We start from the raw sequence: 51,120 nt of genomic DNA, 5'->3' as shown, positions 1-51,120 counted from the left end.
TCACAGAACGATATGCATGGCGGGCAATCTTTTGCTTTTTTTGATCGTGATATAGCTCCTTTTATGGCAAAGGCCAGTGAAGAAGAAGTTTATCAAGCAATGGAGGCTTTAATATATAACCTTAATAGTATGCATAGTAGGGCTGGTGCACAGGTTCCTTTTTCAAGCCTTAATGTTGGAACTGATACAACACCGGAAGGCCGAATGGTGACCAAAAACATACTACTGGCGTATGAGAAAGGTTTAGGACGCGGGGAGAATCCAATTTTTCCGAATATTATATTCCGAGTAAAAGACGGGGTCAATCTAAATCCCGGTGAGCCTAATTATGATTTATTCAAATTGGCTATTCGAGTAGCCGCTCAGCGGTTAAATCCCACCTTTAGCTTTATGGATTCTTCGTTTAACAAGCCATTTGGCGACCAGGTAAGTTATATGGGATGCCGTACCAGGGTTATGTCCAACAAGTGCGGTCCAGAAGTTACAGATGGCCGTGGCAACTTAAGTTTTACTACGATTAACTTACCTCGATTAGCAATAAAAGCTGAGCGCAATCTGATGAAGTTCTATCAGAGTCTTTCCGACTTAATTGATTTGACATGTGAGCAGCTATACCATCGTTATCAGGTTCAATGTAAGCTGAAAGTTCGAGATATGCCGTTTTTAATGGGACAAGGCCTCTATTTAGATTCCGAAAAACTTAAGCCTAATGATATAATTGAAGATGTTATCAAGCATGGTACGCTATCGGTAGGATTTATTGGCTTAGCTGAGGCACTTACCGCTCTGACGGGATATCATCATGGTGAAAATGAGGAATCTCAGGCGTTGGGCGAAGAGATTATTGCTTTTATGCGTAACAAGGTCGATAAAGCAGCTGATCGATATAATTTGAATTATACCTTATTGGCCACCCCAGCCGAAGGCTTATCAGGACGGTTTATAAAAATGGATAGGCAGGAATATGGTTTAATTGCGGGCGTTACTGACAAAGATTATTATACAAATTCATTCCATGTCCCTGTTGAATATCCAATAAGTGTTTTTGAAAAAGTCAAGCTTGAAGGTGTCTATCATAAGTACACTAACGCCGGCCATATAAGTTATGTTGAATTTAGCGCGCCGCCGATAAATAACCTTGGCGCAATTGAAGATATAATTCGTTATATGAAAGAGTGCGATTTTGGGTATGCCGGAATTAATTTCCCGGTAGATTTTTGTGAGAGCTGTGGATATTTAGGTGTAATTGACAGCGATAGCTGCCCAGTATGTAATACGTCTGATATTAGACGAGTTCGTCGTATTACCGGATATTTAAGTACAGTAGATCGGTTTAATGATGCTAAGCGCTCAGAGCTAGATAATCGTATCTCGCATGTCTAAATCATACCGGACAGAGGAAGTCAAACATGATAAGATATAAGGAAATTATTAATGAGTCAGTAGTTGATGGCTTAGGAATTCGGGTTGCGGCTTTTTTGCAAGGCTGCCCCCGGCATTGCGATGGATGCCATAATCCAGAACTGTTACCAATGGAAGGCGGAATCGAAGTCGGGGAAAAGGAATTCGCTGAAATGCTTTTAAGTAAAATTACTCCGCTCCATAGAGGAATTACATTTAGTGGTGGAGACCCTTTAATGCAGGCCGAAGCTTTACTCAAAGTGATATTTCTGGTTAAACGCCGCAATCCTAGACTGGATATTTGGGTATACACCGGATTTACTTTTGAAGAAATTAAGCGCATACCAGTTTTAAGCGTAATAGATTTTTTAGTTGATGGTCCTTTCATACAGGCTCAAAGGGATCTGAGGCTTCCATTTCGGGGTTCTGCTAATCAAAGAATCATTGATGTCTCTAGAACGCTGACAGCCGGACGGGTAATTGAGGCTGACATAGAAAGCGGCTATTCCAAGGCTGTCTAGATAAAGTAAGACTTGCTTCAGCTGAAGTTTAACCGAATTTATCCTGGGACTTAGACGCTATTAGCTTCCGCTTAGGAGGATGGGAGTCGTATAGCGTCTTGTTCATTGGATAATGGTAAAAACTCGGACTCCAAAATGAGTTCGAGTTTCTTATGACTTGCTAGAAAGTCTAACTTTTGGGTAAGAAATAAGAAAGAGAAAGACGACATAAGCTTTCACATGGGTAAGCTAAGTCTTTCTATTAGTGCTAAAGGGTGAGAGAGTTGTCTAGCTATGACTATTGCATAATTCCTGAAAATATAAAAGTGTTTGAAGACTTTATAATAAATCTACCTATCCAAGAAGAAGACAAGTTAATTATCAGAAAATCCCGAATTGTTAAAGTCAAGGTAAACACTAAACAAAATGTTTGGACTATATATTTAAGGTCACCAGTACATCTTCCCAAAACTCTGACAGATTTAATTCGTTGTAAGTTGTGTCAAAGCTGTGGTTTAACAAACATAGTATTCGTCCAAGAGATAAAATCGTTAGAAAATTATCTCACCGATGAATGGCGAGATTTTGTAAAAAAAGTCGCCATAGACAATCCAGCTATTCAGCACTTGCTTGAAACTGCTAAGTGGAATATTGATAATGATACATTAATTATAGAGACAATGGGCGAGTTATCGTCAGAACTTATACAAACATATGGAATTATACACAATATTAAAAGTTTGATTTTAGAAGAATTTGGCCGTAACTTAAACGTTAACTGTGTGGTTGGCTTTCGGGAAGATAAAGAAACATATCAGGATGACTTGCTAACCCCGGAGTACCTTGAAGCTATTAGCGAGACTAAATCAGATTCTGAAAAAAAGACCAGCCAGGCAAGTCCTATTATTTTTGGTCGAAATATAAAAGATCAGTCACAGCCAATTTGCTTAGTTCAAGATGAAGGACGAAACATTGTTTTAGAAGGTCAGTTATCTTCGGTGGAAAGCCGTGAATTAAGAACAGGTCGATTCCTATTGACATTTGACATTAGCGATTCATCAGACGGCATCAGTGGCAAGGTTTTCTTCGATGATAAAGAGCAGTTTGATAAAGTTTTAAAAGCTATGGGTGAGAATACAATGGTGAAAGTCAAAGGTACCGTCCAGTTTGATAAGTTTGCAAATAATGATCTCGTTATTTTTGCCGATAGTATGTGCAAGATTGACAAACCCGAGCGAACTGACGATGCTGAAATTACTCGTATCGAATTGCACGCCCACACCCAAATGAGCAATATGGATGCTGTTGTTTCAGCCAAGAAACTAATCACTACTGCGGCAAAATGGGGACATGATGCGATAGCAATTACTGATCATGGTGTTGTGCAAGCATTTCCTGAAGCGCATGAAGTAGCTGAAAAAGCGGGCATAAAAGTTATTTATGGAATGGAAGGTTACTTGTTTGATAACGATATCAATCAAGCACGGCATATTATTATCTTAGCTAAAAATGAAATAGGTTTAAAAAACTTATACCGACTGGTATCGATATCTCATTTAAAATATCTTCATCGCACACCTAGAATACCGCGTAAGGTATTGATAGAATATCGCGAAGGTCTTATTCTTGGATCTGCTTGTGAGGCTGGTGAGCTAATTCATGCTATTGTTAATGGAGCCAGCGAGGAAGAGTTAACTGCTATAGCATGCTTTTATGATTATCTAGAGATTCAGCCCATTGGTAACAATGCGTTTCTTGTTCGTGAAGGAAAAGTTGCCGATGACGAAGGCTTACGTCAAATTAATAAAAGAGTTTGTGAACTTGGAGCAAAACTTGGCAAGTTAGTTGTTGCAACAGGCGATGTGCACTTCTTAAACGCGGAAGATGAAGTTTATCGGCGGATACTCATGGCTGGTAAGGGTTATAGTGATGCCGATAATCAGCCGCCATTATATTTTAGAACTACTAGCGAGATGATAGATGAATTTTTGTATTTAGGTAAAGAGAAGGCTTATGAGGTTGTTGTAGAGAATCCCCGCCTTATAAACCAAGCCATAAGTAAATTTAAGCCAATACCTGACGAATTGTATTCGCCTCAGATTCCTGGAGCAGAAGAACAGATCCGTTCGATGTCGTATTGCAGGGCTGAGGAGCTTTATGGCAGTCCGCTACCGGAGATAGTAGCTGCCCGCTTAAAGAACGAATTAGATTCAATAATTAATAACGGTTTTGCGGTATTATACTTGATTGCCCACAAGTTAGTTAAAAAATCACTCGATGATGGATACTTAGTTGGTTCGAGAGGGTCTGTAGGATCTTCCTTTGTTGCAACAATGACCAATATAACAGAGGTAAATCCTCTTCCTCCGCATTGGCGATGTCCTAATTGCAGATACTCGGACTTTGTAACTGACGGAAGTTATGGGGGCGGTTTTGACTTGCCCGACAAATTATGTCCCAACTGCAATGTTAAGATGACAAAGAATGGGCATGATATACCGTTTGCTGTCTTTATGGGTTTTCACGGCGATAAAGTTCCTGATATTGACTTAAACTTTTCAGGTGATTATCAGCCTGTGGCTCATAAATATACTGAAGAATTATTTGGCCGGGACAATGTGTTTAGAGCAGGGACAATTGCAACAATCGCCGATAAGACAGCCTATGGTTATGTAAAAAATTATTTTACAGAAAAGGGTTTAAATCCTCGAAACGCTTATATTAACAGTTTATTAAAGGGCTGCACAGGAGTTAAGCGTACTACTGGTCAGCACCCTGGAGGCATTATGGTTGTTCCGCGCGATATGGACGTTCACCATTTTACGCCCATACAGCGTCCCGCTGACGACAAAAACTCCTCCACTGTTACCACGCATTTTGATTATCATTCGATAAGCAGCCGCTTGGTTAAGCTTGATATTCTAGGACACGACGATCCTACTGTAATCAAGATGCTTGAAGATCTAACTAACATAGATGCAAAAACTATTCCGTTTGATGATGCTGAAACAATGAGTCTGTTTTCTTCAACGAAGGCATTAGGATTAATACCGGAGCAGTTAGGCAGTAAGGTTGGTACTTTTGGCATACCTGAGTTTGGTACGAAATTCGTCCGGCAAATGTTAGAAGATACTACTCCTAAAACATTTAGTGAACTAGTCCGTATAAGCGGCTTTTCACATGGTACTGACGTTTGGCTTAATAATGCCCAAGATTTAATAAAAGCCGGTACAGCTAAATTATCAGAGGCTATCTCTGCACGTGACGATATAATGATCTACCTTATACATAAAGGGGTAGAGCCTCAGCTAGCTTTCAAAATTATGGAGGGCGTTCGAAAAGGCAAAGGAATTAAGCCGGAGGATGTTGAAAAGATTCGTCAAAATGGAGTACCGGAATGGTATATAGAATCTTGCCAAAAAATTAAATATATGTTTCCTAAAGCCCATGCAGTAGCATATGTCATGATGGCTTTCCGAATTGCGTATTGTAAGGTTCATTATCCATTGGCATTTTATGCGTCATACTTCACAGTCAGAGCTACCGAATTTGATGCCGATCTCATCGTAAAAGGTGAGAATGCCATACGCAATAAATTGTCCGAGCTAGAGCAAAAAGGCAATAACCTAACTGCAAAGGAAAAAGGACTCCAAACGATTTGCGAAATGGCTTTAGAAATGTACTTACGTGGATTTGTCTTTAACAAGGTCGATCTTTATGCATCGGATGCCACAAAATTTATTATTACTGCAGACGGTCTGCTGCCGCCGTTAGCTGCCCTGCAAGGACTCGGGGACACGGCAGCTCGAAACATAGTGGAAGCTCGTTGTGGTCGTCCGTTTTCTTCGATTGAAGACCTAAGAGCACGTAGTCGTATATCCAAGGCGGTGATTGACATATTGAAAGGTCATGGCTGCTTGGACGGATTGCCGGAAACAGATCAGATGATGTTATTCGGATAATCGACCCTAGTCCTGAAGTTTATGTTGTAAAAAGTCTTTGGTAGTGATATAATAAATATAATAATCGTTGCAAGCGTTTTGAGAGTGGGTGAGCTAACCCACTCTTTATGTTATTATTGCTTTTTACTGCCAAATATAGGTATAGTTGCATGTAGTCTTAGGTAACAATAAGATTAAATTTAGTTAAGTAAGGGAGGATTTCGATGTCTAGAGAAAAAATCGAAAGCCTAGTCGAAGAGTTGGTTTTAGATATTATTAACGGCAGTGATTTGGAACTGGTTGACGTAGAGTTTATAAAGGAACGTGACTGGTACTTGCGGGTTTTCTTGGATAGAGACGGCGGTGTTGAACTCGATGATTGCCAAACAGTAAGTGAACAGCTTGAAAAGAAGCTTGATGAGTTAGATCCAATTAAAGAAAGTTATTATTTAGAGGTTTCTTCACCAGGATTGGATCGAGCCTTAAGGAAAGAGCGTGATTTTGTCCGTCATATTGGTGATAAAGTAGAAATAAGCACTTTTGCTCCGATAAACGGACAAAAAAGTATTGTTGGCACCTTAAAGGGATTACAAAATGGTGATATTGAACTTGATATCGATGGCACTGTAATGCATGTGCCTAGGGAAAAAGCTTCACAAGTAAGGCTACATATTGAATTTTAAAAATAAGAGTGAAAAATTGAATAGGGGGAATTCATGGTGAATGCGGAATTTATGCTGGCATTCGAACAATTAGGGAAAGAAAAAGGCATTGCCCCGGAAGTGCTATTTGACGCAATTGAGGCCGCACTGATTTCAGCTTACAAACGAAATTTTGGATCGGCGCAAAATGTCCGAGTTTCGCTTGACAGAAGCACAGGTGAGATTCATGTTTATGCCCGTAAAAATGTTGTGGAAACGATAACAGACTCGAGACTGGAAATGGACTTAGAAGAGGCCCGTGCGGTTGACGTTCGGTATGAACTAGGCGATATTGTAGAGATAGAAGTAACGCCAAAAGATTTTGGAAGAATAGCAGCTCAAACCGCCAAGCAGGTAGTTGTTCAACGTATTCGCGAAGCCGAGCGGGGAATTATTTACGAAGAATTTTCAAATCGTGAAAGTGATATTTTAACTGGTATAGTGCAGCGTATCGAGCAAAAAAACGTATATATAGACTTAGGAAAAGCTGAGGCGATTTTAGCTCCCTCTGAGCAAATAATGGGTGAGATTTATAGACATGGTGATAGACTTAAAACATACATAAATGAAGTTAAGAAAACAACTAAAGGCCCACAAATTCTTGTATCCCGTACTCATCCAGGATTGCTTAAAAGGCTTTTTGAGTTAGAGGTGCCGGAAATTCACGATGGTATCGTTGAAATTAAATCGGTCGCGCGTGAGCCTGGACTACGATCTAAAATTGCAGTATATTCTCGAGACGAAAATGTAGATCCTGTGGGGGCATGTGTTGGTCATAAAGGTATGAGAGTGCAAGCTATAGTTAACGAATTAAAAGGCGAGAAAATCGATATCGTGAAGTGGAATGCAGATCCCGCTAAATATATCGCTAATGCCTTAAGTCCAGCAAAGGTTATAACAGTAGAAGTAAATGAGATTGAAAAGGTTTCGAAGGTCGTAGTTCCTGACTATCAGTTGTCTTTAGCCATTGGCAAAGAAGGACAAAATGCTAGACTTGCTGCTAAACTCACCGGTTGGAAAATTGATATTAAAAGCGAATCTCAAGCCCAAGCGTATTCCGCTAGTCAGGAGGAATAACAGTGAAACAAAGAAAAATACCACAGCGTATGTGCGTTGGGTGTCAGGAGATGAAGAATAAGAAAGAACTATTAAGAGTTGTTCGTACACCTGATGGTGATGTTTTAATCGATTCAACCGGCAAAAAGGCTGGCAGAGGCGCTTATATCTGTGCCAGTGAGCCGTGTTTCGCAAAAGCTTATAAGGAGAAGCGATTAGAACGTGCTCTGAAACATGAAATAGCACCGGCGGTATATGAACAACTTCGCGGAAGCATAACCTATGAACAATCATAAACTTCTGTCAATGCTAGGATTAGCTATGAAGGCGAGAAAGCTGGTTTCCGGTGAGCTTGCTGTTGAAAACGCGGTTAGGTCTGGTAAGGCGAAACTTGTTATAGTAGCAGAAGATGCTTCTGAAAACACAAAAAAAAGCTATCGCGATTTAACTAATTTCTATAAAATACCAATTTATGAATGTGTCACCAAAATAGATTTGGGGATGGCTATTGGTAAGGCAAGTCGGGTTGCAGTAGCTATTGTCGATACGGGATTTAGTAAAGCTATAACAAAGGCATTATTCGATAAGACTATGGGAGAGTAAGAAAATGGGGGTGGATCAATGTCCAAATTTAGGATATATGAATTAGCTAAAGAGTTTAATACTACGAGCAAAGTGATAATAGATATACTAGGTCGTAATAATGTTACGGCTAAGAATCATATGAGTTGTGTTGATGAAGATGCCAAAGCGGTAATTAAGAGGACGTTTGCACATAAAGGAGATGTTACCGATACCAACAGTGCAAATAAGCAATCTAGCACTCCAGCAATGAGCGGAGCGCAGAATCAGAAGCCTAGAGATAACCAGAAAAATCTCAATGAGCAAACCGATGTACGTCAAGTAGATCCTAAAGGTCAGTACCAGCAGGGACAGCAGCGTCCGCAAGGTCAGTACCAGCGGGGACAGCAGCGTCCGCAAGGTCAGTACCAGCGGGGACAGCAGCGTCCGCAAGGTCAGTACCAGCAGGGACAACAGCGTCCGCAAGGTCAGTACCAGCAGGGACAGCAGCGTCCGCAAGGTCAGTACCAGCAGGGACAACAGCGTCCGCAAGGTCAGTACCAACAGGGACAGCAGCGTCCGCAAGGTCAGTACCAACAGGGACAACAGCGTCCGCAAGGTCAGTACCAACAGGGACAACAGCGTCCGCAAGGTCAGTACCAGCAGGGACAACAGCGTCCGCAAGGCCAGTACCAGCAGGGACAACGACGTCCGCAAGGTCAGTACCAGCAAGGACAACAGCGTCCTCAACAGCAAACTAACCAAATGCATAATCAAAGTAGCCAGAAGCATCGTCAACAGTCTAGTGCTTCTAATACTCCAAATACTAGTAATCGTACCAATGATCGAAACCAATATAACAATCATTCAAGAAGCCAAGATAGAAATAGAAGAAATAACCAAACGAATGCAAATCGTCGTAATTCAAGCCATCATGGACGTCAAGCGCCAACCCCAAAAATTGAATCTCCGACACCTAAAATCATTCAGATTGGCGAATCAATAACAGTCAAAGAGCTTGCGTTAAAGTTAGGACGGGAAGTTAGTGAAGTTATCAAAAAATTGATGATGCTTGGAATAATGGCTAGCATTAATCAAGAGGTTGATTTTGATACAGCAACAATTCTTGCAGGAGAGTTTGGAACTACAGTTGAAGAGTTGCCTCCCGAAGAAGATCCTACCGAAATTCCAGAGATTGAAGATGATCCTGCCACATTAGTGCCGAGGCCTCCGGTAGTTACCGTTATGGGGCACGTTGACCATGGTAAAACATCACTGTTGGATGTAATTCGCAAAACGCATGTCACCTCGCAGGAAGCAGGCGGAATTACTCAACACATTGGTGCATACCAAGTCATTTCACAAGGAAAGAAAATTGCCTTTTTAGATACACCGGGCCATGAGGCTTTTACGGCTATGCGCGCGCGTGGTGCTCAAGTTACCGACGTAGCTATTTTAGTCGTTGCGGCTGATGATGGAGTTATGCCGCAAACAATTGAAGCTATAAATCATGCTAAATCGGCAAACGTACCTATAATTGTAGCGATAAACAAAATAGATCGACCTGGTGCAAACCCAGATCGTGTCAAACAACAGCTTTCAGAGCATGGACTAATACCTGAAGACTGGGGCGGAGATACCATCACTGTGCCTGTATCCGCTCACCAGAAAACGGGTATAAGCGATTTGCTAGACATGATTGTACTGGTAGCTGAAATGCAGGAACTGAAGGCTAATCCGAACAGAAACGCTTATGGAACTATTATTGAGGCTAAACTAGATAAAGGCCGTGGCCCTGTTGCTACCGTTCTCGTGCAAAAAGGAACACTGCATATTGGTGATTCAATCATAGCTGGTACTGCTTATGGCAAGGTGCGGGCAATGATCAATGACCGTGGCGAAAAGGTTAAAAAGGCTGAACCATCTACACCTGTTGAAGTATTAGGTTTGGCAGATGTACCTGAAGCCGGAGATGTCCTGGTTGCAGTTGAAGAAAAAATTGCGCGAGCTGTAGCTGAAAAACGTATTGCTAAAAAGCGTACCGATGAGTTGGCGCACTCGCAAAAAGTTTCGCTGGATGATTTATTCAAACAAATTCAGGAAGGCAACATTAAGGATCTTAATATTGTTATAAAAGCAGATCTCCAAGGGTCGGTCGAAGCATTACGACAGGCATTGCTAGCCTTAAACACAAACAATAAAGAAGTTCGAGTTACTGTTGTTCACGCCGGTGTTGGGGCGATCAACGAATCCGACGTAATGCTGGCATCTGCCGCAAATGCACTTATTATTGGTTTTAATGTACGGCCAGATGCGAATGCTAGAAAGGCGGCCGAAACCGAAAAAATCGATATCAGATCTTATCGCGTAATTTATGAAGCCATTAATGATGTCGAAGCTGCAATGACAGGAATGCTTGCTCCTCAATATAAGGAGGTTATTCAGGGGCGGGCGGAGATTCGGCAGGTATTCACAATTAATAAAAATGTCGTGGCAGGCGCGTATGTGCTTGAAGGTAAAGTCACGAGTACTTCAAAAGTGCGTGTAATTAGAGACGGGGTAGTTGTTCATGAAGGAGAGATCGAATCACTGCGACGTTTTAAAGATGATGTGAAAGAAGTAGCTTCAGGGTATGAGTTTGGCCTTACCATCGAAAAGTTCCGTGACATTAAGGAGCAAGATATTGTTGAAGTATATGCAATGGAACAAATTAAGCCTAATAGCTAGTCCGGAAACGGAGGAATAAATGTGGGGCAACTTAGAGTAGAAAAAGTTCAGGAATTTATAAAACAAGAAATAAGTAAAATCATATTAACTGAGATTAAAGACCCACGTGTTGGATTTGTAACTGTTACAAATGTTGAAGTTACTGCTGATTTAAGAAGTGCCAAGGTATTTGTTAGTTTAATGGGTAGTGATGAGCAGAAGGCAACTACTTGGGCTGGGCTGCATAAAGCACTAGGTTTTATGCGGTCTGAAATCGGAAAAAGGATTCGAATGCGGTTTACACCAGAATTATCCTTGCATATAGACGAATCCTTGGAATACAGTGCGCATATTCAGGAATTATTGCTTAAAATAAAGCAGCAGGAGGAGAGCGCGAAGTAAATGGATTGTTCTCTGCGGCAAGTTGCCAATTTATTAGAAAATGCCAATAACATTCTTATTACCGCGCATATTCATCCGGACGGGGATAGCTTAGGATCAATGTTGTCCCTTAATAAATATTTGATATCATGTGGAAAATCAGTCCAGATGATAATTGACGATGATGTGCCAAAGCTTTATAAATTTCTACCGGGTAGTGAGAATATTGCTCGGGTTTCGGAATTAGCAATTTCTCCGGACTTGCTTGTTGTATTGGACGCAAGTGATATTGAGAGAATCGGCGAAGTCGGGAGAATTGCTAAAGTACCGATTTTAAACATTGACCATCATATATCGAATACCAAATTTGCTGACTATTGGTATATTGATAGTAAGGCGGCAGCAACAGGTGAAATTATCTTAGATCTTTTAAACATGGATAATGCACTGATTAGCGTTGATATGGCAACTTGCTTATACACGGCAATTGCTACTGATTGCGGATTTTTTCGATATGCAAATACATCTTCACACACACATCGATGTGCTGCTCAGCTAATTGAGTGTGGTGTGAAGCCCAATATTATATCAGAATATATGGAAACAAAACCGCTTGCCAGCCTAATGAATACGCTAGAAGTATTAAAAACCTTGGAATTGCATTGTAATGGGAAAATTGCCGCAGTATCTGTAGAACATTCAGAAAACGACAGCGCAGATAGTACTGAGGGTCTTATAAACTATCCTCGCAATATTGAGGGAGTTGAAATTGCGATAATGTTTAAGTTTACTGAACAAAGTTCAGCTAGAGTGAGCTTTCGGTCAAAATCTGTAGATGTTAGTGAGTTGGCATTATCCTTTGGCGGAGGCGGCCATGTGCGGGCATCCGGCTGTACTGTTAGCGGCGGTACTATAGATGAGATTAAAGAAAAGGTTGTTAAGGCTGCGGAAAAATTAATCAGGGGAACAGCATAATGGACGGCGGTTTCTTAAGTATATTAAAACCGCCGGGCATGACTTCCCATGATGTAGTATCCTATATAAGAAGAACTTATAGTATAAAACGGGTAGGTCACGCTGGTACGCTTGATCCGGCGGCTGCCGGAGTTCTTCCGATTGCGATAGGACAAGCAACGCGACTTCTAGAATATCTTGCAGCCGATGATAAAAGCTATCGGGTTGAAATGACTCTTGGCTATGAGACTGATACAGGTGACGACACTGGAAGCATAATCGAATATAGTACTGATTTATGTCCTAATCGCAAAGAAATTGAAAGAGTTTTGTTTTCATTTATTGGTAATATTGAACAAGTTCCGCCTATGTATTCAGCTATTAAAGTTGACGGGAAGAGGCTATATGAATTAGCACGCAATGGAGTGACGATAGAGCGCAAAACCCGTTCAATAACAATTAGTAATATCGAACTGCTTGACATAGTTGGTAATAGAGTATTATTTGATGTGGCTTGTTCTAAAGGAACTTATATTCGCTCCCTGTGTATTGATATTGGTCGGAAGCTAGGCTGCTTAGCAACTATGACTTTTTTGCTACGAACAAGGGTTGGTCAGTTTACTGTGCAGGACTCGAAAACTCTTGAAGAATTATCGGAAGGTCCGCTAGAAGCCATTGTTTCTCCCGACTGCTTTATCAAATTGCCTGCTATTGAGTTGGAGTCACAGCAGGCGGCTGCTTTCAAAAATGGACGAACAATTGAATATAATACGAATGGAAAAGGTCTTTTCAAAATTTACGATTCTGTGGGAACGTTTGTTGGTATTGGGAAGAAAGAAAACTCTATATGGCTAAAACCTGTAAAAGTTCTATCTTCCATAAAACAACAATAAACTGGCATTGACGTGAGGAGATAATATGGAGATTTATACAACTATAACTAATTTGACTAAGCGCTTTCCCAAGATAGCTGTGGTATTAGGAACATTTGATGGTGTTCATCTAGGTCATCAAAAAATCATTTCCCGTGCAGTAGAACTAGCTAAATCAATGGGAGGCACTAGTGTCGTATTTACTTTCAGCAATCACCCGCTATCCATTGTAGCGCCGAATCGTTGCCCGCAACAGATTTCAACACCTGACTATAAATCAGAATTGCTTGCAGATATAGGTGTAGATGTATTGCTTAATATCCCTTTTACTCACGATTTTGCTAGGATGTTGCCAGAAGAATTTTTAAGTCAGCTAGCTCGAAACTTAAACCCCAAATATGTGGTAGTTGGCCCTAATTATAGTTTTGGTTATAAAAGTGCCGGTACACCGGAATTATTAAAAAGTGCTGAGCAACAATATGGTTTCAAGGCTGAAATAATGGAGGCCTTTGAAATAGATGGAACAATCATAAGCAGTACCTTGATAAGACAACTAATAAAAGAAGGCAAAGTGGCTGATGCTGCTAAACTTTTAGGAAGGCCATTTAAGCTAAAAGGAAAGGTCATAAAGGGTGAGCAGCGGGGGAGGACATTGGGCTACCCAACCGCCAATCTTGCCGTTATACCAGATCTAATAGCGCCAGCTGATGGTGTGTATGCTGTAAAGGTATACACATCTCTGGCTACTTATAGTGGCATAGCTAATATTGGAACTAATCCGACATTTAATGGCCATGATCGCCGTATAGAGGTTTATCTGTTTAATTATACGGGCGACCTATATGGTAAAACAATCGGCGTAGAATTTTTTGAATACATTCGTGGTGAAAAAAAATTTTTGAGTGCTGAGCAGCTTGTTGATCAAATTCGCCGCGATATCTGTACTGCACAAGAATATTTTTGCAACAACTGTAAAGTGATGTAGGTAATTCTGTTTACATTAGTTATAGGGTATGATAGAATATCAATGTTGCTAAAACAACCATAGTCGAACCATGGCGAGGATAGTCGAATCTCCAGCGATTGTCTTGGCTATTGGGGATATTACTGAAAAGGAGGTGACCATTATGTTAACACCAGAATTGAAGAAACAATTAATCGAGAAATACCGTCTACATGATGCTGATACCGGATCACCGGAAGTACAAATTGCTATTTTAACTGAGAGAATTAACTACTTGACTGATCACTTGAAAGAGCATAAAAAAGACCATCATTCTCGTCGCGGTCTTCTAAAAATGGTCGGTCAGCGTAGAGGTTTATTAAACTATCTTCGTGACAATGATATTGAACGTTATCGGACCATTCTCCAGAAACTGAATCTTAGAAAGTAATAAAAAGCGGAATTTTCCGCTTTTTTATTTTTAAAGGTTAAACTTGGCTAAAAAAGGGTATAATAAAAAAAATGTCGAAGAAGTATTTGGAAAAAGAATAGGGGTTCTTAGAGGAGGAAAACTAAATATGCATAGTTTTGAAATGCAGATTGGCGGCCGAAATTTGATAATTGAATCAGGCAAAATGGCCAAGCAAGCAAGCGGAGCTGTTTTAGTCCGGTATGGCGATACTGCAGTTTTGGTAACAGCGACAGCATCGGCTGAACCAAGAGAAGGAATTGATTTTTTTCCGTTAACTGTTGACTACGAAGAGCGTCTATACTCGGTTGGAAAAATTCCCGGAGGATTTATTAAGCGCGAGGGCCGTCCAAGTGAATCTGCTATCTTGGCTGGGCGTTTAATTGATAGGCCCATTAGACCATTGTTTGCTGACGGATTTCGAAATGACGTCCAAGTAGTAGCTACCGTGCTGTCTGTTGATCAAAATAATTCGCCTGAAATCCCTGCCATGATTGGTGCATCTTGTGCTCTCTGTATTTCTGATATTCCATTCAATGGTCCTATTGGTGGAGTTCGTATTGGTAGGATTAGTGGGGAGTTTGTTATTAATCCGACAATAGAACAGCAAGAGCAGAGTGAACTAAATTTAGTTGTAGCAGGGACAAAGGATGCTGTTTTAATGGTTGAAGCAGCTGCAAAGGAAGTTTCAGAAGAGATTATCCTAGACGCAATTGAATTTGGTCATAATGTTATTGGTGAAATAGTTAAGTTTCAGGAAACAATTGTTTCCCAGATAGGCAAAGAAAAACGTCAGATAAAATTGTATGAGGTTCCGGAGGAAATAGCAAGCGCAGTACATGACTATGTAGCGGACAGACTTGAAGCAGCTGTTCGAAACGCTGATAAACTTGCTCGTGAAGAGGCTATAAAACTTGTTAAGCAAGATGCGGCATTGCAATTTGCTGAAATCTACCCGGACAATGCCAAGGAAATTCAATACGTAATTCAAAAGATATTAAAAGGTATTGTTCGTCGCATGATTACAGTTGATAAAATCCGCCCGGATGGACGTGCGCTAGACGAGGTTCGACCGATAACATGTGAAGTAGGTGTACTTGCGCGAACCCATGGCTCAGGATTATTTACCAGAGGCCAAACCCAAGTTCTTAATATTGCAACACTTGGTGCTATTGGAGACGAACAAATTCTTGATGGATTAGGTGTTGAAGAATCGAAGCGATATATGCATCATTACAACTTCCCTTCATTCAGTGTTGGTGAGACAAGGCCTTCACGCGGACCAGGCCGCCGCGAAATAGGCCATGGAGCACTTGCAGAAAAGGCTCTTGTGCCTGTTATTCCTTCCGAGACTGAATTCCCTTACACAATCCGATTGGTTTCTGAGGTATTGGAGTCTAACGGTTCATCTTCGATGGCTAGCGTATGCGGAAGTACCTTGTCCTTGATGGACGCAGGGGTTCCAATTAAACGGCCAGTTTCCGGAGTGGCAATGGGACTTGTTAAAGAAGGCGAGAATTTCACGATTTTAACAGATATTCAAGGTATGGAAGATGCCTTAGGTGATATGGACTTCAAAGTTGCTGGTACTGATAATGGTGTTACCGCAATTCAAATGGATATTAAAATCGGTGGTATTAATAAAGCAATATTAACAGCTGCTCTTGAACAGGCAAAGAGCGGTCGCAAGCATATTCTTGGCAAGATGCTTGAAGTAATAAGTCAGCCAAGACCGGAATTGTCTCCATATGCTCCGAGAATCATTACCATGGAAATAGATCCTGATAAGATTCGCGATGTTATAGGACCAGGCGGCAAAACTATTAAAAAGATAATTGATGAAACCGGGGTAACAATTGACATCGAGGATGACGGTAAGGTTTTCATAGCCGCAGTCGATGTTGAAGCTGGACAAAAGGCTGTTCGCATTATCGAAACGCTAGTTAGAGACGTCGAAGTTGGCGGGATATATCTCGGCAAAGTAACGCGATTAATGAATTTTGGGGCATTTGTTGAAATACTGCCCGGTAAAGAAGGATTAGTTCACATTTCACAATTAGCACTTGAAAGAGTGGCTAAAGTTGAGGACGTAGTAAAAGTTGGCGATGAAATTATGGTAAAAGTTGTTGAAATAGATCGCCAAGGAAGAGTTAACCTATCGAGAAAAGAACTGCTTAAGGCTGAACAAGATAAACAGCGAAATGAAAATAGTTAAAACATAAACCATCAGGTTTATGTTTTTTTTTCATTAAATCCCTCTTTGAGTAATAGGATTATCATAGAGGTGATTGTATGAAAGTGATATTCGTAACATCTGTTCGGCACTGGTATATAGTGTTTACAGTTGGCTTTTTCCTGGCTATTGCTGCCCTATCAGGCATATTGCAGCCGATATTGAGTGCTGAGATACCGGGTAAGCCTCAGCCAATTTTTCATGGGAATCCTGCAGTACCAAAAGTGGCTTTTGCCTGCAATGTTTTTTGGGGCGAAGAATTTCTGCCTGATATGTTGAATACGCTTGCAGCTAACGACGTTAAAATAACCTTTTTTATTGGCGGAAGCTGGGCTAAGCGTTATCCTGATGTCCTAAAAGATTTAGCCGGACACGGCCATGAGCTCGGAAATCATAGTTATAGTCATCCTCACCCTAACTCACTTAGTAAAGAAAAAAATAAAGAGCAAATTATCAAAACGCAAGACTTGGTTAATGAGCTAACTGGTGTTAAGACTTTACTATATGCTCCGCCCTATGGAGAATACAATGATACTGTGCTATTAGCTGCTAAAGAACTGGGTTACGAAACAATAATGTGGAGTATAGATACAATCGACTGGCAACGTCCGCCAGTTGAAATCGTTAAAAGCCGAGTGCTAAAAAAAATTCATAATGGCGCCATAATTCTAATTCACCCAACAGAGCCGACAGCCAAAGCATTACCAGAGCTTATAAAGGAAATTAAGAAGCAAGGATATCAGATTGTGACAGTATCTGATATAATAAAGTAACAAAAACAGGCATACAATTGCCTGTTTTTTTTATTGATATAAAGTGCTTTATATGGTAACATATTTACATAACTTTGCTAATTGAAGTTATTGATAAGTTGGCAGAGCATTATTTATCAAATGAAGTCTATCCTACTATGCTTCTTTTGGACAAGCTGCCACGCCCGATACAAATTTTTTATGTAATGATGAATAGGAGGGTGCTAGTGACTGGTAAAAAGATTATTACACATATATTACTTTTATTGATGGTTTTCGCGCTAGTAATTCCTGTAGGTACAACAAACGCTGCATCAGCCGATGATGTGCTGGGGTCGCTGATGTCATCAACAACAGCGTCGGAGCGTAGTTCAGGCGGTGGTGGGGTGCTCGGTAAACTTTTTAATTTGGTTTTTGACAAGATTTTAGGGCCGGTTCTAAATATTTTTGGGAATAAGGACACTTCAACCAATGCGCCAGCGCCAAGTATACCGTTGCCGCCTGTCTCCGGAAGTAAAGATACTGTACAGCATAATGGAAGTTTAAAGGGTAAGGTTATAGTTGTTGACCCAGGGCACGGCGGTACTAATCCAGGGGCGGTAGCCAATAATACCCGTGAAGCAGATAACAACTTAGCGGTAGGTTTAAAATTACGTGATAAATTAGTTCAAGCAGGAGCTAAGGTTGTTATGACCCGCGATAGTGATCGTACTGTAGCAGCAAAAGGAAGTTCATTAGGTCAGGAGTTACAGGCTCGGGTAGATATAGCTGAACGTAATGATGCTGATATTTTTGTTAGTATTCATACTAATAGCAACCCGAATAGCAATATAACAGGCGCAATGACCTTCTATCGCAGCGGTGAGTCCAGTCAACTTGCATCTAAAGTACAGAGCGCTCTTATAAATCAGACTGGTGCGGTTAATAAGGGTACGGAAGCAGCGACATTCTATGTGCTGAGAAATACTTCGATGCCTAGTATTTTGGTTGAAATGGGATTTATCTCAAATGCTAATGAAGCAGCTCGTTTAAGTGATAACTCTTACCGCAATAATGTTGCTCAAGGCATTTATAATGGGATAGTAGAATATTTTATCAATCGATAATATGCTAAAGAGATATATACCTGTTCGCTGATATATATATCTTTTTTTTACATGTTAAGTGCTGTGAGGAATATAATATAAAAAAGCAGGAGTTTTTATGTTTTGACGGGAAATGTAACATATCCCAATAAAGGAGTATTTTATGTATCGTAAATCAGTGTTATTAAACGGAATAAGAGTAATTAGCGAATCTATACCATATGTAAAATCTGTAACGATTGGTCTTTGGGTTGGGACCGGCGCGCGTTCCGAACAGGATTATAATCATGGCATCTCACATTTTATCGAACATTTGATGTTCAAGGGAAGCCATAAAAGATCAGCAAAATGTATTGCTGAGACTGTTGATGCGGTTGGAGGTCAATTAAACGCTTTTACTGCTAAGGAACATACGTGCTATTATATGAAGGTGTTGGACAGTAAGCTCGAATTAGCGGTAGATGTTCTTAGTGATATGCTTTTGTCATCAAAATTTGCAAAAGAGGATATTGAACGCGAGCGACAAGTTGTCTTAGAAGAGTTTCATATGTATGAAGATACACCTGATGAGTTAGTCCATGATATCCATTTAAGTAAGATATGGAGCAGGCATCCGTTAGGGCGAAGTATCCTCGGCAGTACCAAGTCTATTGGTCTATTTAATGAGATGCTTGTTAAAGAATATTATCAGCAGTTTTATACTCCGGATAATTTAGTCATTGCTGCTGCGGGCAATGTAGATCATGATAAGCTTGTACAGCTTAGTGAACGGTTTTTTGCAAGTATGACTGGAACTAAGAAAGCAATTGAATCGGCTAAGCCTTCATTCATACCGACACAAACGGTGCGGACCAAGGACACAGAGCAAGTTCATCTTTGCTTGAGTACGCAGGGAGTTTCGCAAAAATCCCCTGATTCATATAAGCTCCATGCTCTTAATAATATTCTAGGAGGCGGAATAAGCTCGCGGCTCTTTCAGGCTATTAGAGAGGAGAAGGGGTTGGCCTATTCTATCTATTCATATCAGACAAATTATAGCGATGTTGGTTTATTTACTGTTTACGCCGGGACTCGCCCAGCTAACACCGTTCAAGTTATTGAAATAATTTCCGAGACGCTGCAATCAATTAGAAAGGAAGGAATTACGGAGTCTGAGTTATTGCGGGCCAAGGAACAGCTAAAAGGTGGTTTATTCCTGGGCTTAGAAAGCTCAAGCAGTCGAATGTCACGGTTAGGCAAAATGGAAACGACGCTTGAACGTTACGTGACTTTAGAGGAAGTTGTTGAAAAGATAGAAAAAGTTACTTTGAAGGATGTGAAACTTGCTGCTGAGCAGCTGTTTATTCCTGAAGGCTTTGGGCTTACGGCACTTGGACCGATTAATGAATCAGATATACCAAAGATTTCAAATATATAGTATATAAGAGGGCCGAGTTATGAGAGCATTTGAAATAATAAGTAGTTACCTTGATGCTGGGGTAGAAATACCAAAGCGTAAGACGGCAAACAGTGCCGGATACGATATAGCAGCAGCTGAGACTGTTACGCTATCGCCTTGCGGTGTTACATTAGTACCTACCGGTCTAAAGGCAAGAATGCCAGGTGATGAATATTTAGGAATACACATAAGATCAGGCCTGTCCGTCAAAAAAAAGCTTGGTTTGATCAATGGTCAGGGCATAATTGATTCCGATTATTATAATAATCATGACAATGAAGGTCACATTATGGTTGCAGTCATTAACTATAACAATTATCCGGTTATAATTGAAAAAGGAGAGCGAATTGCTCAGGGGATTTTTTACAAATATTTTAAAGCTGACCATGATGAGCATAACAGTATTGTGCGGCAAGGCGGTTTTGGTAGTACTGGGGCAAAATAAGGTTACTGACTTAGTTCGGTAACCTTATTTTTTTGACATACTTTTTTATTAGTAACATATTTTTAATTAATGAGGATTGGAGGTAATGTTATGTATGCCTGGGCAGTATTGGTGCTGATATGTTTAGGCATAGCATGGTCAATAAAATTGCGGGTTAATCGCCTTCGAAGCATATTAGACAGCGTAGAGACCAAACCGTCACCCGTTTCTTTAGCAATCCAGGAGCTAGTTGCTGTAGCTGGCGGATTATATCTATCACTAATTATGCTGGTATCTTTTCTAAAAATCGAAATACCGGAAAAGATTATTGTTTATAATGTAGCTCTTGATCCTTTGGCTTGTACTGCAATTTTTCTCGCGCTTTTTCAACCGCTGTTAGTAAAGTTCTTTAAAGGTAGTTGTTAGGAGGAAGAAACATGCGTTTAAGCGATTTTACTGGAAAAGAAGTTATTAATCTTGGGGACGGCGCAAGATTAGGAGTGATTGATGACTGCGAGCTTACGGTAGATGCTAGAACCGGCCGTATTCATTCTCTAGTTCTTCCAAGGCGCGGCGGATTATTTAGTATTTTAGGTGATAGTCGGGCATCAGCAATACCATGGCGATCAATTAGGCGAATTGGCGATGATATAATTATCGTGGACTTAAGCGATTCTTTTGATGGATTATTTAACAGCAAAGGTCGTGATGGTGGGAATTTTGACACATATTAAGTTTTCAGAAGGACAAACTAACATTAAATTGCCATAAGCATTTTAAATGTTAGGAGGTACTATGGTGAATAATCAGTCAAAAGGTCAAAATCAACATCAGACGACAAATAATCAGGTTTCCAGTAATACTAACTCGATGACCGCAGGGGTTCGCCCAATTGCTTCGCAGTCGGGCAATACACAGCAAGCAACGAGCCAATCTACTACAGCAGGTGGACAGGACAATCGTGCAGTAATTGGCGTTTTCAATTCGAGAAGTGATGCAGAAAAGGCAGTATCGGAATTACGGAATAAGGGCTTTAATACCGAAGAAATTAATATCGTTTCAAAAGAAGGTAAACAAGGAAACAATCAAAATAAAACTTATGATGACGATATTACCGATGGTGCCCTTACGGGAGGAACTCTTGGCGGTATTGGAGGACTGCTTTTAGGAGCAGGCGTTGTAGCAAGTGTCGGTGCAATGGCCATCCCAGGTATCGGTCCCGTTATTGCCTCTGGTCCTATTGCAGCAGCAATTGGCGGAGCAGTAGCAGGCGGAATCGCCGGTGGTTTAATTGATTGGGGTATTCCTGCTGAGGCTAGCCAGCGCTACGAGCAGAGCGTTGCCGAAGGCGGAATTTTAGCCGTAATCCGCACTGCTTCAGGAAAAGTAGATACAGCGGCTCAAATATTACGGCAAAATGGCGCAACGGATATCGAAAGTCATACTGCTAAATAAAAAAATAGGTTGGGAAAAATTTAAAAAGCATTGACACTTATAGAAGCCTATTATAAAATAAATGTAATTCAATAGAATGATACCCCTGCATAGGGTGCAGTAGAGGTGCGGGTAACATTAGTACTTTCAGGGAGAGTGGTTTCTATGATCTGAAAGAAAAGGGTTAACCGCCGAAGTGCGAAAGTTTTACCAAGACTTCGTACTGGTCTTAAGTCGAATAGGTTTAAGACTGTCACCATAGCTTTTGGTGGAGCGCTATCTCATCTAGGGCAGGAAAACATATATTTTGTTTTCCCTTTTCCTAGGACTTTCAGGTATTCTGAATGGCCGGTGAGATACACTCACCGGCCTATTTATTTTGTATCGATATTAGGAGGTGGAATTATGATTAGAGTCTTAGTTTGCGGTGCTTATGGCAAAATGGGACGTGAAGTTTTAAAAGCAGTATATAAGGACGACCAACTTAGTATTGTAGGTGCGGTGGATGTTAATTCGGATTTTAGCGATGTTGGCGATTTAATTGGTGTTGGGAAAACTGGTATTATTGTGGGTAATGATTTACAGATGGTGATTAATGAAACAAAACCCCAAGTAATGGTTGATTTTACTAACCCTTCGGCTGTAATGAATAATATAAAGATCGCTATCGAGAATGGGGTGTGTCCAGTAGTAGGCACAACTGGTCTCTCAGAAGATGATGTTTCACAATTGCGTAATTTATGTAAAAATACAAAAGTTAATGCCTTAATCTCTCCAAACTTTTCAATTGGTGCAATTTTAATGATGAAATTGGCGCAAGATGCGGCTAAATTCCTTCCGAATGTTGAAATTATTGAAATGCACCACGATCAAAAATTGGATGCTCCTTCAGGAACGGCTCTAAGAACAGCTGAACTAATAGCTGAGAATCGAGGTTATTTGAGACAAGGACATCCAGCTGAGATGGAAAAACTGCCTGGTGCTCGGGGCGGCGAATTGTCAGGTATTCGCATTCATAGTGTGCGCCTTCCTGGGTATGTAGCGCATCAAGAAGTGATTTTTGGCGGACTTGGTCAAACTTTATCGATTAGGCACGACTCGATTTCACGCGAATCATTTATGCCAGGCGTTGTATTAGCATGTAAGAAAGTTTTGACGTTAGATGGTTTGGTATTTGGACTTGAACACATTTTATAATTTTTACTAAAGGCACATCTTAAACCACATTTTAGATATAATATAACATCTTTCAAGGAGGTCGAAAGTAATGAAAAAATGTAATATAGCTATACTAGGGGCTACAGGTGCCGTCGGTCAAGAGTTGCTAAATTTGATTGCTGAGCGCAAGTTCCCGTTTAGCAGTCTTAAGTTACTTGCATCTAAGCGCTCTGCGGGAAAAACTATTGATTTCTTAGGTCAAACATACACTGTAGAAGAAGCTACTTCGGAGTCTTTTAAAGATGTTGATATTGCCTTATTTGCCGGCGGAGCAGCTAGTAAAATATTTGCAGCAGATGCTGTTAAAGCTGGAGCGGTAGTCATTGATAACTCAAGCGCCTTTCGTATGGATCCCGATGTCCCGCTAGTTATTCCGGAAGTAAATCCGGAGGCTATAAAAGACCATAAAGGTATAATTGCAAATCCGAATTGCTCGACGATTATCATGATGATGGCCCTAAAGCCTATATATGATCGTGTAAAAATAAAACGTATTGTTGTTTCAACATATCAGGCAGTCTCCGGAGCAGGTAAGGAAGCAATCGACGAACTGACTGACCAGGTTGAATGCGTAATTAATAACCGTCCCGTTAAAGCTAATATACTCCCGAGTGCAAGTTTACCCAAGCATTATCAAATTGCGTTTAATCTGCTTCCTCAAATCGACGTATTTGTTGAAGATGGTTATACCAAAGAAGAAATGAAGATGGTTCATGAGACTCATAAAATACTTAACGACTATAATATAGGTATCACTGCAACAACTATTCGCGTACCAGTTTATCGCAGCCACGCGGAATCTATAAATATTGAACTTGAAGGGCCGCTTTCGGCGGCTGAAGCCAGAGAGCTGCTTGCAGCTTTTCCAGGCGTTGAAGTACAAGATAATCCGGCTGAAATGCAATATCCTATGCCGTTATTTACTTCAAATTTGGATGAAGTGTTTGTTGGACGCATTCGTGAAGATAAATCGATACCTAATGCCCTCAACCTATGGGTAGTAGGCGATCAGATTCGTAAGGGCGCTGCACTCAACGCACTCCAAATCGCTGAATACATGATTGATAACAATTTAGTTTGAGGTGTTTTTAAATGCGTATAGTTGTCCAAAAGTTTGGTGGAACTTCAGTAGCATCACGGGAGAATCGCGCGCTAGTTGTCAAAAAAATTAAGGCAGCATTAGAACAAGGCCTTAGTCCTGTTGTCGTCGTATCAGCTATGGGACGTAAAGGAGAAAGTTATGCTACTGACTCGCTTATAGGTCTTGCGCGTGAGTCCTATCAGGATATAGCTCCTCGTGAACTTGATCAGATCATGTGTTGCGGCGAAATTATTTCAGCAGTTACCATGGCAGGAACTCTTCAGGCTGAAGGCATCGATGCTGTGATGCTTACTGGGGGGCAGGCTGGAGTTACTACCGACAACAATTTTAATAATGCTCGTATATTAAAGGTTGATCCAACTAGGATGATTAACTTGTTAAAGGCCGGTAAACTTCCTGTTGTGTGTGGATTTCAAGGTGTCAGTTTAGATGGTGAATTGACTACGCTGGGACGAGGCGGCAGTGATACAACGGCAGCTGCCTTGGGAGCTGCGCTAAACGCTGATTTAGTTGAGATTTATACGGACGTTGATGGTATAATGACGGCGGATCCTAGAATTGTCAGTAACGCAAAAATTCTTGACCGCATAAGTTACTCAGAGGTATGCCAGCTAGCGCACCAGGGCGCAAAAGTTATTCATCCGCGTGCAGTAGAAATAGTTATGCCCAAGGGAATCCCTCTGGTAGTTAAGTCAACATTTTCTGATGCGCCAGGCACATTAATTACGAATATATCAAAAGAGACTACAGAAGGATCAACGGTGACAGATCGCATTGCAACAGGAGTTACATATTTGAGTGATATCGCTCAAATCAAAATAGATGTAACTAATGAAGACCCTGGTCAAGTCAGTTTTAGAGTTTTTAAGTTAATGGCTGATAATGGAATTAGCGTAGATTTAATTAATGTGCACCCAGGCCAAATAATGTTTACCGTTGAGGAAGGTATTGCGGAAAAAGCGCGTGCTAAATTAGCTGAGATCGGCTATAAAGCTGACGTTGTTTCGGGTTGTGCAAAGGTATCTGTAATTGGCGGCGGTATGCGCGAAGTACCAGGCGTTATGGCCAGTTTTGTTGAGGCGCTTGCGGCTAATGGTATTCGTATTTTACAAACTGTGGATTCCCATACATCTATTTCGGTATTAATACGAAAATCCGATATACAAAAAGCTGTTACTTCACTTCATGGAAAATTCAATTTATCTGATTAGGGAGGGGAAGAAAAATGAAGAGTTTTGGTCGGATTCTAACGGCAATGGTAACCCCTTTTAACGATGACTATAGTGTAAACTATCAGCGGGCGGCTGAGCTTGCAGAATACTTAGTGGCTAACGGCTCAGACGGTCTTGTGGTAGCCGGCAGCACGGGCGAGGCGGCTACTTTAGACAGGGAAGAGAAGCTAAAACTGTTTAAAACTGTTCTGGAAGCTGTTGGTGATAAGGCAAGTGTAATCGCAGGGACGGGTTCTAATGATACGCGAGCTTCTATAAGCTTGACGCAAGAGGCTGAGCGCATTGGTGTCCATGGTGCTATGCTAGTTGGTCCTTATTATAATAAACCGCCGCAAGAAGGATTTTATCAACATTTTAAAGCAATAGCAGAATCTACTACGCTACCGTTAATTGTTTATAACGTTCCTGGTCGAACAGCGTCTAATATTCTGCCTGATACTATTAAACGGCTTGCCGAGATCGAAAACATTGTAGCTGTAAAAGAAGCAAGCGGAAATTTGGATCAGGTTTCCGAAATTATCCGGACAACGCCTAAAGATTTCATGGTATACAGCGGAGATGACAGCCTTACATTGCCTATTTTAGCACTTGGCGGTGTTGGTATAATTAGTGTTGCGGCTCATATCGTGGGTAATAAAATGCAGAAAATGATTGCGGCTTTTGAAGCAGGAAAACTGACTGAAGCTCAAACCATTCATCAAGAACTACTTCCGTTCTTTAAGGTAATGTTTATCACGACTAATCCAATTCCTGTAAAAACAGCCGTTAATTTAATTGGGCAGAAAGCAGGCCCGCTGCGGTTGCCGCTAATAGCCCCAATCGACAGTGAAATCGCAAAAATTAAACAGATAATGCACGAGGTTGGCTCGCTATAGTCTAAAACCCATCCGTTTGCCGGATGGGTTTTTAGCTATTATATAAATATATTTGTGATATGTTGCAAAATAAGTTATAATTGTATCAACTAGGTTGAACGGCCGGTTTTGTGCTTCTTTCGTATTGAGCGGCATTGATTAGCTTTTCAAAATCAAATAATATTTGGAGGTGTGTTTTTTTTTGGCAAAAATACCACAAAAAGTTCAAATTATTCCCTTGGGCGGACTAGGGGAGATTGGGAAGAATATGACAGTGATACGTTACGGCGACGATATTATTGTTATTGATTCTGGTTTAATGTTTCCTGATGATGATATGCTAGGTATTGATCTGGTTATCCCGGATATATCCTATCTGCTTGATAATCGCGATCTTATCAGGGGAATTATTCTAACGCATGGGCATGAAGATCATATTGGTGCTTTGCCTTATGTTTTAAAACAGCTTAATGCTCCCATTTATGGCACGAAACTTACACTTGGCCTTTTGCAGGGCAGATTAAAGGAAAACAATGTATCTAGTACAAGCCTGATAGCAATCAAACCAGGCGATCAAATTAGTTTAGGCGCTTTTACAATTGGTTTTATAAGGGTTAGCCACAGCATTGCTGATTCAGTAGGTCTGTCAATTAAGACTCCGATCGGAACGATTGTTCACACTGGTGATTTTAAGCTTGATCAAACACCGGTTGATGGGAAAGTAACTGATTTTCATAAATTTGCTGAACTTGGTGACCATGGTGTATTAGTGCTGATGGCGGATAGTACTAATGCTGAAAGACCGGGATATACGATGAGCGAAAAGTCTGTAGGAAGCACTTTTGACGAAGCCTTTCGTAGCGCATGTGAACGAATTATAATAGCTACGTTTTCATCAAATATTCACCGTATTCAACAAGCAATTGATATGACCTGCAAATATAATCGCAAAGTTGCGATTCTAGGTCGGAGCATGAGCAATGTAGTTAATATTGCTTTAGAACTTGGGTACCTTAGCATTCCTGAAGGGGTCCTTATTGATATTGATGAAATCAACAATTATCCGGCAGCGGAGATTGTAATAATAACAACCGGAAGTCAGGGCGAGCCTATGTCGGCTCTTACAAGAATGGCTATGTCTGATCACCGTAAGGTTGAGATAGTACCAGGTGATACTGTAATTATATCTGCAACTCCAATTCCGGGTAATGAGAAGTTAGTTTCACGGACAATTGATTATTTATTTAGACAAGGTGCAGAGGTTATTTACGAAAGAGATTCAGGAATTCATGTATCTGGCCATGCTAGTCAAGAAGAGTTAAAGTTAATGCATAATCTAATTCGTCCTAAATTTTTTGTTCCGGTTCATGGCGAATACCGACATTTAGTAAAGCATGCAGCACTTGCTCAAGAGCTTGGTATGCCAAAAGCAAATATCTTCATTGCTGAGAATGGGAATATATTAGAGTTCACAGCAGAGAAGGGTGCTATTGTTGGCAAAACTATGGCCGGAAACGTACTTGTAGATGGTCTTGGCGTTGGTGACGTAGGTAACATCGTCTTGCGTGATCGTCGTCAGCTAGCTAAGGATGGGATACTAATAGTTGTAATAACAATGGACAAACAACGCGGCGGTGTTCTTGCAGGTCCGGATATTGTTTCTCGCGGATTTGTATACGTAAGAGAGTCAGAAGAATTAATGGATGATGCCAAAGAGAAAGTCCAACTGGCGTTAGATAAGTGTGAAACAGAGGGGATTACTGAATGGGCTGCAATTAAAGCGAATGTGCGGGATGTTCTTGGAAAATACTTATATGAAAAGACCCGTAGGAGACCAATGATATTACCGATTATAATGGAAGTTTAACTCTTAGACCGAAACTTAGTTTCGGTTTTTTTATTTTGGATAAAGTATGGATTGCCGTTGATGGACAATACTATTAATGAATAAACTACATGGAGGTAATCTTTGTGTTATATAATGACAATCCCGTGACTGCGCCGCCAGGCGTTAATCCTGAGCATCCTGCCCCAGTTGCACCTTCGCCTGCTAAAAAGACACGTCAGGCTAAAAAGAGCAGTCCTGTTGAGAATATTCAAGAGTTGGGTACTACTGAGGTGCCAACCGCAAAAACAAATATCCATGTTATGACAATTATTGGTCAAATAGAAGGACATATGGTACTTCCTCCACAAAACAAGACGACAAAGTACGAACATATTATGCCTCAATTAGTTGCAATAGAGCAGAATCCGGAGATTGATGGTGTCATGCTGCTGCTTAATACAGTAGGGGGTGATGTTGAGGCTGGGTTAGCTATTGCAGAAATGGTTGCAAGTATGTCTAAGCCCTCAGTTTCGATTGTGCTTGGGGGAGGGCACAGTATTGGTGCGCCAATTGCGGTTTCTGCCACATATTCTTTCATTGTTGAAAGTGCGAGTATGACCATTCACCCAATTCGTTTAACAGGCTTAGTAATAGGGGCTCAGAGCTCTTTTGATTATCTCGAGAAGATGCAGGAGCGTGTTAATCGATTCGTCATAAGTCATTCTAAAATAAAAGAGAGCAAATGGAAGGACTTACTTTATAAGACCGGAGAATTATCTAGAGATATAGGAACATCTGTAGTAGGCCGAGATGCTGTAAAATTTGGTCTAATTGATGCGGTTGGCGGTATATCGGACGCAATGACCAAGCTGCAGGAACTTATACAAGCAAATAAGGAGACTAAGGGGATGAAGCAATGATTTTATGGACGGTAATGCCGCTAGAATTGGTGTTTGGCCAGCAAGATGTTTCAATCCCCTATGAAGAAGTTGAATATGCTGGGATCAAGATGATGGTAGAAAAAATGCCTTCAAACCAGTGTCGTGTCGTCCGTATCTTGTCAAGCAATCCAATGGACTACTTGCGAAGCGACATTCAACCTGGAGTAATCTTGTCATATCGGCCAATGATGTAATGCTATACCTTCGTAGGGCGTTCCAACAAAATAAATCTATTAAAAAAGCGTTCTCTCACGAGAGTGCTTTTTTAATGGGGAAATAAAGGGATTTACTTAAAGAGGTAGAAAACATATTTATTTAGAGGTGGTGATCAACTTGAAGCTATTTTCACAGCTGCCTTCGGAACTTAAGTATGAAATTTGCGGTATTGCGCTAATAACAACTGGAGTTTTGGCTCTTATAAGTCTTTTAGGGCAAAACGTCGGACCAGTTGGTCTATTTTTAGCGAAGATTCAAAAACATGCTTTTGGCGTTGGAGCGCCGATTCTTCCGCTGTTACTATTAGCTGTAGGCTCCCGCTATATTTGGCGTCATGAGAAGATTAATTATTCGCTTAAGTTTTGGGGATGGATTAGCTTATACGTTATTTTTTTAGCGATCTTTCACCACTTGACAATACAATATGGGCACGAAATATTGCCTGAAAGCCTCGTTCCAGGTGGTGGAATAGTTGGCGGATTTACGCTGTTTGCTTTAAGAAAGCTATTCGGTTACCATGGGGCTATAATTGTCCTTGCTGCCTTAGCAATTTGTGCGCTGATTTTGACAACAACGTGGTCACTTGCTCATACTTTGTTGACGGCTAAAAAGAAGGCATTTGAAAGTATTATCATGGCCCGTGAAGCGCTGGCATCGACAACTGAGCCTGAGGATGAAAATGAAGGAGTGTTAGAAACTCTAGCTTCTCCCCGGGAACCGAAGCCTAAATTTTTTGATCAGGAAGAGTATGATATCCAAATCAAAGATTCTGAGCAGATAAGGCCTAAAGATGAGATTATTGAGCCTGGAGTTGTATCTGAAACGCTTACGGAGGAACCAAGTCAGTATGAGACAAGAACAGATTACTTTCTTCCTCCACTTTCGATTTTGAAAAAGGCCAGTAAAACTAAAAATAGTAAGCCTCCCAAAGAAGTTGCCCAAAATGCCGAAATATTGATGCAAACACTTGAAAATTTCAATGTAAGTGCTAAAATCATTAATACTTGCCAAGGTCCAGCTGTTACAAGGTATGAGTTAGAACCGGCACCTGGGGTAAAAGTCAGCAAAATTGTCAATTTGTCAGATGACATAGCCCTTAAATTAGCCGCTACAAGAGTAAGAATTGAAGCGCCGATTCCTGGTAAAGCTGCGATCGGAATTGAAGTTCCAAATAAAGACGTATTTGGGGTTCACTTACGTGAAGTTTTAGAAAGCGATGATTTTCAGCGGGCCTCCTCGCGTTTGGTTGTGGGGCTGGGAAAGGATATTGCCGGCCAGCCGATTTTCGCTGATTTAGCCAAAATGCCTCATCTTTTAGTTGCTGGGGCAACTGGATCAGGCAAGAGCGTTTGCATAAATACGCTAATAGCAAGTATACTTTTTAAGGCTAGTCCTGACGACGTTAAGTTCATACTTATCGATCCCAAAGTTGTAGAACTTTCAAATTATAATGGAATTCCGCATCTGATGACACCAGTTGTTACTGACGCCAAGAAAGCTGCATCGGCTCTAAACTGGGCGGTCCAAGAGATGGAGCGGCGATATGCCGTCTTCGCAGCCAATGGTGTTCGTGATATTGCAAGGTATAATGAAATAGTCGCTGAAGGAAGCTTGCCTCTTGTAGTTATTATTATTGATGAACTAGCGGATTTAATGATGGTTGCGCCTGTCGATGTCGAGGATGCCATTTGCCGTTTAGCGCAAAAGGCACGTGCTGCGGGAATACATCTTGTTTTGGCTACGCAGCGGCCTTCCGTTGATGTTATAACGGGTATTATTAAGGCCAATATTCCATCAAGAATCTCATTTGCTGTTTCTTCACAGATTGATTCAAGGACAATTTTAGATATGGCTGGTGCCGAAAAGTTATTAGGAAAAGGCGATATGCTGTTTTATCCAGTGGGGATACCGAAGCCTTTAAGGGTACAGGGTGCATTTATTTCCGATAGTGAAGTAGAGGAATTGGTTAGTTATATAAAGCGGCATGGTGAGCCTGAATATGATGAGGGAATAACTACCTGCGAGATAAACGCCAGTAAAGGCAATGATAAGAATAATACGGATCAAATCCAAGACGAGTTGTTAGAAGAAGCTGTACGACTAGTTTTAGAAACTGGACAAGCCTCGGTATCTATGCTGCAGCGAAAATTTAGGATTGGATATACCCGGGCAGCACGGCTTATTGACTATATGGAAGAGATGAAGATTGTGGGGCCTAATGTAGGCAGTAAAGCTCGTGATATACTTATGACTTCAGAACAAGTGTATTCCCGCTATTTTTCTCGTTAGAGATAAGGGGAATTTATTAGAGGGCTAAAAATAATGGGTGTTTTTTCAAAAACAGGCGTTCTTGCTTATACAGATGATTAGATGATGGGTACACTACTTAATAGCAGTAGCGATTATTTTGAGTTGGTGAATATCTTGCATAAAATAATTTCCCTTGAAGAAACCCTTAAATTAGATAATGTTATTTATATAGATATGCGTTCCCCAAATGAATTTGAGCAGGGGCATATACCAGGCGCTGTTAACATTCCGCTGTTTAGTAATGAAGAAAGAGCGGAGGTTGGTACGATATACAAAAAAGTCGGAAACGATGAGGCCAAAATGAAGGGGTTGGCGATCGTTTCTACTAAGTTACCCAACTTGGTAAGCCAAATTCGTGCTATGTATAAGAAGGGCGGTACCGTTGTAGTTTACTGTTGGCGGGGTGGGATGCGGTCAAAATCTTTAGTGACTATCTTAGAAATAATGGGTATTACTGCTTATCAGTTATTAGGCGGTTATAAGGCATACCGACGATATGTTTTAGATTCATTAGAGAAATTCATCCTTATACCTCGAATAGTAGTGCTCTGCGGCTCGACGGGAGTCGGCAAAACGATTTTATTGAATAAATTAGAAAAACGAGGTATGCCGATTATTGATTTGGAGGCTCTGGCTAATCACAGGGGCTCCGTATTCGGTCAGATTGGGCTTGGCAAGCCAGCGACTGCGCAGAATTTTGATGCAAATTTACTAAAAAAACTTCAATCATTAAACAGTGAACCATATATAGCGGTAGAATGCGAGAGTAAAAGAATCGGCAACATATATCTTCCTGATGTTCTTTATAATGCTATGCAAAAAGGGACAAAAATTTTGGTTAAAGCTAACATAGAAACTCGTATTCAACGGTTAATCGCTGAGTATACAGGGATTTACAATGAGAATTACGAAGGTATTATAGCTAGTATAAAAGCTATAAGTAAGCGATTAGGTGTTAAAAATGCCCAGAAACTGATTGAGGATTTTTCGCAAGGGAAAATTAACGAAGTAGTTCGTACATTACTGGTTGAATATTATGATCCGCTTTATGGATATGAAACTTGCAATCACGGTAATTATGATATGGTAATAGATGCTGAAAATCTTGATCAGACGATAGATTCTCTAGTAAGTTATCTTAACCAAGAATTTAGGAGGTAATCATATGCCGACGGTGGGCGAGATACTCCGCAGCGAGCGAGAAAAAAAAGGGCTATCAATTAAAGATATTGAAAAAGCAACCAGTATAAGGGTGTTATACTTAGAGGCAATTGAGGCAGATAATTATAATGTTATTCCAGGGGAAGTATATTTAAAAGGATTCATTCGTAATTATGCTAATTGCTTAAAGTTGGACTCTCAGAGTGTAATAAATTTGTACCATCAGTCTAAGGCATCGGCCACATCAGAAGCGGAAAGTGCAAATGAGAGCAAGAGCGATCAACCTAGTTCGGGACGTCAAGCGGATGGTACTGATAGTCAAAATGGTAAAAAAAGCAAACTTATTGTTGTTGGCGCAGCTGCAATTATTCTAATTGGCTCTTTATTGTGGGCTATTGGCAATCGTAATACTGTGCCGCAACAAGCGCCAGATCCAAAACCGGCTCCAATGGCACCAGTGGTTCCTTCACAACCGGCAGTACCAAACCCGCCAATAACCGATAAACCTGCTGCTCAAGCGAAGCCTATCATAGTAAATGCTAAGTATACTGATTCATGCTGGACCTTAGTTATAGCCGATGGAAAAGAGATTTATGAAGGTATTCCTAAAATAGGCGATACATTAACTTGGGAGGCACAGGATAATTTGTCGGTACAATTTGGAAACGCTAGAGGCGTAGAAATTACACATAATGGCCAATACCTTGGAAAACTAGGCGGAAAAGGAGAAGTAATTAAGAAGAACTTTAAGGCTGCTAAATAAACCTTAGAGTTGCTCAATTTAGGAGATATAGATAAATGAACAACTTTTTGCCTATTTGCAAAGAAGATATGGAAAAACGCGGTTGGGATCAGCTCGACTTTTTGTTTGTCAGCGGTGATGCATACGTCGATCATCCTAGCTTTGGACCGGCTATTATATCAAGGCTGCTTGAAAAACACGGTTATCGGGTTGGAATAATAGCGCAGCCTGATTGGCGGTCGACTGAAGATTTTAAAAAGTTGGGAAAGCCGCGGCTTGGTGTTTTGGTATCAGCTGGGAACCTTGATTCAATGCTTAATAAATTCACTGCTGCTAAAAAGTTCCGTAGTACTGACAACTATTCACCTGGTGGAAAGTCGGGCTATAGGCCGGAGCGAGCGACCATAGTATATTGTAATCGAATACGCGAAATATGGAAGAAAGTTCCGCTGATTATTGGGGGAATTGAAGCCAGTTTACGGCGGTTTGCTCATTATGATTATTGGTCGGATAGTGTCAGGCGCTCAATATTAATTGATAGCAGAGCTGATATTCTTGTTTATGGAATGGGCGAAAAGCAGATAAAAGAAATTGCTGATCAATTAAATCAGGGTATTAAAGTATCTGATATAACGACAGTGCAAGGTACCTGCTATACTTCTGATTCGCTTGAGGGATTATGGGATTATCTTGAAGTCCCAAGTTACGATGATGTTAAGCAGAGCAAGAAAGCTTTCGCTGACGCTTTTCGTGTACAATATTTAGAACAAGACCCGATAAGAGGGAAAAATATTGCACAGAAATACACTGACCAGTATGTTATTCAGAACCGGCCAGCCCTTCCTTTGACTGTTCAGGAAATGGATGAAATTTATGATTTACCTTACGCTAGGACTTATCATCCTGTTTATGAGCAGTCTGGAGGGGTCCCGGCAATTACGGAAGTCAAGTTCAGTATTGTTAGCCATCGAGGCTGTTTTGGAGGATGTTCATTCTGTGCTATCGGTTCGCATCAAGGACGAATTATTCAAAGTCGTAGTGAAGAGTCTATTTTACGGGAAGCACAGATGTTTACTACGCAGCCTGATTTTAAAGGGTATATCCATGATGTTGGCGGACCAACAGCGAATTTCCGTATTCCGTCTTGTCAAAATCAATCCGAAAGAGGCGCGTGCAAAGGGCGCCACTGTTTGTTTCCGGCACCTTGCAAAAACCTTGATTCTGATCATAGCGACTACTTGTCCTTATTAAGAAAATTAAGGGCGCTTCCTAAAGTTAAAAAAGTTTTTGTGAGATCCGGACTACGTTATGACCATCTAATGGCTTCAGCTAATTATGAAGCGTTCTTGCAAGAACTGTGTACTCATCATGTTAGTGGTCAATTGAAGGTTGCGCCAGAGCATATTTCACCCAAAGTAATGGCACTTATGGGAAAACAGGGTAAAGATGTTTACTTAAAATTTGCCCGAGCGTACAAATTGGCTAATGAAGCGGTAGGGAAAGAACAATATTTGGTACCCTACTTTATGTCAAGTCACCCTGGTGCAGGCTTAAAGGAAGCTATAGAACTAGCGGAATTTATCCGGGATATGAAGTACCATCCTGAACAAGTCCAAGATTTCATTCCTACTCCGGGCAGTTTGTCAACATGTATGTATTACACAGAGCTTAACCCCTTAACTGGGGAAAAGGTATATGTCGCAAAGAATCCGTACGAAAAAAAACTGCAAAGGGCTCTAATGCAGTTTCGTGATCCCAAGAATCACCATTTAGTCTATGAAGCTCTTATTAAGGCAAATCGTCGTGATTTAATTGGATATGATTCTAAATGCTTGATCAAGCCGCCGCGGCGAAGTGAGCAATCATATTCTCAGGGAAAAAAGCAACGCCATTTATCAGTCAACCGAAGTAAAAAAAGCAAAACTAAACGGGCTAAAGCTTAGCCCGTTTAGTTTTTTATGCCCAGCGCGCGCTTACACTCACTACTTAATAGATACATTGCTATTAAGCCGTGAGTAGTTATAATAAATAAACCGCTGATTACACTGTCAAATAGCAGCATTATTATTCCAAGCCCTATTAAAATAAATGAAAAGACTAATTCAAACCTACGAGCCCAATTTCTTAGTTTGAATAAACCATAGGCCGGAATGATATAAAGCAATATTGATATGAAAGAATAACTTGCGGTGGTAATATCTTGCTTTATCAAGCTGTCGTAAACGCTAAAAGCGTTGCCGACAGCAATTAGTATCAAAAATATAATAATTAGCAACAGCCGGAATGTTAGGTTTGGATTCAACTTAGACCAAAAAGACCATCCGATTGGACGTTCATCCATGCTAAAACCCCTTTCCTAATTTAAGTTTATTTTACCATATAATTCCGATTGCCAAAAGCAAAACCTAAGCAGACATACATAAGTATTAGTGATATCGGTTAAACTAAGATTAAATTGAACAAGCGGAGGAAGGTAATGGAACGAACCAAACCGTATTTACAAGCTGCTTTGCTATGTGAAGGTGTGACAACCGATGAAATGGGGCGTCACAATATTTATAATGAGTTTAGCCAATGTACTATGGGATATTCGCAACCGTTTACCGTACTGACAATATGGCGTGGCGGAAATCAAGACAAGGATTCATATTCAGAAAAGATAGAAATTGTTGCGCCTGATGGCCGTATAATAGCTAGCGGAGAAAATGGACCTTTTTCGTTAAAAGATAGCACATACCGTCAAGTAAATAGTATTTTACTCGAGGCTGTCGATTTTACAACAGAGGGAAATTATGAACTGAGGATAAGACTATTTAATTCTAATAATAAAGTAATCCATGCGCATACAGATATTGTATCAGTTATTTAAAACACGGGCCTTTATTCCCGTGTTTTACTTGTTGATGGTAGGAAATTATGCTTGCATGGCGAACAAATAACAGGTATAGTATTATTTAGTTTTTTAAAGGAGTAAGCTATGCGTCGTTACTTGCCAATATTATTAATGTCTTTTTTTATTTTAATTATAGTATTAGCTGGCAGTATTTATCTACCTGGGTATGCTGATGAAAAAAAAGCAGAAAGTATGAAGAATATTACTGTTTACACTACACTGCCTGTTGAACAGGCAGCTGTTTTAGCTTTGGAGTATGAAAAATACCAGAGTGTAAGGATAAATGTTGTACCATTAGCGGAAAATGATTTAATACTAAAATTAAAGACAGAGTCTCTAAACCCGCAAGCTGATATTGTTCTTGCTACCAAAACAGTACTCGAGCAGGCCAAAAAGAATAATCTGCTTGAGCAAGTGACATCTGAGCAACTTGATATTATCCCTAAGAGGTTTAAGGATGAAAATAACTATTGGTACGGGCTATGGTATGATCCGATGATTTTTGTAGTCAATAAAGACATTCAGAAGATCTCGCCTCAAATACCTACAAGTTGGAGAGATCTCTCCAGAGATAGTAAACTGAGAATTGGGATAACAGATTTTTTGGCAGCCGAAGCTTCGGCAAATCTTTTATATACATTGACTTCAGTAAATGGTGAAACTCAAACTTTAGCCTTTTTAAAGAAATTGCATCCACAGGTTGTTCAGTATTCGAAATTTCTAGCGACACCCGTTCGAATGGTAGGCATGTGTGAAGCTGATGTTGCCATAGCCGTACAAAGTGAGGCTAGTCGCTACATTAAGGATAGCTTTCCTATAAAGATTGTATATCCTACCGATGGAACAGCGTATTTGCTAACAGGGGCAGGATTAGTAACTAAATCTATTCACAAGTCTGAAGCTAAAACATTTATTGACTGGTTAATGCAAAATAATGCTCAAAATGCTTTACAGAAGAGCAAATTCTATTATGTCCCAACCAATCCGGAATTGCCTGAGTATAAAGAATTTAACCAAAAGAACATCGAGCTATTAGAAAATAAGGAGATTGTAACCTTAGAACAGAAGCATAGATTGCTCGATAAATGGATTCAGACGGTAAGAATAAGCTCAAAATAATTAATGACATTAGGAGGAAGTCTTTATGATTCAGGCCGGTTTCATTAGCCTTGGCTGTGCCAAAAATCTTGTTGATACCGAAATTATGCTTGGAGCGCTTGCAGATAGAAAGATTCCAATTACCGATGATCCACACCAAGCCGATATACTTATCATCAATACCTGCACCTTTATTGATTCAGCAAAGGAAGAATCAATATCGACAATACTGCAAATGAGTGAGTTTAAAACAGAAGGTAAATGTCGTGCAATTATCGTAGCAGGTTGCTTAGGACAGCGTTATCAACAGGAGTTGCTTGATGAACTGCCGGAAATAGACGCTATCATAGGCACTGGTGCGTGGCACAGAATTGGTGAGGCAGTAGATGCTGTTTTGGCTGGTAATCGCGTTTTATTAATTGATGATATCAATACTATTTATGACGAGAAGATGTCGCGTATTACCACTACGCCGTTTTATAGCGCTTATGTTAAAATCGCCGAAGGTTGCAGCAATTGCTGCTCATATTGCGTTATTCCCAGTGTGAGAGGCAAGTTTAGAAGCCGCCCTATTGAGTCAATTCTTGCTGAGGTCAGAACACTAGTTTCACGTGGAGTTAAAGAAATTAATTTAATAGCTCAGGACACTACTAGCTACGGCAAAGATATTTACGGTGAACCAAGGCTGACCGAGCTGCTTAGAGAACTGGTAAAGACGGATGGAATCTTATGGATAAGACTATTATATTGCTACCCAAAATACTTTTCAGATGATCTAATTGATTTGATAGCTAATGAACCTAAAATTTGCAAATATGTTGACTTGCCTTTGCAGCACATTCATAATGATATTTTAAAAGCGATGCATCGCCGTGATAGCAAGGCAGAAATTGAAGCACTGCTTACTAAGCTAAGGGGGAAAATCCCCGGAGTAACTATTCGAACCTCCTTTATCGTTGGTTTCCCTGGGGAAAGTGAAGTCCACTTCGAGACACTAAAGCAATTTTTAGCGGAGCAAAAATTTGATCGGGTAGGTATTTTTACCTATTCGCGCGAAGAAGATACCATAGCGGCGGCCTTGCCTAACCAGATTTCCGATGAAGTAAAACAGGAACGTTATCACGAGTTAATGGCGTTACAGTGTCAAATATCTGAACAAATGAACCAAGACATAGAAGACAGTGTATTTGATGTGCTCATCGAAGGTTCTAACCCTGAACAGCCTGGGCTGGTTTTTGGCCGATCATATCGTGAGGCGCCTGATGTCGACGGTTATATCTATGTAGAGGGTGCTCATGATACTAAGCCTGGGGATGTAATAAAGGTTCGCGTTGTCCAAGGGTTCACGTATGATCTTGTAGCCGAAAAAATCGACTAATAGGTATAATTGCAAATAAGAAATTATCAAAATAGTAGTGGCGTATGTCCTGCTATTTTCTTTTTAGAAACTCAACTATGTTGGGAGGTGAACAATAAAAATGATCGTTGAATTAGTAAGTACCGGAACGGAGTTGCTACTTGGACAAATTCTAAATACAAATGCTCCTTTTTTAGCAAAACAGTTAAACGCAATGGGGTTCAATGTATTATTTCAATCGGTGGTAGGCGATAACCGGGAACGAATGGAGAAAGTAATAAGGACAGCATTATCTAGAGCTGATATAGTTATCACTACCGGGGGATTGGGTCCTACGCAGGGAGATATTACAAAGGAAGTAACAGCTAAAATCGTTGATTGTTCCCTAATCCTTCATGAACCAAGTTTGCAAAAGATAAGAGATTATTTTGCTTATCGGCAAGTTAATATGCCGGAAAATAATAAAAGGCAAGCTATGCTTCCTGAGGGATCACTGGTAGTAAATAATGAGAAAGGTACAGCGCCGGGGATAATCTGTGAAAAGAACAATAAAGTAATTATAAATCTACCTGGACCGCCTCATGAGTTAGAACACATGTTTCTATCCTCGATAAAACCCTATTTGACGAGTAAATTTGGTCTTCAGGGTGTTATTGTCTCTAAGGTTTTGCATACATCGGGTATAGGAGAGTCACTTCTTGAGGAAGAGATTAGAGAGCTTATTGTCAATCAGACAAATCCCACTCTCGCGCTTTTGGCTAAAAAAGGCGAAATACAAATTCGGATAACTGCTCAAGCTGAAACTAAAGAACAAGCGCTTAGTTTAATAGCTGACATTGAAAAACGTATTAGAGGTATTGTAGGTCAATATATCTTTGCTGTTGACGGGGAGACAATGGAAGCAGTTGTCAGTGAATTGTTAAAAAAGAAAAAACTTAGCCTTGCGCTTGCTGAATCATGTACCGGAGGCTTGGTCAGCAGTCGGCTTACCGATATTTCCGGTAGTTCAGACTATTTAATAGGATCAATAGTTTGTTATAGCAACGAAATAAAAGTTAATGAGGTTAGTGTTCCGCGTGCGATAATTGAGAATTATGGAGCTGTTAGCCTAGAAACAGCTAAAGCTATGGCCATTGGGATAAAAAACAAATTTAAAGCAGATGTTGGGGTGGGTGTAACCGGTATAGCCGGTCCCGGCGGGGCGACTGATTTGAAACCGGTTGGTCTTGTATATGTGGCTATTGATGGTGTCAAAGGCAGCTTATGCGAGAAATATAATTTTTCCGGCGATAGGGTCGATATAAAATATCGGACATCTCAAGCAGTTCTTGATATAATAAGAAGATATGCTCTAACAATATAGGGGGATCAAACATTGAAGGATAGTGGTTTGTTTGGAAATATTCAAATAAGTAAAAAAGTATATAATGCGATTGCCGAAATGGGTTTTGAAGAACCTTCACCAATTCAGACTCAGACTATTCCACTTGTACTTGAGGGTTTCGATGTTATTGGTCAGGCGCAGACAGGAACAGGAAAAACTGCTGCTTTTGGTATTCCGATAATGGAGAGGGTATCAGCAGATAGCCGTCATATACAAGCTTTAGTTCTTACACCGACACGCGAACTTGCTATTCAAGTGTCGGAAGAACTGGCAAAAATCGGCAGATTTAAACGGATCAAGACTGTTCCTGTTTATGGCGGTCAGTCAATAGATAGGCAGATAAAAGCTTTAAAGTTCGGAGTCCAAGTAGTCATTGGCACTCCTGGTCGATTGCTTGATCATATACGCCGCAAAACAATAAAATTAGATCATGTTAAAATGCTAGTTCTAGACGAAGCCGATGAAATGCTCGATATGGGCTTTATTGAAGATATTGAAGACATAATGCAGAGCATACCAGACGAAGGAAGGCAAACCTTGCTTTTTTCAGCGACTATGCCTATGGCTATATTAAATTTAGCCCGTAAGTACATGAATGATCCACATAATATTACTATCAGCAAAGAACAGCTAACTATTCCTTTAATTGATCAATTCTATTATGAAACTCGCGAAAAGCTCGAAGGTTTGTGCCGTGTGATTGACATTGAAACGGCTGGTAAATTGATTGTTTTTTGCCGGACTAAAAAAGGCGTTGATGAGTTAGTAGCCTCATTGCAGGCTAGAGGCTATATGGCTGATGGACTGCATGGCGATTTAAGTCAAGCGCAGCGGGATAGAGTAATGAAAAAATTCCGGGAAGGCAAACTGGAAATCCTAGTGGCAACTGATGTCGCAGCGCGTGGTTTGGATATAGAAGATATAACCCATGTCATTAATTATGACATTCCGCAAGATCCGGAATCATATGTTCATCGTATTGGACGTACCGGCCGTGCTGGCAAAAAGGGTATAGCATTCACATTCATTGAACCGCGCGAATACCGTCAATTAAAAATTATTGAAAAACAGGTAAAAACACGCATCATTAGAAAACAACTGCCTTCTGCTGCTGATATTTTAGACAGACAGCGTGAAACAATTAAAAACAGATTAAGGCAAACCATTGAACAAAACAGATTTTCTGATTATCATACTATAGTAGCGGATTTAATGACTGCTTATGATGCCCTTGATATTGCCGCCGCCTCCTTAAAGTTGTATCAAGAGGGCTTCAAGGAAAAGACGGACGAGCAAAGCCAATTGCTGGCTAATAACGGCTCACAACCAGGCATGGTAAGGTTATTTATAAATGCTGGAAGAGCTCAAAAAATTAGGCCTGAGGATATTGTAAGAACCATTGCCAGCGAGGCGGATATTCCAGGAAATATTATTGGTATTATTAATATCTATGATAAATTTACATTTGTGGAAGTTCCAGAGGATGTTGCTGAGAGAGTCTTGTCAGTGATGCATAAAAGTTCCATTAAAGGTTACAAAATCAATGTAGAAATAGCTAGAGGAAGATAACAAACGTCAAAATACAACATTTCTATTGACTATACGAACAAATGTTTGTAAAATATATATGAGGGGGGTAGATGATGGATAAAATAAAAGCGTTGGAGATGGCCATGCGGCAGATTGAGAAGGATTTTGGAAAAGGCTCAATAATGAAACTTGGTGAGGCCGCAGCCAAGATGAATATTGAAGTTATTCCAACAGGGGCCTTATCATTAGACGTTGCTCTCGGTGTTGGCGGTGTACCAAGAGGAAGGGTAATCGAAATATACGGACCCGAATCTTCCGGTAAGACAACAGTCGCTTTACATATAATTGCACAAGCCCAAAAAATGGGCGGCTTTGCTGCATTTATTGATGCTGAACACGCACTAGACCCTGTATATGCAAAAAAGCTAGGTGTTGATATAGACAATCTCCTTATTTCCCAACCCGATAATGGTGAACAAGCTTTGGAAATTGCAGATGCGTTAGTACGTAGCGGCGCAATAGACATAATTGTTGTTGACTCCGTTGCAGCATTAGTACCTAAAGCGGAAATTGAGGGTGAAATGGGTGACGCCCATGTAGGTTTGCACGCCAGGCTTATGTCGCAAGCACTTCGTAAGCTAACCGGCATTATAAGTAAATCACGTACAACTGCTATTTTTATAAACCAGATTCGTGAAAAAGTGGGAGTAATGTTTGGCAACCCTGAAACGACAACTGGTGGACGGGCCCTTAAGTTTTATGCATCCATTCGGTTAGAAGTGCGCAAGACTGAAAGCTTGAAACAAGGCAATGAGGTTGTGGGAAATCGCACTAAAGTTAAAGTTGTTAAAAATAAAGTTGCGCCTCCATTCAAACAGGCCGAATTTGATATTATGTATGGCCAGGGCATATCTCATGAGGGTACCTTGGTTGACCTTGGTACAGAACTCGACATTATAAACAAAAGCGGCGCATGGTATTCCTATGGCGATAATAGATTAGGTCAAGGGCGCGAGAACGTTAAAGAATTCTTAAAAGAAAATATTGATATTGCAGCTGCTATTGATAAGAAGATCCGAGAGGCCCTAATTGTCGGAACGGCTCCCCAACCATCTAGCACAGCTGAAGACAATGCTGTCGCAAAATAGTCAAGCAGTAAGGTTGGCTGCTATACGTATGCTAAATCTTCGTGCCTATAGTGAAAAAGAGGTACGGCATAAATTATTTTTGAAAGGTTTCGATGTTGCTCTAATTGATGAAGTAATTAGCTACTTGCTTAACAACGGCTATATTAATGATAAAGTGCTCTGTGAGTGCTTATTTGATAACCTGTGCAAAAGTAGCAAGTATAGTCTAAACTTTATTGTTATGAAATTAAAACAGCGTGGGATACCTGAAGTCATTATTCGTGATATTATCAAAGAATATGACTTCTCCTCTGAGGCAGAAGTAGCGCTCAAAATAGCGAGAAAGCGTTTTAAGCAGGCTAAAACAATTGATAAAGTACGGATAAGCAGGTACTTGGCTGGCAGGGGTTTCTCTGCCAGTTCAATTACTAGTGTAATAATTAACCTAGAGTGTACTACCTAGGTTAATTTTTCATTCTCTAAGGCTATGATGTAATTGTCATAAGCTTCATTTACAATAAATTATGGCTAACTTGACACTACTTTCAAAAACATTTACAATTATATTGGTCAATCGTATATCAAGGTAGCATTATTTTTGTAAAATTCTTTTAAGAGAACAAAGCATTGCTTTAGGGGAGTAATGGTTAGGTGCTTTTAAAAGCCGAGTACAATACTCGGCTTTACCCTTATTATAATTTAATAAAAAGGAGGTGGAAATTATTGAAAGTATGCTAACGGCCATCATTGCTATTATTTTAGGATTCGGCATAGGTTATTTTGCGCGCAAGAAAAGCGCTGAAGCCCAAATTTCCTCTGCTGAAGATGCTGCAAGAAAAATAATTGAAGATGCTGAACGAGCAGGAGAAGCTAAAAAGAAAGAATCCCTTGTCGAAGCGAAAGAGGAAATTCATAAATTGCGGAACGAACTCGATCGCGAAACAAAGGAACGCCGCTCCGAATTGCAGCGTCTAGAACGTCGTTTACTACAGAAAGAAGAAAATCTTGACCGGAAAATTGACTCGCTCGAGAAAAAAGAAGAAGTACTTAATCGTAAAGAAATCGAGCTAGACAAAAGTCAGGAAAAGGTCAATGAGTTATACACTAAGCAATTAGCTGAATTAGAGAGACTGTCTGGCTTTACATCAGAAGAAGCAAGAAATATGCTTCTTGCCAGTGCTCAAGAAGAAATAAAGCATGAAACTGCTATGATGATTAAAGAACTAGAGCAACAGGCAAAAGAAGAGGCGGACAAACGAGCTCGTGAAATAATTTCTTTAGCTATACAGCGCTGTGCAGCTGACCATGTAGCTGAAACAACTGTATCGGTCGTTGCATTGCCTAATGATGAGATGAAAGGCCGCATAATTGGCCGCGAAGGACGAAATATCCGTACTTTAGAGACTCTCACCGGTATTGATCTAATTATAGATGATACTCCGGAGGCTGTCATATTATCTGGTTTTGACCCAGTACGTCGTGAGGTTGCCAGGATTGCCTTAGAAAAATTAATAACTGATGGGCGTATTCATCCGGCTCGAATAGAGGAAATGGTAGAAAAGGCCCAAAAAGAGGTTGAGCAGCGAATAAAAGAAGCTGGTGAGCAGGCTACCTTTGAAACTGGTGTCTATGGACTACATCCTGAGTTAATAAGACTCTTGGGACGACTGAAATTCCGTACAAGCTATGGTCAAAATGTGTTGAAACACTCAATAGAGGTTTCCCACTTAGCTGGGGTAATGGCTGCGGAACTCGGCGTGGATATTATGTTAGCCAAGCGTGCAGGCCTCTTGCACGATATTGGCAAAGCGGTTGACCATGAAGTTGAGGGGCCTCATGTAACAATCGGTGCTGATTTAGCAAAAAAATATCGTGAGTCAGCAGAAGTGATAAATGCTATCGGAGCTCATCATGGAGATGAAGAACCGAAAACAGTTCAAGCGGTATTGATTGCCGCGGCCGATGCTGTATCGGCTGCTCGACCGGGTGCACGTAGGGAAAGCCTTGAAAGCTATCTAAAACGATTGACTCGGTTAGAGGACATTGCTGAATCGTTTGAAGGTGTCGATAAATCTTTTGCTATTCAAGCTGGTCGTGAAATCCGAATCATGGTAAAGCCGGATAAGATTGATGATCTTTCGTCTGTTCGTTTAGTACGCGATATTGTAAAGAAAATCGAGAGTGAGCTTGAGTATCCAGGCCAGATAAAAGTAACTGTAATTCGTGAGACACGCGCTATCGATTATGCAAAATAATAAGGTTCTATAATAAATGTTGGGGTAACCAGTTTCATACCTGGTAATACCTCAACATTTTTTTTAAGAAAATGAATAAAAGTGAAACTTCCTGAATTTTAAAGTTGCTCACGTCATTTATCTTGAACAAAACCATAAGTCTTATGCATGCCCTAGTACAACAAACACGGATAGTATTCATGATTACCGACAGCAAGCTGTTCAGGATATCCTACTTGCCAAATCTGTCCTTTATATCATTCGAAAAAGACGCCCTTATGTGAAAAACGCATAATGACAACCGCTTGAAAAGGTTTAGTGCAATCCACCCATTTGACGGGGGGTTATGATTAAACAGGGATCATTGCTTCCATTAATTTTAAAAAGGATTTATCTAATATCTAGAGAACTATATTTATAGTCTACTAAAACATTTTTATTTTTGCTAATGGATGGTGAACCTTTAATGTCTAAATATCATCAAGATGATGAAAACATTTCGGATGGCGTAAATTTACTGATTTCTATTTTAGTGTGCTATCCCGAAATTGGAACAATAAATTTTGACCCAAGAACAAATTCTCTTAAGTTAACTTTCATATTGTCTAATTTATCAACACAGACTAAGTGTATGGAATTTAAGCAGCTTTTAACCGATAGTATCAGCGCTTACCATTTACTTGAGAATACAAACATGAAAATCGCAGAAATAGAATTTAGCACATATGGACAAATGACAATGATGCATATTATCCGCGATGTCTGTTCATTGACAAAGGCTGAGATAGCGCTTATTATTACCCTATTACGCGACAAATTTCAAGACCGTCTAGTAATAGATTACAATGATAGTTTGCTTGAGGAAGATTTGGTTATGCAAGAAGAAGTTATTGAAACTATGCTTGAAAGCATGAAGAAGCAATACCATGGAAATAATAGCTTAATAGGGATTAGGGAAGACGGTCGAGTGCTAGTTTTCAACAAATAAAATGAACAGAGTAATTGTATAAATTACTCTGTTCATTTTATTTTAAATTTATTTAAATTATTTGAATTTTTATTAATGTAAAAAAAGGGATTTTCTGGTCAAATAACGAATATATACCAATGAAAATTATATAATTTTTGCTTTACTATAAAGGAGGGTACTAAAAATGGAAGTCTTAAAAGTATCAGCAAAATCTAATCCTAATTCGGTAGCAGGCGCTTTGGCTGGAGTGCTAAGAGAACGCGGTGGAGCTGAAATGCAAGCCATCGGCGCTGGAGCACTTAACCAAGCGGTTAAGGCAGTAGCAATCGCAAGAGGGTTTGTTGCTCCACACGGCGTAGATCTTATATGCATCCCTGCCTTTACTGACATTTTAATTGACGGTGAAGAACGCACCGCTATGAAACTAATTATTGAGCCGCGCTAAGTTATAGCCTGGCTAGGCGATTTTTTTGTAAACGATCAAAAAACCTGTTCTTATGAACAGGTTTACTTGTTTTTGTAACGCTGATTTATGGAATACTAATATTAACGATATGGAAGTTATAGAGGATGGTGAGGAGTTTGCAGATTGCATGTGCTAATGTTTTACCAGGAGAAGTCTTCTGCGACACACTAATAATAGGTTTGCTTGACGAAACCCTAAATAGTGTGGAGATGGCTAGAGCTTATGGGAATCCATTAGCAACTCTACTTAGTTTAATGGTCCGAGACCAGCCAGAATGTTGTCAATTAGCTGAAACAACTATTATCCACAACACTGCTGATTATGGCTCTAAACGCATAGTAATAATCGGATTAGGCAAAAAGGATAAACTGACATTGGATAAAATTCGTGAACTTTCTGCGATCGCAATCCGCGTTGCCAAAAAACTGAAGTCTAGAACGGTGGCTACTGCTATTTATAGAAATCATCACAACTTAAGTGATGCTGCAATATCAATTATTCAGGGAGCAATTTTAGGAAGCTATGAATTTAACAATTACAAAACTGATGCCAAGAGCAATATTATTGAAAAAATAATTCTTGTAGGTCCAGATCTTCCAAGTGATCAAGAGTGGCTGCTTACGCTCAATAATGCAAAAGTTATTGCTGACAGCGTAAATTTTGCTAGGGATTTAACTAATCATCCATCCTGCTACATGAATCCTAGCCAAATGGCGTCTATCGCTCAGGATATTGCTAGCCAATTTGGATTCGAAATTAACGTTTTAGATAAAGGCGATATGGAAAAACATAAGATGTATGCAATGCTTGCAGTTGCGCAAGGAAGCACTACACCGCCAAAAATGATTACTTTAAAATACATTGGTAATCAGCAGAGCAATGATCTGATAGCATTTGTTGGAAAGGGGATTACATTTGACAGCGGAGGCATTTCACTTAAGCCTAGTGAAAAGATGGGCGATATGAAAGGTGATATGGCCGGAGGAGCAGCTGTTCTAGCTGCAATGCAGGCCATAGGTCATTTGAAACCTAAGGTCAATATTCTGGCAATTATCCCCTGCACTGAGAATATGCCATCCGGTCATGCTTTTAAACCTGGTGATGTGATTTGTTCTATGAGTGGAAAAACTATTGAAATTATTAGTACCGATGCCGAAGGACGGCTGCTCTTAGCGGACGCTGTTACCTACGCCCGTAAGCTAGGTGCTACAAGAATTATCGATTTAGCGACTCTAACAGGAGCGTGTGTAGTCGCTTTAGGTAATATAACATCAGGCCTAATTAGCAATAATGATGGCTGGTCGAAAGAAATTCTAAGAGCTTCTAAACAAACGGGGGAAAAGATGTGGCTGTTACCCAGCTATGACGACTATTTAAACCAAATAAAAAGTGATATAGCCGACTTGAAAAACTCCGGAGGGCGGATGGCAGGAACAATTACGGCAGGCGTATTTATTAAACAATTTGTGGGCGATCTTCCATGGGTCCACATAGACATTGCAGGTACAAGCGATATTGACAAAGTTAGTGGCTATAACGTGAAGGGCGCTACTGGGGTCGGAGTGCGAACTTTAGTCCAAATAGCACAAAATCTATCTACTAATGCCTGCTGATCTTCATATCCATACTACTGCTTCAGACGGTCGCCTTTCGCCGGAAGAAGTTTTAATTAAGGCTGCTGAGTGCGGGTTATCGTTCATAGCTATTACCGACCATGATACAATTGATGGGCTTATTAGTCTAAAGGATTTCTGCTTAAATCATAGTCCAGTTGTCATACCAGGGATTGAATTTAGTATTGATATGCCCGACCATGAAGTGCATTTATTGGGTTACTATATTGACCCATTTGATGCTCAATTACAGAAGCAGCTTATTAGTATTACAAATGATCGCCGCCAGCGAATAGAAAAGATTGTTACTAAGCTGAATGATTTAGGTTACAATATTACTAAAGAAGAAGTTCTAAAAAGCACAAAAGCGACCGCTTCAATTGGACGTCCATATATTGCGAGAATCTTAGTGGAAAAGGGATACTTTCAGACCGTAGGTGACGCATTTGAGAAACTGCTTTGTAAAAACGGACCTGGATATGTGCCACACTATAAGCTTAAGCCACAACAAGCAATTAAGCTAATTAACGGGGCAGGCGGAATTGCAGTCCTAGCTCATCCTGGGTTAATCGGTGATGAGAGTATAGTCTTGAGAATGATCGAATATGGTGTTTGCGGTCTCGAAGTTTACCATCCTAAACATAATCAGGAACAAAGAAATAAATATTTACAGCTTGCTAAAAGATATAAACTAATAGTGACTGGTGGTTCAGACTTTCATGGTATACCATCGAGATACCCAGAAAAGTTGGGTGAATTTACTGTTCCCAACGCATTGGCGCTGAGTTTACAAAGACATAGTCAGGCATTAAAATAACCTCCTTAGAATATAATCATGTAGCCAGCACCACTAGCAATTTGCCGAGTACTATTCAGGGGGAGGGGTTATGGAAGGAGACATCTGCCTGATTGAAGAACTTAGAAAGCGCATACGTGAATTGGAGGATAAAGTTGAAGCTTTACGAATCAGTCGGCGTGTATTGATGAACCTAATTGAATCACTTGAAAATGAAAGACGTGAGCAACTGCTAATTCTAGAGACGAAAAATGAACGATTAAAAAAGAGTAATTGTCGCTATGCCCGGATAATTATGTATAGAAATTTGCGTATCACTGAACTTGAGCAAAAGTTAGAGAACTTTTCTAGGTCCACTTGACAACACCTGAAAAGGTGTTTATTTTTTATGTAATAGGGTAAATTAGGGAGGCTACTATGGAAGTTATTGCACTAGTTGGACCAAGCGGAACCGGAAAGAGTCATCGTGCGCTTATAGTTGCTCACGAATATAATATTGATACTATTGTTGATGATGGTCTTTTAATAAAAGATAGCAAGATTGTAGCCGGCCATTCTGCTAAAAAAGAACCAAGTAAGATACGGGCAGTCAAAAGAGCAATCTTTATGGAAGAAGATCATGCTCGTGAAGTTTGTGAGGCTATAGAAAGAGTTAAACCCGAACGAATGCTTATACTTGGAACCTCTAAAAACATGGTGGAGAAAATCGTATCTGTGTTAGGATTACCTTCTATTCATAAAGTAATAAACATTGAAGACATTGCAACGCCTGCTGAAATTGCGAAAGCAAGAGAAAGCCGTTTAAAAGAGGGGAAACATATTATTCCTGTCCCTACAATCGAACTTAAACCGCACTTTTCAGGATATTTAATTGACCCATTAGAGATTTTTTTTAAGAAAACTCAATCAAAAAAGCGGCGAAAGCTAGGTGAAAAATCAATCGTACGACCAACTTTTAGTTATTATGGTAAACTATTAATATCAGATGCTGTAATTTCGGCAATAGTTGACTACGTCGCTGTCAGTGAGCCCGCTATTACTCGTACCGGACAGATTCAAATCAAGAACTTTCAAGAGAAAGAGAAAGGAATATCCATCACTTTTGACGTAACTATAAAATATGGCTTTTCGCTGCGAGAGGTAGTAGCTACTGCGCAGAAAAGGGTTAAGGACGTTGTCGAATATATGACAGGACTACTAGTTAACGAAGTAAATGTTGCAGTAAAACGTCTTACTATTGATTAGAGTATTTGAGAAGGGAGCTAAAAGATGTTGCAAAAGCTAAAGATAGTCGGATTCGGTTTAGGAGCAGGTATTCTGAGCGGGTTACTTGGCGTAGGAGGCGGCATAATCTTAGTGCCGATTTTAGTGTCATTATTAGGGTTTGCTCAACATAATGCTCATGCCACTTCATTAGCGGTTATTGTTCCTACTGCGATAGTAAGCAGTGTTGTTTATAGTTATCATGGAAATATAGATGTTGTCCTTGCGATAACGCTTGCCGCAGGTAGTATTGTCGGAGCAGGCCTTGGCGCTAAATGGATGAAGCATATTCCAGCGGCCCAGTTAAAGCGTATGTTTGGCGCTCTATTAGTAATAGTAGGGGTGAGAATGTTATGGTCATAGCTGTTTCAATACTTGCAGGCTTGGCGGCAGGAATATTAAGTGGTTTGCTAGGGGTTGGCGGCGGAATAGTTTTAGTGCCAATGATGGTTTTTATTTTAGGGGTTTCGCAGCATATTGCACAGGGGGTTTCTCTACTCGTGATAATTCCCACAGCAGCTTCTGGCTTATGGCATCTCCATAAAGAAAAACTTGTAGACTACAAAACGGCTGCACTATTGAGTCTCGGCGCAATTGCAGGCGCCATGTTAAGTGCTAATTTCGTTCAAAGTCTCCCTGCTGCGGAACTGAAAAAGATTTTCGGTGTTTTTGTTATAATAATGGGTGGAAGAATGATATTTGCCAAGCCTCGCGCTAAGGCAGAAAACAAATGATTTAAGCCCCCAACCGTTTAGCGGTTTGGGGGTGTTTCTTTTAGGTCAAGACTAACTTTCCGTTATTTGTTTAAGTATAATTTTTAGGATATAATAATCTACAGGAGTTGATGAAAAGTGACAAAGCCAGATAGTTTTAAAGCAGATTATAAGGAACAAAATTCGACTACTAAGTTTTTTACAACCTTTACATATGGCTG

General features: G+C 40.3%; 49 protein-coding genes. 48 read left to right on the top strand and 1 reads right to left on the bottom strand.

Annotated elements, in window-relative coordinates:
- The 32 genes from nrdD to GX348_06560 form a co-directional block, all read left to right on the top strand.
- Nucleotides 1–1,383: anaerobic ribonucleoside-triphosphate reductase (gene nrdD / locus GX348_06715; GenBank protein NLP41880.1), on the top strand; the 1,383-nt coding region annotated here is incomplete at its 5' end.
- 26 nt (nt 1,384–1,409) lie between these two features.
- A complete protein-coding gene (nrdG, locus tag GX348_06710; GenBank protein ID NLP41879.1) occupies nt 1,410–1,922 on the top strand; it encodes an anaerobic ribonucleoside-triphosphate reductase activating protein in 513 nt (170 codons plus the stop codon).
- Between the two features lie 263 nt (nt 1,923–2,185).
- A complete protein-coding gene (locus GX348_06705) occupies nt 2,186–5,863 on the top strand; it encodes a PolC-type DNA polymerase III (protein ID NLP41878.1) in 3,678 nt (1,225 codons plus the stop codon).
- Between the two features lie 203 nt (nt 5,864–6,066).
- Nucleotides 6,067–6,525, top strand: a complete 459-nt coding sequence (locus GX348_06700) for a ribosome maturation factor RimP (GenBank protein NLP41877.1) — start codon at nt 6,067–6,069, stop codon at nt 6,523–6,525.
- A gap of 36 nt (nt 6,526–6,561) precedes the next feature.
- Nucleotides 6,562–7,620 (top strand): transcription termination/antitermination protein NusA, encoded by a 1,059-nt coding sequence (nusA, locus tag GX348_06695; GenBank protein NLP41876.1) that lies wholly within the window; start codon nt 6,562–6,564, stop codon nt 7,618–7,620.
- Nucleotides 7,621–7,649: 29 nt separating this feature from the next.
- Nucleotides 7,650–7,895, top strand: a complete 246-nt coding sequence (locus tag GX348_06690) for a YlxR family protein (protein ID NLP41875.1) — start codon at nt 7,650–7,652, stop codon at nt 7,893–7,895.
- Nucleotides 7,882–8,202 carry a 50S ribosomal protein L7ae gene (locus GX348_06685; GenBank protein NLP41874.1) on the top strand — a complete coding sequence of 107 codons (321 nt, stop codon included), beginning with the start codon at nt 7,882–7,884 and terminating at the stop codon, nt 8,200–8,202. Before GX348_06690 ends, GX348_06685 begins: the two co-directional genes overlap by 14 nt.
- Nucleotides 8,203–8,220: 18 nt before the next feature.
- A complete protein-coding gene (gene infB / locus GX348_06680) occupies nt 8,221–10,887 on the top strand; it encodes a translation initiation factor IF-2 (protein NLP41873.1) in 2,667 nt (888 codons plus the stop codon).
- Nucleotides 10,888–10,908: 21 nt separating this feature from the next.
- Nucleotides 10,909–11,268, top strand: coding sequence for a 30S ribosome-binding factor RbfA (gene rbfA / locus GX348_06675; GenBank protein ID NLP41872.1), 360 nt, complete (start codon nt 10,909–10,911; stop codon nt 11,266–11,268).
- Nucleotides 11,269–12,222 carry a bifunctional oligoribonuclease/PAP phosphatase NrnA gene (locus tag GX348_06670; protein NLP41871.1) on the top strand — a complete coding sequence of 318 codons (954 nt, stop codon included), beginning with the start codon at nt 11,269–11,271 and terminating at the stop codon, nt 12,220–12,222.
- Nucleotides 12,222–13,094 (top strand): tRNA pseudouridine(55) synthase TruB, encoded by an 873-nt coding sequence (truB, locus tag GX348_06665; protein NLP41870.1) that lies wholly within the window; start codon nt 12,222–12,224, stop codon nt 13,092–13,094. Before GX348_06670 ends, truB begins: the two co-directional genes overlap by 1 nt.
- Nucleotides 13,095–13,119: 25 nt before the next feature.
- Nucleotides 13,120–14,058 carry a bifunctional riboflavin kinase/FAD synthetase gene (locus tag GX348_06660; GenBank protein ID NLP41869.1) on the top strand — a complete coding sequence of 313 codons (939 nt, stop codon included), beginning with the start codon at nt 13,120–13,122 and terminating at the stop codon, nt 14,056–14,058.
- Nucleotides 14,059–14,200: 142 nt separating this feature from the next.
- Entirely contained in the window at nt 14,201–14,467 is a 267-nt protein-coding gene (gene rpsO, locus GX348_06655; GenBank protein ID NLP41868.1) for a 30S ribosomal protein S15, read from the top strand.
- A gap of 127 nt (nt 14,468–14,594) precedes the next feature.
- Nucleotides 14,595–16,700, top strand: coding sequence for a polyribonucleotide nucleotidyltransferase (locus tag GX348_06650; GenBank protein ID NLP41867.1), 2,106 nt, complete (start codon nt 14,595–14,597; stop codon nt 16,698–16,700).
- Nucleotides 16,701–16,777: 77 nt separating this feature from the next.
- Nucleotides 16,778–17,491, top strand: a complete 714-nt coding sequence (locus GX348_06645; GenBank protein ID NLP41866.1) for a polysaccharide deacetylase family protein — start codon at nt 16,778–16,780, stop codon at nt 17,489–17,491.
- A 206-nt stretch (nt 17,492–17,697) separates the two neighbouring features.
- Complete coding sequence (locus tag GX348_06640; GenBank protein ID NLP41865.1) at nt 17,698–18,576, top strand: N-acetylmuramoyl-L-alanine amidase; 879 nt, start codon at nt 17,698–17,700, stop codon at nt 18,574–18,576.
- A 142-nt stretch (nt 18,577–18,718) separates the two neighbouring features.
- Nucleotides 18,719–19,972 carry an insulinase family protein gene (locus GX348_06635; GenBank protein NLP41864.1) on the top strand — a complete coding sequence of 418 codons (1,254 nt, stop codon included), beginning with the start codon at nt 18,719–18,721 and terminating at the stop codon, nt 19,970–19,972.
- A 19-nt stretch (nt 19,973–19,991) separates the two neighbouring features.
- Complete coding sequence (gene dut, locus GX348_06630) at nt 19,992–20,438, top strand: dUTP diphosphatase (protein ID NLP41863.1); 447 nt, start codon at nt 19,992–19,994, stop codon at nt 20,436–20,438.
- 90 nt (nt 20,439–20,528) lie between these two features.
- Nucleotides 20,529–20,843 carry a hypothetical protein gene (locus GX348_06625; protein ID NLP41862.1) on the top strand — a complete coding sequence of 105 codons (315 nt, stop codon included), beginning with the start codon at nt 20,529–20,531 and terminating at the stop codon, nt 20,841–20,843.
- 11 nt (nt 20,844–20,854) lie between these two features.
- Complete coding sequence (locus tag GX348_06620; protein NLP41861.1) at nt 20,855–21,151, top strand: YlmC/YmxH family sporulation protein; 297 nt, start codon at nt 20,855–20,857, stop codon at nt 21,149–21,151.
- A gap of 61 nt (nt 21,152–21,212) precedes the next feature.
- Complete coding sequence (locus GX348_06615; GenBank protein ID NLP41860.1) at nt 21,213–21,872, top strand: hypothetical protein; 660 nt, start codon at nt 21,213–21,215, stop codon at nt 21,870–21,872.
- Between the two features lie 384 nt (nt 21,873–22,256).
- Complete coding sequence (locus GX348_06610) at nt 22,257–23,048, top strand: 4-hydroxy-tetrahydrodipicolinate reductase (protein NLP41859.1); 792 nt, start codon at nt 22,257–22,259, stop codon at nt 23,046–23,048.
- A 70-nt stretch (nt 23,049–23,118) separates the two neighbouring features.
- Complete coding sequence (locus GX348_06605; GenBank protein NLP41858.1) at nt 23,119–24,150, top strand: aspartate-semialdehyde dehydrogenase; 1,032 nt, start codon at nt 23,119–23,121, stop codon at nt 24,148–24,150.
- Nucleotides 24,151–24,161: 11 nt separating this feature from the next.
- A complete protein-coding gene (gene dapG, locus GX348_06600; GenBank protein ID NLP41857.1) occupies nt 24,162–25,382 on the top strand; it encodes an aspartate kinase in 1,221 nt (406 codons plus the stop codon).
- 14 nt (nt 25,383–25,396) lie between these two features.
- Nucleotides 25,397–26,278 (top strand): 4-hydroxy-tetrahydrodipicolinate synthase, encoded by an 882-nt coding sequence (dapA, locus tag GX348_06595; protein ID NLP41856.1) that lies wholly within the window; start codon nt 25,397–25,399, stop codon nt 26,276–26,278.
- 181 nt (nt 26,279–26,459) lie between these two features.
- Nucleotides 26,460–28,124 carry a ribonuclease J gene (locus GX348_06590; protein NLP41855.1) on the top strand — a complete coding sequence of 555 codons (1,665 nt, stop codon included), beginning with the start codon at nt 26,460–26,462 and terminating at the stop codon, nt 28,122–28,124.
- 89 nt (nt 28,125–28,213) lie between these two features.
- Nucleotides 28,214–29,005, top strand: coding sequence for a translocation-enhancing protein TepA (locus GX348_06585; protein ID NLP41854.1), 792 nt, complete (start codon nt 28,214–28,216; stop codon nt 29,003–29,005).
- Nucleotides 29,002–29,220 (top strand): hypothetical protein, encoded by a 219-nt coding sequence (locus GX348_06580; protein ID NLP41853.1) that lies wholly within the window; start codon nt 29,002–29,004, stop codon nt 29,218–29,220. The genes GX348_06585 and GX348_06580 overlap by 4 nt, the downstream gene beginning before the upstream one ends.
- A gap of 139 nt (nt 29,221–29,359) precedes the next feature.
- Nucleotides 29,360–31,531 carry a DNA translocase FtsK gene (locus GX348_06575; protein ID NLP41852.1) on the top strand — a complete coding sequence of 724 codons (2,172 nt, stop codon included), beginning with the start codon at nt 29,360–29,362 and terminating at the stop codon, nt 31,529–31,531.
- Nucleotides 31,532–31,666: 135 nt separating this feature from the next.
- Nucleotides 31,667–32,713, top strand: a complete 1,047-nt coding sequence (gene mnmH, locus GX348_06570; protein ID NLP41851.1) for a tRNA 2-selenouridine(34) synthase MnmH — start codon at nt 31,667–31,669, stop codon at nt 32,711–32,713.
- A gap of 4 nt (nt 32,714–32,717) precedes the next feature.
- Nucleotides 32,718–33,476, top strand: a complete 759-nt coding sequence (locus GX348_06565) for a helix-turn-helix domain-containing protein (GenBank protein ID NLP41850.1) — start codon at nt 32,718–32,720, stop codon at nt 33,474–33,476.
- 35 nt (nt 33,477–33,511) lie between these two features.
- Nucleotides 33,512–35,398 carry a YgiQ family radical SAM protein gene (locus GX348_06560; GenBank protein NLP41849.1) on the top strand — a complete coding sequence of 629 codons (1,887 nt, stop codon included), beginning with the start codon at nt 33,512–33,514 and terminating at the stop codon, nt 35,396–35,398.
- A gap of 5 nt (nt 35,399–35,403) precedes the next feature.
- Here GX348_06560 and GX348_06555 read toward each other — a convergent pair whose 3' ends face one another.
- A complete protein-coding gene (locus GX348_06555) occupies nt 35,404–35,796 on the bottom strand; it encodes a hypothetical protein (GenBank protein ID NLP41848.1) in 393 nt (130 codons plus the stop codon).
- A gap of 135 nt (nt 35,797–35,931) precedes the next feature.
- On the opposite strand from GX348_06555, the gene GX348_06550 reads away from it, so the two are divergent.
- The 16 genes from GX348_06550 (at nt 35,932) to GX348_06475 (ending at nt 50,920) form a co-directional block, all read left to right on the top strand.
- Nucleotides 35,932–36,324 (top strand): hypothetical protein, encoded by a 393-nt coding sequence (locus tag GX348_06550; protein NLP41847.1) that lies wholly within the window; start codon nt 35,932–35,934, stop codon nt 36,322–36,324.
- Nucleotides 36,325–36,432: 108 nt separating this feature from the next.
- Entirely contained in the window at nt 36,433–37,467 is a 1,035-nt protein-coding gene (locus tag GX348_06545) for an extracellular solute-binding protein (protein ID NLP41846.1), read from the top strand.
- Between the two features lie 25 nt (nt 37,468–37,492).
- Nucleotides 37,493–38,824, top strand: a complete 1,332-nt coding sequence (gene rimO, locus GX348_06540) for a 30S ribosomal protein S12 methylthiotransferase RimO (GenBank protein NLP41845.1) — start codon at nt 37,493–37,495, stop codon at nt 38,822–38,824.
- Nucleotides 38,825–38,924: 100 nt separating this feature from the next.
- Complete coding sequence (locus GX348_06535; GenBank protein NLP41844.1) at nt 38,925–40,166, top strand: competence/damage-inducible protein A; 1,242 nt, start codon at nt 38,925–38,927, stop codon at nt 40,164–40,166.
- Between the two features lie 12 nt (nt 40,167–40,178).
- The gene (locus GX348_06530; protein NLP41843.1) at nt 40,179–41,756 is read left to right on the top strand and encodes a DEAD/DEAH box helicase; all 1,578 of its coding nucleotides are present in this window, start codon (nt 40,179–40,181) and stop codon (nt 41,754–41,756) included.
- A 74-nt stretch (nt 41,757–41,830) separates the two neighbouring features.
- Nucleotides 41,831–42,865 carry a recombinase RecA gene (recA, locus tag GX348_06525; protein NLP41842.1) on the top strand — a complete coding sequence of 345 codons (1,035 nt, stop codon included), beginning with the start codon at nt 41,831–41,833 and terminating at the stop codon, nt 42,863–42,865.
- Nucleotides 42,849–43,307, top strand: a complete 459-nt coding sequence (locus tag GX348_06520; protein NLP41841.1) for a regulatory protein RecX — start codon at nt 42,849–42,851, stop codon at nt 43,305–43,307. The genes recA and GX348_06520 overlap by 17 nt, the downstream gene beginning before the upstream one ends.
- Nucleotides 43,308–43,575: 268 nt before the next feature.
- Complete coding sequence (gene rny, locus GX348_06515; protein NLP41840.1) at nt 43,576–45,099, top strand: ribonuclease Y; 1,524 nt, start codon at nt 43,576–43,578, stop codon at nt 45,097–45,099.
- Between the two features lie 445 nt (nt 45,100–45,544).
- Complete coding sequence (locus GX348_06510) at nt 45,545–46,066, top strand: hypothetical protein (GenBank protein ID NLP41839.1); 522 nt, start codon at nt 45,545–45,547, stop codon at nt 46,064–46,066.
- Between the two features lie 166 nt (nt 46,067–46,232).
- Entirely contained in the window at nt 46,233–46,493 is a 261-nt protein-coding gene (locus tag GX348_06505; protein NLP41838.1) for a stage V sporulation protein S, read from the top strand.
- A 125-nt stretch (nt 46,494–46,618) separates the two neighbouring features.
- Nucleotides 46,619–48,127, top strand: a complete 1,509-nt coding sequence (locus tag GX348_06500) for a leucyl aminopeptidase (protein NLP41837.1) — start codon at nt 46,619–46,621, stop codon at nt 48,125–48,127.
- The gene (locus GX348_06495) at nt 48,117–48,944 is read left to right on the top strand and encodes a PHP domain-containing protein (GenBank protein ID NLP41836.1); all 828 of its coding nucleotides are present in this window, start codon (nt 48,117–48,119) and stop codon (nt 48,942–48,944) included. The genes GX348_06500 and GX348_06495 overlap by 11 nt, the downstream gene beginning before the upstream one ends.
- 70 nt (nt 48,945–49,014) lie before the next feature.
- The gene (locus GX348_06490; protein ID NLP41835.1) at nt 49,015–49,284 is read left to right on the top strand and encodes a translation initiation factor 2; all 270 of its coding nucleotides are present in this window, start codon (nt 49,015–49,017) and stop codon (nt 49,282–49,284) included.
- Between the two features lie 56 nt (nt 49,285–49,340).
- Nucleotides 49,341–50,168, top strand: a complete 828-nt coding sequence (locus GX348_06485; protein ID NLP41834.1) for an Asp23/Gls24 family envelope stress response protein — start codon at nt 49,341–49,343, stop codon at nt 50,166–50,168.
- 24 nt (nt 50,169–50,192) lie between these two features.
- Nucleotides 50,193–50,549 (top strand): sulfite exporter TauE/SafE family protein, encoded by a 357-nt coding sequence (locus GX348_06480; protein NLP41833.1) that lies wholly within the window; start codon nt 50,193–50,195, stop codon nt 50,547–50,549.
- Entirely contained in the window at nt 50,540–50,920 is a 381-nt protein-coding gene (locus GX348_06475) for a sulfite exporter TauE/SafE family protein (protein NLP41832.1), read from the top strand. The genes GX348_06480 and GX348_06475 overlap by 10 nt, the downstream gene beginning before the upstream one ends.
- Nucleotides 50,921–51,120 lie beyond the last annotated feature (200 nt).

The organism is Veillonellaceae bacterium (genome assembly GCA_012523975.1).
GTDB lineage: Bacteria > Bacillota > Negativicutes > JAAYSF01 > JAAYSF01 > JAAYSF01.
The sequence above is the reverse complement of the archived record's forward strand: the minus strand, read 5'-3'. Positions and strand labels throughout refer to the sequence as shown.

What these genes read in the sequence shown, in the direction of transcription:
- GX348_06535 (NLP41844.1), top strand. Translation starts at nt 38,925, where the DNA reads ATGATCGTTGAATTAGTAAGTACCGGAACGGAGTTGCTACTTGGACAA.
- GX348_06650 (NLP41867.1), top strand. Translation starts at nt 14,595, where the DNA reads ATGCATAGTTTTGAAATGCAGATTGGCGGCCGAAATTTGATAATTGAA.
- GX348_06500 (NLP41837.1), top strand. Translation starts at nt 46,619, where the DNA reads ATGGTGAGGAGTTTGCAGATTGCATGTGCTAATGTTTTACCAGGAGAA.
- rimO (NLP41845.1), top strand. Translation starts at nt 37,493, where the DNA reads ATGATTCAGGCCGGTTTCATTAGCCTTGGCTGTGCCAAAAATCTTGTT.
- GX348_06485 (NLP41834.1), top strand. Translation starts at nt 49,341, where the DNA reads ATGGAAGTTATTGCACTAGTTGGACCAAGCGGAACCGGAAAGAGTCAT.
- GX348_06475 (NLP41832.1), top strand. Translation starts at nt 50,540, where the DNA reads ATGGTCATAGCTGTTTCAATACTTGCAGGCTTGGCGGCAGGAATATTA.
- GX348_06615 (NLP41860.1), top strand. Translation starts at nt 21,213, where the DNA reads ATGGTGAATAATCAGTCAAAAGGTCAAAATCAACATCAGACGACAAAT.
- recA (NLP41842.1), top strand. Translation starts at nt 41,831, where the DNA reads ATGGATAAAATAAAAGCGTTGGAGATGGCCATGCGGCAGATTGAGAAG.
- GX348_06585 (NLP41854.1), top strand. Translation starts at nt 28,214, where the DNA reads ATGGAGGTAATCTTTGTGTTATATAATGACAATCCCGTGACTGCGCCG.
- dapG (NLP41857.1), top strand. Translation starts at nt 24,162, where the DNA reads ATGCGTATAGTTGTCCAAAAGTTTGGTGGAACTTCAGTAGCATCACGG.
- GX348_06555 (NLP41848.1), bottom strand. Translation starts at nt 35,796, where the DNA reads ATGGATGAACGTCCAATCGGATGGTCTTTTTGGTCTAAGTTGAATCCA.
- GX348_06625 (NLP41862.1), top strand. Translation starts at nt 20,529, where the DNA reads ATGTATGCCTGGGCAGTATTGGTGCTGATATGTTTAGGCATAGCATGG.
- infB (NLP41873.1), top strand. Translation starts at nt 8,221, where the DNA reads ATGTCCAAATTTAGGATATATGAATTAGCTAAAGAGTTTAATACTACG.
- rny (NLP41840.1), top strand. Translation starts at nt 43,576, where the DNA reads ATGCTAACGGCCATCATTGCTATTATTTTAGGATTCGGCATAGGTTAT.
- GX348_06565 (NLP41850.1), top strand. Translation starts at nt 32,718, where the DNA reads ATGCCGACGGTGGGCGAGATACTCCGCAGCGAGCGAGAAAAAAAAGGG.
- GX348_06635 (NLP41864.1), top strand. Translation starts at nt 18,719, where the DNA reads ATGTATCGTAAATCAGTGTTATTAAACGGAATAAGAGTAATTAGCGAA.
- GX348_06670 (NLP41871.1), top strand. Translation starts at nt 11,269, where the DNA reads ATGGATTGTTCTCTGCGGCAAGTTGCCAATTTATTAGAAAATGCCAAT.
- GX348_06505 (NLP41838.1), top strand. Translation starts at nt 46,233, where the DNA reads ATGGAAGTCTTAAAAGTATCAGCAAAATCTAATCCTAATTCGGTAGCA.
- dapA (NLP41856.1), top strand. Translation starts at nt 25,397, where the DNA reads ATGAAGAGTTTTGGTCGGATTCTAACGGCAATGGTAACCCCTTTTAAC.
- GX348_06550 (NLP41847.1), top strand. Translation starts at nt 35,932, where the DNA reads ATGGAACGAACCAAACCGTATTTACAAGCTGCTTTGCTATGTGAAGGT.
- GX348_06490 (NLP41835.1), top strand. Translation starts at nt 49,015, where the DNA reads ATGGAAGGAGACATCTGCCTGATTGAAGAACTTAGAAAGCGCATACGT.
- GX348_06510 (NLP41839.1), top strand. Translation starts at nt 45,545, where the DNA reads ATGTCTAAATATCATCAAGATGATGAAAACATTTCGGATGGCGTAAAT.
- GX348_06520 (NLP41841.1), top strand. Translation starts at nt 42,849, where the DNA reads ATGCTGTCGCAAAATAGTCAAGCAGTAAGGTTGGCTGCTATACGTATG.
- nrdG (NLP41879.1), top strand. Translation starts at nt 1,410, where the DNA reads ATGATAAGATATAAGGAAATTATTAATGAGTCAGTAGTTGATGGCTTA.
- GX348_06560 (NLP41849.1), top strand. Translation starts at nt 33,512, where the DNA reads ATGAACAACTTTTTGCCTATTTGCAAAGAAGATATGGAAAAACGCGGT.
- GX348_06545 (NLP41846.1), top strand. Translation starts at nt 36,433, where the DNA reads ATGCGTCGTTACTTGCCAATATTATTAATGTCTTTTTTTATTTTAATT.
- GX348_06580 (NLP41853.1), top strand. Translation starts at nt 29,002, where the DNA reads ATGATTTTATGGACGGTAATGCCGCTAGAATTGGTGTTTGGCCAGCAA.
- GX348_06645 (NLP41866.1), top strand. Translation starts at nt 16,778, where the DNA reads ATGAAAGTGATATTCGTAACATCTGTTCGGCACTGGTATATAGTGTTT.
- GX348_06605 (NLP41858.1), top strand. Translation starts at nt 23,119, where the DNA reads ATGAAAAAATGTAATATAGCTATACTAGGGGCTACAGGTGCCGTCGGT.
- GX348_06480 (NLP41833.1), top strand. Translation starts at nt 50,193, where the DNA reads ATGTTGCAAAAGCTAAAGATAGTCGGATTCGGTTTAGGAGCAGGTATT.
- truB (NLP41870.1), top strand. Translation starts at nt 12,222, where the DNA reads ATGGACGGCGGTTTCTTAAGTATATTAAAACCGCCGGGCATGACTTCC.
- GX348_06685 (NLP41874.1), top strand. Translation starts at nt 7,882, where the DNA reads ATGAACAATCATAAACTTCTGTCAATGCTAGGATTAGCTATGAAGGCG.
- dut (NLP41863.1), top strand. Translation starts at nt 19,992, where the DNA reads ATGAGAGCATTTGAAATAATAAGTAGTTACCTTGATGCTGGGGTAGAA.
- rpsO (NLP41868.1), top strand. Translation starts at nt 14,201, where the DNA reads ATGTTAACACCAGAATTGAAGAAACAATTAATCGAGAAATACCGTCTA.
- GX348_06610 (NLP41859.1), top strand. Translation starts at nt 22,257, where the DNA reads ATGATTAGAGTCTTAGTTTGCGGTGCTTATGGCAAAATGGGACGTGAA.
- GX348_06690 (NLP41875.1), top strand. Translation starts at nt 7,650, where the DNA reads ATGTGCGTTGGGTGTCAGGAGATGAAGAATAAGAAAGAACTATTAAGA.
- GX348_06660 (NLP41869.1), top strand. Translation starts at nt 13,120, where the DNA reads ATGGAGATTTATACAACTATAACTAATTTGACTAAGCGCTTTCCCAAG.
- GX348_06495 (NLP41836.1), top strand. Translation starts at nt 48,117, where the DNA reads ATGCCTGCTGATCTTCATATCCATACTACTGCTTCAGACGGTCGCCTT.
- GX348_06700 (NLP41877.1), top strand. Translation starts at nt 6,067, where the DNA reads ATGTCTAGAGAAAAAATCGAAAGCCTAGTCGAAGAGTTGGTTTTAGAT.
- GX348_06620 (NLP41861.1), top strand. Translation starts at nt 20,855, where the DNA reads ATGCGTTTAAGCGATTTTACTGGAAAAGAAGTTATTAATCTTGGGGAC.